The 44065-nt window shown below is 42.2% G+C and carries 44 protein-coding genes; 38 read left to right on the forward strand and 6 right to left on the reverse strand.

All coding sequences use genetic code 11. The annotated features are described in order from the left end of the window. The first annotated feature begins 174 nt into the window (after nt 1-174). From VSQ61_RS19220 to VSQ61_RS19315, 20 genes are all read left to right on the forward strand, one after another. The gene (locus VSQ61_RS19220) at nt 175-555 is read left to right on the forward strand and encodes a DUF8180 domain-containing protein (RefSeq protein WP_334346008.1); all 381 of its coding nucleotides are present in this window, start codon (nt 175-177) and stop codon (nt 553-555) included. Between the two features lie 458 nt (nt 556-1013). Then, nucleotides 1014-1205 (forward strand): CooT family nickel-binding protein, encoded by a 192-nt coding sequence (locus tag VSQ61_RS19225; protein WP_334346009.1) that lies wholly within the window; start codon nt 1014-1016, stop codon nt 1203-1205. A 244-nt stretch (nt 1206-1449) separates the two neighbouring features. Further along, nucleotides 1450-2223 carry an ATP-binding protein gene (locus VSQ61_RS19230; protein WP_334346010.1) on the forward strand — a complete coding sequence of 258 codons (774 nt, stop codon included), beginning with the start codon at nt 1450-1452 and terminating at the stop codon, nt 2221-2223. A gap of 156 nt (nt 2224-2379) precedes the next feature. Further along, a complete protein-coding gene (gene cooS / locus VSQ61_RS19235) occupies nt 2380-4272 on the forward strand; it encodes an anaerobic carbon-monoxide dehydrogenase catalytic subunit (RefSeq protein WP_334346011.1) in 1893 nt (630 codons plus the stop codon). A gap of 154 nt (nt 4273-4426) precedes the next feature. Next, on the forward strand, nt 4427-5188 hold the full coding sequence (locus VSQ61_RS19240) for an ATP-binding protein (protein ID WP_334346012.1): 762 nt from the start codon (nt 4427-4429) through the stop codon (nt 5186-5188). A 125-nt stretch (nt 5189-5313) separates the two neighbouring features. Continuing rightward, on the forward strand, nt 5314-7452 hold the full coding sequence (acsB, locus tag VSQ61_RS19245; protein WP_334346013.1) for an acetyl-CoA decarbonylase/synthase complex subunit alpha/beta: 2139 nt from the start codon (nt 5314-5316) through the stop codon (nt 7450-7452). Between the two features lie 90 nt (nt 7453-7542). Then, a complete protein-coding gene (gene acsD / locus VSQ61_RS19250; protein ID WP_334346014.1) occupies nt 7543-8484 on the forward strand; it encodes an acetyl-CoA decarbonylase/synthase complex subunit delta in 942 nt (313 codons plus the stop codon). A 24-nt stretch (nt 8485-8508) separates the two neighbouring features. Continuing rightward, entirely contained in the window at nt 8509-9861 is a 1353-nt protein-coding gene (gene acsC, locus VSQ61_RS19255; protein ID WP_334346015.1) for an acetyl-CoA decarbonylase/synthase complex subunit gamma, read from the forward strand. Between the two features lie 200 nt (nt 9862-10061). After that, a complete protein-coding gene (acsE, locus tag VSQ61_RS19260) occupies nt 10062-10850 on the forward strand; it encodes a carbon monoxide dehydrogenase/acetyl-CoA synthase methytransferase subunit (protein ID WP_334346016.1) in 789 nt (262 codons plus the stop codon). Between the two features lie 670 nt (nt 10851-11520). Further along, entirely contained in the window at nt 11521-13293 is a 1773-nt protein-coding gene (locus VSQ61_RS19265; protein ID WP_334346017.1) for a type I restriction-modification system subunit M, read from the forward strand. Beyond that, on the forward strand, nt 13290-14600 hold the full coding sequence (locus VSQ61_RS19270) for a restriction endonuclease subunit S (protein WP_334346018.1): 1311 nt from the start codon (nt 13290-13292) through the stop codon (nt 14598-14600). Before VSQ61_RS19265 ends, VSQ61_RS19270 begins: the two co-directional genes overlap by 4 nt. Before the next feature lie 58 nt (nt 14601-14658). Next, nucleotides 14659-15042, forward strand: coding sequence for a DUF262 domain-containing protein (locus VSQ61_RS19275; protein WP_334346019.1), 384 nt, complete (start codon nt 14659-14661; stop codon nt 15040-15042). After that, nucleotides 14972-16357: an HNH endonuclease family protein gene (locus VSQ61_RS19280; RefSeq protein WP_334346020.1), complete on the forward strand. Its 1386-nt coding sequence runs from the start codon at nt 14972-14974 to the stop codon at nt 16355-16357. The genes VSQ61_RS19275 and VSQ61_RS19280 overlap by 71 nt, the downstream gene beginning before the upstream one ends. Nucleotides 16358-16467: 110 nt before the next feature. Beyond that, a complete protein-coding gene (locus tag VSQ61_RS19285; RefSeq protein ID WP_334346021.1) occupies nt 16468-16731 on the forward strand; it encodes a type II toxin-antitoxin system RelB/DinJ family antitoxin in 264 nt (87 codons plus the stop codon). Between the two features lie 3 nt (nt 16732-16734). Next, nucleotides 16735-17013 (forward strand): type II toxin-antitoxin system YafQ family toxin, encoded by a 279-nt coding sequence (locus VSQ61_RS19290; protein ID WP_334346022.1) that lies wholly within the window; start codon nt 16735-16737, stop codon nt 17011-17013. A gap of 139 nt (nt 17014-17152) precedes the next feature. Next, nucleotides 17153-20188 (forward strand): type I restriction endonuclease subunit R, encoded by a 3036-nt coding sequence (locus VSQ61_RS19295; protein WP_334346023.1) that lies wholly within the window; start codon nt 17153-17155, stop codon nt 20186-20188. A gap of 81 nt (nt 20189-20269) precedes the next feature. After that, a complete protein-coding gene (locus VSQ61_RS19300) occupies nt 20270-20818 on the forward strand; it encodes a hypothetical protein (RefSeq protein WP_334346051.1) in 549 nt (182 codons plus the stop codon). A gap of 141 nt (nt 20819-20959) precedes the next feature. Next, complete coding sequence (locus VSQ61_RS19305) at nt 20960-21160, forward strand: hypothetical protein (protein WP_334346024.1); 201 nt, start codon at nt 20960-20962, stop codon at nt 21158-21160. Between the two features lie 63 nt (nt 21161-21223). Further along, on the forward strand, nt 21224-21640 hold the full coding sequence (locus VSQ61_RS19310) for a hypothetical protein (protein ID WP_334346025.1): 417 nt from the start codon (nt 21224-21226) through the stop codon (nt 21638-21640). A gap of 223 nt (nt 21641-21863) precedes the next feature. Then, nucleotides 21864-22556 carry a flavodoxin family protein gene (locus tag VSQ61_RS19315; protein ID WP_334346026.1) on the forward strand — a complete coding sequence of 231 codons (693 nt, stop codon included), beginning with the start codon at nt 21864-21866 and terminating at the stop codon, nt 22554-22556. Between the two features lie 192 nt (nt 22557-22748). Here VSQ61_RS19315 and VSQ61_RS19320 read toward each other — a convergent pair whose 3' ends face one another. After that, complete coding sequence (locus VSQ61_RS19320) at nt 22749-23585, reverse strand: hypothetical protein (RefSeq protein ID WP_334346027.1); 837 nt, start codon at nt 23583-23585, stop codon at nt 22749-22751. 424 nt (nt 23586-24009) lie between these two features. Then, nucleotides 24010-24795, reverse strand: a complete 786-nt coding sequence (locus VSQ61_RS19325) for a class I SAM-dependent methyltransferase (RefSeq protein ID WP_334346028.1) — start codon at nt 24793-24795, stop codon at nt 24010-24012. A 189-nt stretch (nt 24796-24984) separates the two neighbouring features. On the opposite strand from VSQ61_RS19325, the gene VSQ61_RS19330 reads away from it, so the two are divergent. Further along, on the forward strand, nt 24985-25197 hold the full coding sequence (locus VSQ61_RS19330; RefSeq protein WP_334346029.1) for a hypothetical protein: 213 nt from the start codon (nt 24985-24987) through the stop codon (nt 25195-25197). A 233-nt stretch (nt 25198-25430) separates the two neighbouring features. Here VSQ61_RS19330 and VSQ61_RS19335 read toward each other — a convergent pair whose 3' ends face one another. Then, the gene (locus tag VSQ61_RS19335; RefSeq protein WP_334346030.1) at nt 25431-25949 is read right to left on the reverse strand and encodes a nitroreductase family protein; all 519 of its coding nucleotides are present in this window, start codon (nt 25947-25949) and stop codon (nt 25431-25433) included. Nucleotides 25950-26132: 183 nt separating this feature from the next. Here VSQ61_RS19335 and VSQ61_RS19340 point away from each other — a divergent pair, with 183 nt between their 5' ends. Beyond that, nucleotides 26133-26492 carry a winged helix-turn-helix transcriptional regulator gene (locus VSQ61_RS19340; protein WP_334346031.1) on the forward strand — a complete coding sequence of 120 codons (360 nt, stop codon included), beginning with the start codon at nt 26133-26135 and terminating at the stop codon, nt 26490-26492. Here the strand turns inward: VSQ61_RS19340 and prfH are convergent. Together prfH and VSQ61_RS19350 are read right to left on the reverse strand one after the other, a co-directional pair. Beyond that, the gene (gene prfH / locus VSQ61_RS19345; RefSeq protein WP_334346032.1) at nt 26451-27077 is read right to left on the reverse strand and encodes a peptide chain release factor H; all 627 of its coding nucleotides are present in this window, start codon (nt 27075-27077) and stop codon (nt 26451-26453) included. The genes VSQ61_RS19340 and prfH overlap by 42 nt on opposite strands. Before the next feature lie 117 nt (nt 27078-27194). After that, entirely contained in the window at nt 27195-28304 is a 1110-nt protein-coding gene (locus VSQ61_RS19350) for an RtcB family protein (RefSeq protein WP_334346033.1), read from the reverse strand. A 437-nt stretch (nt 28305-28741) separates the two neighbouring features. Here VSQ61_RS19350 and VSQ61_RS19355 point away from each other — a divergent pair, with 437 nt between their 5' ends. Together VSQ61_RS19355 and VSQ61_RS19360 are read left to right on the forward strand one after the other, a co-directional pair. Next, on the forward strand, nt 28742-29197 hold the full coding sequence (locus tag VSQ61_RS19355) for an RNA polymerase sigma factor (RefSeq protein ID WP_334346034.1): 456 nt from the start codon (nt 28742-28744) through the stop codon (nt 29195-29197). 95 nt (nt 29198-29292) lie between these two features. Beyond that, entirely contained in the window at nt 29293-31419 is a 2127-nt protein-coding gene (locus VSQ61_RS19360; RefSeq protein WP_334346035.1) for a beta-propeller domain-containing protein, read from the forward strand. Nucleotides 31420-31477: 58 nt separating this feature from the next. On the opposite strand, the gene sigG is transcribed toward VSQ61_RS19360, so the two are convergent. Further along, complete coding sequence (sigG, locus tag VSQ61_RS19365; protein ID WP_334346036.1) at nt 31478-32260, reverse strand: RNA polymerase sporulation sigma factor SigG; 783 nt, start codon at nt 32258-32260, stop codon at nt 31478-31480. Nucleotides 32261-32842: 582 nt separating this feature from the next. Here sigG and VSQ61_RS19370 point away from each other — a divergent pair. The 14 genes from VSQ61_RS19370 (at nt 32843) to VSQ61_RS19435 (ending at nt 43719) form a co-directional block, all read left to right on the forward strand. Next, nucleotides 32843-34027 carry a DUF6688 domain-containing protein gene (locus tag VSQ61_RS19370; RefSeq protein ID WP_334346037.1) on the forward strand — a complete coding sequence of 395 codons (1185 nt, stop codon included), beginning with the start codon at nt 32843-32845 and terminating at the stop codon, nt 34025-34027. Nucleotides 34028-34128: 101 nt separating this feature from the next. Further along, nucleotides 34129-34635: a hypothetical protein gene (locus tag VSQ61_RS19375; protein ID WP_334346038.1), complete on the forward strand. Its 507-nt coding sequence runs from the start codon at nt 34129-34131 to the stop codon at nt 34633-34635. A gap of 406 nt (nt 34636-35041) precedes the next feature. Then, nucleotides 35042-36040: an Hsp70 family protein gene (locus VSQ61_RS19380; protein WP_334346039.1), complete on the forward strand. Its 999-nt coding sequence runs from the start codon at nt 35042-35044 to the stop codon at nt 36038-36040. Between the two features lie 12 nt (nt 36041-36052). Beyond that, complete coding sequence (locus VSQ61_RS19385; protein ID WP_334346040.1) at nt 36053-36403, forward strand: AAA family ATPase; 351 nt, start codon at nt 36053-36055, stop codon at nt 36401-36403. Continuing rightward, nucleotides 36393-36560, forward strand: a complete 168-nt coding sequence (locus VSQ61_RS19390) for a PD-(D/E)XK nuclease domain-containing protein (RefSeq protein ID WP_334346041.1) — start codon at nt 36393-36395, stop codon at nt 36558-36560. The genes VSQ61_RS19385 and VSQ61_RS19390 overlap by 11 nt, the downstream gene beginning before the upstream one ends. 411 nt (nt 36561-36971) lie before the next feature. Continuing rightward, complete coding sequence (locus VSQ61_RS19395) at nt 36972-37547, forward strand: hypothetical protein (RefSeq protein WP_334346042.1); 576 nt, start codon at nt 36972-36974, stop codon at nt 37545-37547. Nucleotides 37548-37629: 82 nt separating this feature from the next. Next, on the forward strand, nt 37630-37875 hold the full coding sequence (locus VSQ61_RS19400; RefSeq protein WP_334346043.1) for a hypothetical protein: 246 nt from the start codon (nt 37630-37632) through the stop codon (nt 37873-37875). 708 nt (nt 37876-38583) lie between these two features. After that, complete coding sequence (locus VSQ61_RS19405) at nt 38584-39510, forward strand: ParM/StbA family protein (protein WP_334346044.1); 927 nt, start codon at nt 38584-38586, stop codon at nt 39508-39510. 1 nt (nt 39511) lies between these two features. Next, nucleotides 39512-39910 (forward strand): hypothetical protein, encoded by a 399-nt coding sequence (locus VSQ61_RS19410; RefSeq protein ID WP_334346045.1) that lies wholly within the window; start codon nt 39512-39514, stop codon nt 39908-39910. A gap of 282 nt (nt 39911-40192) precedes the next feature. Further along, nucleotides 40193-40846, forward strand: coding sequence for a hypothetical protein (locus VSQ61_RS19415; RefSeq protein WP_334346046.1), 654 nt, complete (start codon nt 40193-40195; stop codon nt 40844-40846). Nucleotides 40847-41378: 532 nt separating this feature from the next. Further along, nucleotides 41379-41888 (forward strand): hypothetical protein, encoded by a 510-nt coding sequence (locus VSQ61_RS19420; RefSeq protein WP_334346047.1) that lies wholly within the window; start codon nt 41379-41381, stop codon nt 41886-41888. A 295-nt stretch (nt 41889-42183) separates the two neighbouring features. After that, nucleotides 42184-42423, forward strand: coding sequence for a hypothetical protein (locus VSQ61_RS19425; protein WP_334346048.1), 240 nt, complete (start codon nt 42184-42186; stop codon nt 42421-42423). After that, a complete protein-coding gene (locus tag VSQ61_RS19430) occupies nt 42416-42643 on the forward strand; it encodes a hypothetical protein (RefSeq protein WP_334346049.1) in 228 nt (75 codons plus the stop codon). Before VSQ61_RS19425 ends, VSQ61_RS19430 begins: the two co-directional genes overlap by 8 nt. Nucleotides 42644-42663: 20 nt before the next feature. Beyond that, on the forward strand, nt 42664-43719 hold the full coding sequence (locus VSQ61_RS19435; protein ID WP_334346050.1) for a nuclear transport factor 2 family protein: 1056 nt from the start codon (nt 42664-42666) through the stop codon (nt 43717-43719). The last annotated feature ends 346 nt before the right edge of the window (nt 43720-44065 follow it).

Raw genomic sequence — 44065 nt, forward strand, 5'->3', positions numbered from 1 at the left:
ACCCTAAGTTTGTGATGAATTTAACACAATATAGTGAATATTACGGAACTTGAAACAGTAACATTCAGTTTATGCACAAATCGATTTACAGACGCATGCACTTGCGGATGGAAATTGATTTAGATAAGGGTGCATGAACTGAATATTACGGAACTTTAAATAGGAGGAGCAATAATGCATATCGTAGACGGCGATCATGGACATACGCATGGTCATACACATGAACATACCCATAAGGACGGCTGCACCCATACCCATGCACACGAGCATGCCCACGGTCATGAGGAGGAGCATGATCACACTCATAGCCATGAAAACTGTGAGGGTTGCGGAGGATGCGGCGGGGAGCGTCCGGCCAATGAGCAGGAAGCAATTTTAGCATATATGTTGGATCACAACAAGCATCATGCGGCAGAACTGGCAGAGATTGCGAAGCAGTTCCGCAAGGACGGAAAGGAAGAGGCGGCGTCACAGATTGAAAAGGCAGTTGAGAATTTTGAGAAAGGCAATCTGTATCTGAGCGTGGCTCTTTCCAGTGTGAAAGCTCCGCAATAGAACATTTTATTTCTCTGCAGCATTGCAGAGCTGTTGGATTCCGTTTACGGGGATGTGGCGTAAAGGGTGAATAAGTCAAGTACTTTTTATACGCAGCCTGTAAATTGGGATTTGGAAAGGAAATCAATCTGTGTTGAGGTACAATTTAAGTGTAAAGATAGTACGCATTTTTTCGGCTGTGTTGATGTTGTTTGCTTTCATGTTTGGATTTACATGGAGTAAGCAAGGTTTCTGCTTTGGAGATAATATCCTGACAGGTTTGGGATTATCTCCATGGTCAAATGGAACACACGGAACCCATTACACAGCAATTTTTGCACTGGTTTTGTTCCTGATTGCATTTTTCTTGTTTATCAGTTCAACAAGTAAAAGTGGATCACAGCCAAGCTGAAAATTGACTTACGGTTTGTAAAACTGTTAAGCAGATAAAGCTGCAAAACCGGAAAGGAGGTGTACTTATGTGTCTGGCAACGGTTTATAAAACCACCAAGGATACGGAAGAAGTTGTATTAAAGAATGTGAGTAAGATTTATGTAGAGGGAAGCCAGGTTCGCCTGGTGGATATCATGGGAGCCGAGACGATAGTAGAGGGAAGCATTTCTTTTGTGGATCTGACCGGTTCCGTAGTAAAGCTGAACTGTCCGGCCTAAGACCGGTCATATAAATCGGCAATGTCCCGTTCGGTACCCGGATGGATTTACGGACACATATTTTTGCGGCCGGAAATTCATCTCCGATACCTGCGTACTGGATGGGATATTGCGGAACTGGAAAACAGTAATATTCCATACAATGCATAAATCAATTTACAGGCACATGCATCTGTGACTGGAAATTGATTTTATACCCGTGTACTGGATGGAATATTACGGGACTTAAAATAGGAGAAAAAACATGGCACACACAATAGCGGTAGCCGGTAAGGGCGGCGTAGGTAAGACAACCCTGACAGGTCTTTTAATCGAGTACCTGTGCCAGAAAAAGCAGGGCCCCGTACTGGCGGTAGATGCGGATGCAAATTCCAACTTAAATGAAGTGCTTGGCGTAGAGGTGGATGCCACCTTGGGCGAGATTCGTGAGGAAATAGCCCAGGCGGAGATCTCCAGTACCAATCCCATTCCTCTGGGGATGTCCAAGCAGGATTATGCGGAAATGAAGTTCAGTTCCGCACTGGTAGAGGAGGACGACTACGATCTTCTGGTCATGGGCCATACCCAGGGCAAAGGCTGTTACTGCTTTGTAAACGGACTTTTAACTGCCCAGATTTCCAAGTACGCCCAGAATTACAAATACGTAGTCGTGGACAATGAAGCCGGAATGGAGCATATCAGCCGGGGGATTCTTCCTAAGGTTGACACCATCATTCTGGTCAGCGACTGCTCCAGAAGAGGCGTCCAGGCGGTAGGCCGTATCGCCAAGCTGATACCCGAGTGCGGATTAAAGCCGAACACGGTGGGCCTTATCGTAAACCGTGCTCCGGGCGGTGTTCTGAACGACGGAACGAAGGAAGAAATTGAAAAGCAGGGCTTAACACTTCTGGGTGTCGTTCCCCAGGATGAGCAGGTCTTTGAATTTGACTGCGACGGAGTGCCTACCGTCAAGCTGCCGGAGGATTCCCCGGTGCGTAAGGCACTGTATGACATCATCGGCAAATTAGATTTGTCATAGAAGAAATCTAATTCCGGTTTATCGGAACAGAGGAATATCTCCGGAAAAATGAGCAGATATTCCTGCAAATGCGGAACATGATAAGAGCAGGCCCGTTGCCTGACGGCAGAATAAGAGCTTGCAGATTTTTATCATAAATTTTTTAGGAGGTTTATAATGGGAGACTTTAAATTGACAACGGTGGAAGAATTTGAAGCCGCAACAGCCAGACTGTTGGAAACAGGGGCGAAGGTTGGTGCCGATTCCTGGCAGCTTCGTGTGAAGAACCAGACCCCCCACTGTAAGTTCGGTGAGCAGGGTGTCTGCTGCCGAATCTGTTCTATGGGACCCTGCCGTATCACACCCAAGGCACCGAGAGGTATCTGCGGATGCGACGTACACGGCATCGTAGGACGTAACTATCTGAAGTTCACAGCCGGCGGAGCTGCAACCCACTCTGACCACGGCCGTGAGATCTGCCACACCCTGCACTGTACTGCACCGGACGGAAACTACAAGGTAAAAGATCCGGAGAAGCTGATCCGCATTGCCAAGGAGTGGGGCATTGAGACAGAGGGCAAGGATATCTATGATCTGGCTCATGAGGTAGCCGTAGAGGGCCTTATGGAGTATGGAAAGCCCTTTGGACATCAGCGTTTCTTGAAGAGAGCACCTCAGCACACCCAGGAGCTGTGGGAGAGAGAAGAGATTGCTCCTCGTGCCATTGACCGTGAGGTTGCAAGCTCCTTACATATGACCCATATGGGATGTTCCTCCAAGCCGGAAGCATTGATTCGTCAGTCCTTACGTACCGGTCTTTGCGACGGATGGGGCGGCTCCATGATGGGTACGGAGTTCTCAGACGTACTGTTCGGAACACCGAAGCCCATTGACACCGAGGCAAACCTGGGCGTTATGGTGGCAGAGAATGTAAATATCGTGGTTCACGGACATGACCCGTCACTTTCTGAGATGATCTGTGAGTATGCAGATGATCCTGAGATGATCGCATATGCCAAGAGCGTAGGTGCAAAGGGCATCACCATTTCCGGTGTATGCTGTACCTCCAACGAGGTTGCCATGCGTCGGGGAATCCCCATGGCCGGTAACTTCTTGCAGCAGGAAAATGTCGTACTGACAGGTGCCTGCGAGGCCATTGTCGTAGACGTACAGTGTATTTTCCCGGCATTGGGACCCTTAAGCAAGTGCTTCCATACAAAATTCGTAACTACTTCTAAGATTGCACAGATGCCCGATTCCGAGTTTATGCATTTCACAGCGGAGACAGCAGGCGAGAACGCCAAGGCAATCGTAAAGATGGCCATTGACAACTTCAAGAACCGGAAACCCGAATTGGTTTATATTCCGGATATGAAGCAGAAAGCAACGGTTGGCTATTCCGTAGAGGCTATCAAGAAAACTCTGGATACGGTTACCAACTCCTATGTGGATGAGACAGGAACCACCAAGCCCCTCGTAGAGTGCGTGAAGTCCGGTGTTCTCAGAGGTGCCGTTGCTATGGTAGGCTGCAACAACCCGAAGATTCGTCCGGACGTTGCTCATATCGAGCTGATGAAGAAGCTGATTGCAAATGATATTATTATCATTGCTTCCGGATGCTCTGCACAGGCAGCCGCAAAGGCAGGTCTGATGAATAAGGATGCAAAGGATCTCTGCGGTGCAGGCTTAAAGAGAGTTTGCGAGCTGGCAAACATTCCTCCCGTACTGCATATGGGCTCCTGCGTGGATATCAGCCGTATGATGATTCTGGCAGCCGACATTGCCAAGGATTCCGGTTGGAACATTTCCCAGGTTCCCGTTGTGGGTTGTGCTCCCGAGTGGATGTCCGAGAAAGCCGTTTCCATCGGTAACTACGTTGTTGCTACCGGTATTGACACGTTCCTGGGCGTAGATCCCTATGTATGCGGTTCTACGGAGGTAGATAATCTTCTGAAACACGGCATTAAGGATTGGGTAGAGGCTTCCTACACCGTGGAGAAAGATATCGACAAACTGGTTGACGCAATGATTGACCGGATTGAAGAGAAGAGGACGGCTCTTGGAATCTAATGTGAAGAAAAATGCTTGCTTGCAAGGGCATTTTTCGAGCATTAACGACAGATTACGAAACGTAATCTGGAGTGAGTGGAAAACAGTTCAGCTGAACGTTTGAGTTAGTTGAATCTTTAAAACATGGATAAGCAGCAGTTAGGAGTGTAGACGTATGAAGATTGCAATAACCGGTAAGGGCGGCGTGGGAAAGACCACATTTGCGGCAACCCTTGCAAGGCTCTGTGCGGCAGAGGGCAGGACCGTACTGGCGGCGGATGTGGATCCGGATGCAAATCTGGGCCTGGCACTGGGATTTCCGGAGGAGATTCTGGATTCCATTATCCCCATTTCCCGGATGCGGAAGCTCATCGAGGAGCGTACCGGAGCAGGGGCCGACAATACCTTTTACACCTTAAATCCCAAGGTGGATGACATACCGGATACCTACAGCAAAACCTACAATGGTGTCAAACTTCTGACCCTGGGAACCGTGGAAACCGGCGGGGGAGGTTGTGTCTGTCCCGAGCATGTGATGCTGAAACGGATTCTCAATTACTTAAGCCTGCGGAGCAAGGACGTGGTCATCATGGACATGGAGGCCGGCCTGGAACACCTGGGGCGGGGCACCTGCGAGGGTGTGGATCAGTTTGTGGTAGTCATTGAGCCGGGAGCGAGAAGCGTACAGACCTATAAGAACGTGAAGCGTCTGGCGATGGATCTGGGCGTGAAGAGGGTTCGTGTGGTTGCCAACAAGGTCCGGGGACCCGAGGACGAGGATTTTGTCCGTTCCAAGATACCGGCGGAGGATTTACTGGGCTTTATCCATTACAATACGGATGTCATCGACGCAGACCGGCAGGGGAAATCCCCCTACGACATCAGCCGGGAGGCGACGGAGGAGATTCGGAAAATAAAGGAATTATTAGAAAAGTAAAAGACAGCGAAGCCCGGACAGTGCACAGAACAATTTATGGACGGAGGCTATTTCGGTCGGAAATTGTTCTAAATAAGAGTGTACAGGCAGGGCAGAAGCGGAACTTATCATAGGAGGTTAAAACCGTGACATTATTTGACAGAGTATTCAGCGGTTCAGGCGAGATGTATGCCTGGGCCGAGAAATCGGTTGCAGAAGCATTGGAAAAGTATGGTGCCGATGCGGCAGTATCCCTGCCAAGCACCGCATACAGCCTTCCCTGCTACTATGCGGTAACAGGAGAGAAGCTGACCACCTTAGGAGAGGTGAAAGCTGCTCTTGAGGGAAGAATCAAGGAAATGATGACAAGAAAAGAACGTTTACATAATGTGTTCCAGTCCGGTATCGCAACAGCTCTGGCTGCAGAGATCATCGAGACCATGAAATACATGGACGGTGCACAGCCCTACGAAGAGCCATACGTAGGACATTTCACAGACGCCATGATCCGTGAGCTGGGCGTTCCCCTGGTAACAGGTGACATCCCCGGCGTACCGGTTATCATCAATGCAGCTCCCTCCGTAGAGGAAGCCGTAGCACTGGTAAAGAGCTACCAGGCACAGGGTAACTTCGTTACCTGTGTAGGCGGCATCTGCGATCAGCTGATTGAAGCCGGCTACAACACGGGCTTTAATGTACGTGTAACCCTGATGGGCAATGATATCACAACAGCGGCTCATGTAGTTTCTATCGCACTTCGTGCGGCTCTGATCTTCGGCAATATTACACCGGGCGATCTGCCGAATTTGATGAAATATACCTTTGAGCGTGTATTTGCATTTGTCAATGCATTTGCTCCCGTTGACGATCTGACCGTAGGCTGCGGTGCCGGAGCAATCGCATTCGGTTTCCCGGTTATCTCCAATGATATGGAGAGCCTGAAAGGCATGAACGTACCTAAGAGCCTGATTCTTCAGCCAGACACTGAGAAATTCAATCCCACCTCTATTGAGGCAAGAGATGTGAAGATTAAGGTTACGGATATTGATATTCCCGTTGCATTTGCTTCTGCATTCGAGGGCGAGATTATCCGCCGGGGAGATATGCAGGTTGAGTTTGACGGTTCCCGTGTGGACTGCTTCGAACTGGTACAGACCAAGGAGGCTTCCGAGGTTGAGGATCACAAGATCGAGATTATCGGGCCGGATCTGGATGAGTTTGAGGTGGGCAGCAAGCACAGCATCGGTTACATCGTAGAGGTTGCCGGACGGAACATGCAGTCCGACTTTGAGCCGGTATTTGAGCGTAAGTTCCATAGCTACTTAAACTGTATCGAGGGTGTAATGCATACCGGACAGCGTGATATGATCCGTGTGCGTGTAGGCAAGGCCGCATTTGAGGCGGGCTTCCGTGCAAAACACATCGGAGAAGTGCTCTACGCTAAGATTAAGAATGAGTTTGACGCAGTTGTTGACAAATGTCAGGTAAAAGTGATCACGGATCCGGAGAAGTGTACGGAGCTTCGCCACAATCTGGCGATTCCCTCCTTTGACAAGCGTGATGACAGACTTCGCACCCTGACAGACGAGTCCGTAGAGGTATACTACAGCTGTATTCTCTGCCAGGCATTCTCCCCATCCCACGTATGCGTGGTAACTCCGGAGCGTCTGGGCCTGTGCGGTGCTGTTTCATGGCTTGACGCAAAGGCAACCAACGAGCTGGATCCCCAGGGACCCTGCCAGGTTATCACCAAGGAGCGTGTCATCGACGAGCGTACCGGCGAGTACGAGGATGTCAATGAAGCTGTGAAGATGTACTCCCAGGGAGCACTGGAGAACGTATCTCTGTACTCCATTATGGAGAATCCCATGACTTCCTGCGGATGCTTCGAGTGTATCTGCGGTATCGAGCCATTCTCCAACGGCGTTATCATTGCTAACCGTGAGTATGCAGGAATGACTCCTCTTGGAATGACATTCCCGGAACTGGCTTCCATGACGGGCGGCGGAGTGCAGACCCCGGGTTTTATGGGACACGGAAAGCACTTCATCGCTTCTAAGAAGTTTATGAAAGCCGAGGGCGGCATCGAGCGTATCGTATGGATGCCCAAGGAGCTGAAGGATACGGTTGCGGAGCGTCTCAACGAGTCCGCCAAGGAGCTTTACGGCATCGAGAACTTCACCGATATGATCGGTGACGAGACCATCGCGGAAGATCCGGAAACTTTACTGGAGTTCTTAACAGAAAAAGGACATCCGGCACTTGGCATGGACCCGATGATGTAGTATAATATGTGTTAGCATTTAGGTTTTAAGCATAGGGAGGTAAGTCCCTATGCTTAAAGCCGTGTAAAAGATAAAGGAGGTAACTAAGAAATGCCGTTTAATGGAAAATCAGGAAAGTTCAACGCTGCTATCCGTACCGTAGAGCTCGGTATCGGAGATAAGGCAGTAAAGCTTGGCGGAGAGAATGTATTACCTTTCTATACATTTGATGCGCCAATCGAGAATGCACCCAAGATTGGAGTCATGATTACAGATATGGGTCTGGAAAATGAAGTGGCAGGGATCAAGGACTACTACAACGGATGCACAAGCTTTGCAGAGATCGCAAAGAAAGCGGAAGAGATGCCAGGGGCAGATTTTGTTGTACTTCGTTTTGAGGGAGCAGATCCCAACGGCGAGAACAAGTCCGTGGAGGACTGTGTTGCCATTGCAAAGGAAGTAGGAGACGCAATCTCAGTACCCCTTGTTATCGAGGGATGCAAGAACGTGGAGAAAGATGCGGATCTGTTTGCAAAGGTTGCAGAGGCTCTTCAGGGAAAGAACGTACTTATTATGTCTGCAAGGGAAGAGAACTACAAGGGTGTAGCCGCCGCTGCAGGGCTGGCTTACAACCAGAAGGTAGGTGCGGAGTCTGCCGTAGACATCAACCTTGCAAAGCAGCTTAATGTACTTATCGGACAGCTTGGCGTGGACCAGGGCAATGTTGTAATGAACGTAGGTTCCGCAGCAGCAGGCTACGGCTTTGAGTATGTGGTATCCACAATGGATCGTATCAAGGCGGCGGCCCTGTCCCAGAATGACGCACAGCTTCAGATGCCTATCATCACTCCTGTTGCTGAGGAAGCATGGAGCGTGAAGGAGGCAATGGCTTCCGAGGCTGACATGCCGGAGTGGGGGTCCCAGGAAGAGCGTGGCATTGATATGGAAGTAGAAACGGCTGCAGCAGTATTGGCGTCTGGCTCCAATGCGGTAATTTTGAAACATCCCACATCGGTTGCAACGATTTCGAAATTAATCAAAGAACTGGTTTAATCGAGGGAAGGAGGAGAAATTACCATGGCATTAAAAGGCTTAGATATTTTTAAATTAACACCGAAGACGAACTGTAAGGAGTGTGGAAGCCCGACCTGTATGGCATTTGCTATGAAGGTGGCTCAGGGTGCGGTAGACATTACCAAGTGTCCCCACATGTCCGATGACGCATTGGCAACTCTTTCAGAGGCTACGGCACCGCCTATGAAGACCATCAAGGTTGGAACAGGTGAGGCAGAGTATACACTGGGCGGCGAGACCGTACTTTTCCGTCATGAGAAGACCTATGTAAGCAAATCCCGCTATGCGGTTTCCATTTCCTGCTGTGAGGAAAATATGGATGCCAAGCTTGAGGCTGCAAAGGTTGTTGATTATGACCGTATCGGCGAGCGTATGCATGTTGAGATGCTGTATCTGGATTATTGCGGAGACTGCACACCGGATGGCTATGCGGAGTTTGTTAAGAAAGCGGCAGAAAGCGGAAAAACTCTGGTACTTAATTGTACCAATGTTGATGTTGCGAAAGCAGCTCTGGATGTATGTAAGGATGCAAAGCCCATTCTGGATGGCGCTGACGCTTCCAACTATGAGGCTATGAGCAAGCTGGCTGCGGAGGCCGGTGTTGTTCTGGGCGTTCATGGAGCAGATCTCAATGAGCTCTATGATACCGTTGCAGCGATTGAGAAGCTGGGCAACAAGAACCTGGTTCTGAATGTGGGAACGGCTTCTGTTAAGGATGCATTTGCAAATGCAGTTCAGATTCGCCGTGCGGCACTGAAGAATACGGATCGTACCTTTGGTTATCCGTCTATCGTGAATGTAGGCGCATTGGCTCCTGGAGATGCTACTATGCAGGCAGCGCTTGCTTCTTTGTTTACCGTTAAGTATGGTTCCATCATCGTTATGGAGAGCATGAACTATGCACAGGCACTTCCTCTTTACGGTCTGCGTCAGAACGTATTTACTGACCCACAGAAGCCCATGAAGGTTGAGCCGGGCATCTATGCTCTGAATGGCGGAGATGAGAATTCCGTATGTCTGACCACCGTTGACTTTGCTCTGACCTACTTTGTAGTATCCGGCGAGCTGGAGCGTTCCGGTGTTCCCTGTAACCTGATTATCAGTGATGCAGGCGGACTTTCCGTACTGACCGCTTGGGCGGCCGGTAAGCTTTCTTCTACCTCCGTATCCAAGTTCATTATTGAGAACGTGGAGCCCAAGGTGAAGTCCAGAAAGCTGATTATTCCTGGTAAGGTAGCTGTTCTGAAGGGTGACATTGAGGCGAAGCTTCCGGGTTGGGAAGTAATCGTTGCTCCCAACGAGGCAGTTCAGCTTGTGAAGTTCTTAAAGGACATGCAGGCAAACGGCGAGATTTAAGATCATTGTTTAGGACATCGTGGGTGAGGTTTTACATGCGGTGTGGCTGAACGTATATTGAAAGTAACTGTTATAGCCAGGTTTGGAAGGAAGCTTCCGGACTTTAGGGTTATCATCTGAATTTAATGAAAATATAATGGGATTGCGGCTGTTCCGATTTGTCCTGGGATAGCCGGCAATCCGAAAAAAGGAGAAGAACTATGGCAAAATTTATTACCATTGGTGAGAGACTTTCCACCACAGCGCCGGCTGTAAACAAGGCTTTTACAGAGAGAGATCCGGAGCCTATCTTAAAGCGTGCAAAGCAGCAGTTAGATGCAGGCGCTACTTATCTGGATGTGAATATCGGACCGGCTGAGAATGACGGACCGGAGCTGATGAAGTGGGCGGTTGAGCTTCTGCAGAGCAACTTTGACAATGTTCCGCTGGCACTGGATACCTCCAATGTGGCAGCTATCGAGGCTGGTATTTCCGTATACAAGCGTGACAAGGGCAAGCCCATCGTAAACTCTGCGGATGCAGCCGGAAGAATTGAGTACATTGATCTGGCAGCGGCCAATGATGCAATTGTTATTGCTCTTTGCAATGGCGAGGGTATCGCTAAGGATAATGACGAGCGTATGATGTACATGCAGACCATGATGGAGCGTGGTATGGAGCACGGCATGGCTGTAGAAGAGGATATGTGGTTTGACCCGTTATTCCTGGTTATCAAGGGAATGCAGGATAAGCAGATGCAGGTTCTGGAGTTCATTAAGATGATCTCCGACATGGGCATGCAGAGCACCGGCGGTCTGTCCAACAATTCCAATGGTATGCCTAAGCACATCCGTCCGATTATGGATTCTGCTATGGTTGCTATGGCTATGATGAATGGTTTGACATCTGCGATTGTTAACCCCAATGACCTGCGGTTGATGGAGACCATTAAGTCTTGTGATATTATTAAGAATAATAATCTTTATGCGGATTCTTATTTGGAGATCTAATCTGCTACTTGGAATTTGCGGCAGGATTTGAACAAAGCGAAAGAGAGATGCCCCGGAGGATGGGGTGTCTTTCTTTTTATGGATTTTTATGAGACATGAAAATATGAAGCATATTTGTATTAATTTTGTGAATGATAAAACGCAAAATTATTGATAACAAAAAGTTTTGCGTTTATCATAAAACAGAGGTGACAAAATATGCTGATTCGAAGAGAGCAATATTTTAAAAAGTTAATTAGATACAGGGATAAAGATATAGTAAAAGTTATTACAGGAATTAGAAGATGCGGAAAGTCCGTGTTATTAAAGGAAATTTATTATGGGTATCTGCTGGAACAGGGGGGTTCTAAGAAACACATTTCCTTTAACATTTGAGGAGTTTTACAATTATAGAAAGTTGGATAAAAGTGACGTTTTTCGTGAGTATTTGATGTTTGGAGGGCTTCCTTTTATTTGATTTTTAGCTGGATGAAGATAGTTTAAACCGGGCTTAAAAGAGGAACTGACTTTACAAGAGTTATTATATGCGATAACATATATGGGAGAAAGGAAAATGAATGTTTATATGAGTTGAGGGTGAAGTTTTTAAGTGATATAGAATACCGACTTTTTCATGGGAATTTAAGTATTATGGAATTGTGAAAAAAGAAACATTAAGGAGAAAAGGACTATGAATACACTACAGAAGCAGACAACGACAAATATTCAGGAGAAGTCAAATCTTATCTGGTCTATTGCTGATTTGATAAGAGAATATTATAAGCCTCATGAGTATGGAAAAGTGATTCTTCCTATGTGTGTCATTAAAAGGTTTAATGATGTGCTTGCTCCTACAAGGCAGGAGGTTTGGGATACTTATGAAAAGGTAAAGCATCTGGAAGTGATAGAGGGCTTTTTGGAAACGGCATCCGGATATAAATTCTATAATATCAGCCCATTTGATTTTCAAAATCTTTGTGATGACGCAACACATATTGAAAAGAATTTCAGGGAGTATATGAATGGATTTTCCGATAATGTGCAGGATATTATTGAAAATTTTGAATTTGACAGAGAGGTTACCAAGCTTGCTAATAATGGGATGCTGTTTCTGATTATTGAAGCATTCAATAAGCCGGCGGCATATATGGGAGCAGATAAGATTACATCGGTTGATATGGGGTATATTTTTGAAGATTTGGTTCGGAGATTTTCAGAGTCTTATGATGAGCAGGCAGGGGCACATTTTACATCAAGAGATATTATTTATCTTATGACAGATCTGCTTATTTCGGAAGATAAGGATACCATGATTCAGGAGGGCGTTGCAAAAACTGTCTATGATATGACCATGGGTACAAGCCAGATGCTGACTTGTATGACGGAAAGGCTTCTGGAGCTGGATGCGGAGGCAGATGTAAGGGTATTTGGTCAGGAATTAAATCCGGAAACCTTTGCCATTGCCAAGGCGGATATGCTTATTCGTGGCGGAAACAGCGATAATATGAGACAGGGAAATACCTTATCGGATGATAAGTTTAAGGACTATAAATTTGATTACATTATCAGCAATCCGCCCTTTGGCATTGAGTGGAAAGTGGAGAGGATTGCCGTGGAAGCAGAGGCGAAGCTGGGTGATCAAGGGAGATTTTCTGCAGGGCTTCCCAAAATCAGTGATGGGCAGATGCTATTTGATCTGAATGGCATTGCAAAGCTGAAAGATGATGGCAGAATGGCGATTATACATAATGGTTCTTCCCTGTTCACCGGGGCGGCAGGTTCGGGAGAATCGGAAATCAGAAGATATATCATTGAAAATGACTGGCTGGATGCGATTGTCCAGTTGTCTACGGATGTATTTTACAATACGGGTATCACGACCTATATCTGGATCATTTCGAAAGAAAAATCAAGGGAGAGACAGGGAAAGGTGCAGCTTATTGATGCATCTAAGATGGTTGAGTCAAGAAGAAAGAATATTGGAAGCAAAAGGAATGATATTACGGATGCATGCAGGGAAATCATTGTAACTGCTTACGGGGAGTTTAGAAACAAATCTTATGAATTAGATGGTAAATTTTGTGAGAGTAAGATTTTCAATAATGAGGATTTTGGTTTTAACAGGATTCAGATTGACAGTCCATCCTATGATGAGGATGGAAAGCGGATAACGAAGGGGAAAAGGAATCAGCCTGTTGCTGATACTGCAAAAAGGGATTTTGAGAATGTTCCCTTGACGGAAGATATTGATAGTTATTTTGACAGGGAAGTAAAGCCGTATAATCCGGAAGCATGGATTGAAAGATCCAAAACAAAGGTTGGCTATGAGATTCCTTTTACAAGATATTTTTATAAATATGAGGCACCAGAACCAGCAGAAGTGATTGCGGAGAGAATTGAAAGCCATGAAAAGGAGATTATAGCCTCCTTGGAGAAGTTGTTTGGTAAAGGGGGCAGGGAATGATGGCGAGACAGATGAAAGATTCTGGGGTGGAATGGATTGGGGAGATTCCTGATGGCTGGGACATATGTCGGATCAAAGATTATTTCTTAGTGAAAAATGGCTCAACACCTAATAGTAGTAAAAGTAATTACTGGAATGGAGATATACCTTGGATTACGCCATCTGATTATAAAACAAATGATGTTTATATTAATGTTTCTGCAAGAACTATCACAAAAGAGGGATATGATTCTTGTGGAACTAATATGGTTCCAGCAAACTCTATAATTGTTTCAAATAGGGCACCGATTGGAAGTGTAGGAATTGCAAAAATCCCATTGTGTACAAGCCAAGGATGCAAATCTCTTGTAAAAAAAAGTGACATAGAGAGTAAATTTGTGTATTATTTTTTGGCTATTTCTGATTCAGAATTGAATATTTTGGGAAGAGGAACAACATTTTTAGAATTGTCATCATATGATTTAGGATTATTTGCTATTTCAATACCTCCTATAAATGAGCAAAAAAAGATTGTTGATTTTCTTGATGAAAAAGTAGAAGAAATTGAATCTGTTATTGAAAAGACGAAAGAAACGATTGATGATTATAAAAAGTATAAACAGGCAATTATTTCTGATGCGGTGACAAAGGGATTGAATCCTAATGTGAGAGTAAAAAAGAGTAAAAATGAGTATCTTGGAATGATTCCTATACATTGGAATGAAAAGAGAATAAGATTTTTGGGTACATGTCAAAATGGAATAAGCAAATCATCCGAATATTTTGGAGAGGGCTATCCTTTTATAAGTTATGGCGATGTTTATAAGAACTATGCTTTACTAAATAAAGGAAATGGACTGGTGAAATCTAGCAAGAGTGATAGAGAGATTTATTCAGTCCAATATGGAGATGTGTTTTTTACTAGAACATCAGAAACGATTGAGGAAGTAGGATTTGCATCAACATGTTTAAAAACGATTGAAGATGCTGTTTTTGCAGGATTTGTTATAAGATTTAGGCCAAATAGTCAACAAGAGTTGCTTCCTGAATTTTCAAAATATTATTTTAGAAGCGATATACATAGAAGATTTTTTGTAAAAGAAATGAATCTTGTGACAAGGGCTTCATTAAGTCAAGAACTGTTAAAAAAATTGCCCGTTTTGCTTCCACTACTGGAGGAGCAGAAAGAAATTGCAGAATATCTTGATAAAAAATGTTCTGAAATTGATAATCTGATTATGAAAAAAGAGGAGTTGCTTGTAGATTTAGAAAGCTATAAAAAATCATTGATTTATGAGTATGTGACAGGAAAAAAAGAAATTAGATAAAAAATTTGTATAGATATACTTAATGAAAAGAATAATTTGCTATACAGGAGGAAGAAAAATGAGTTTTGATGCACATGAGGAAAAAATAAGAAAAATATTTTCAGGAGATGCTCAATTTATAATACCAAGAAATCAAAGAAAATATGTTTGGGAGGAAAAACAGTGGAAAGAGCTATTAGGGGATATTGAATACATTATGAATCGAAAAAGGGATTCTAATAAAGATATTTCACATTTTTTAGGTAGCTTTGTATTACAAGAAAAGGAGACATCTTATGAAATAATAGATGGTCAACAAAGAATAACAACATTATTTATAATATTATCAGCGATTTGCATTCGGCTTAATGAGCTTGGAAATCAGGAGGAACATGGAAAAACGAGGGCAGTATTTAAGTGGAAATATTGGTTTGCAATCGCAGTTTATGAGGTTGAGAAATAAGAGCATTGTTAATATCTCATTTATTATGTCACAAGCATGTGAGTATAGAGAAAATCTTAGTAAAAATAATCTACTGGATAAGAGTTTGATTAATAAAGAAAGTGATGGAAATAAGCTTGTAGTACAATGTTTATACTTTTATTATAGTTATTTTTCAGAGAATTGCCGAATGCTAGAGGAAATAGTTGCAATTAGAGAAGTTATTTTGGATATGAAAGTTATACATATAGCATCTGAGGATGAGTTGGATTGCTATGATATTTTTGAAATATTAAATGCAAGGGGAGTAGATCTTGAAGATAGCGAACTATTAAAAAATTTTATTTTTAAATATGCACAACCACAATATTCGATTGACCGGGCAAAAGAAATATGGACAAAAATTGAAAAAAATATGGGTCAATGTAATGGAAACATGGAACAATTCCTATCTCACTTTGTTACTTATAGATATTATAAGCCTACAAAAGATGAAGGAGTTTTTCGTATTATTAAGGCAAATACTAGTAAGAATGAAGTAAATATCTTGTTAGATGAATTGTTGAAAGCAAGTAAGCGTTATATTATATTTTATCATCCAGAGAGGTCAGATAATGCAGTTATAGAGAAATGCTTAAAATTTTTTGCTTTAGTAAACCATCGGCAGTTTCGTCCATTATTTATGTCACTTATGGATGTATATGAAAGGGGATATTTTACAGAAAGGCAATTGAATAATATTTGTATTTATTTAAAGAATTTTTCCTTTGCATACACACTTGTTATGAAAAATTCTTCTAATAATATAGATACAAAAATTCATGAACTTTCTCGAGAAATATATTTAGAACATTCAGATCGAATTCTTAATAAAATAAAATTAGAATTGAATAAATTTTATCCAGAGTATGCAGAGTTCGAGGCAGCTTTTTTTAATATTGGTTTTTCAAATAAAAATAAAAAATATTCAAATTCAAATAATAGAAAAAGAATGAGATATATTCATGGTGAAATTGAGGAATATGAGCAAGCTACAAATGAGTTGACTTGCAACTTTAAAGAGTGCAACTTGGAACATATAATGAATGATTCAGATAATAATGCATTTACCAGTAGAGTTGGGAATATCCTTCTTTTGTCAGAACATATCAATAATAACATGGGCAATGCCTCTTTTAATGAGAAGAAGATAAGATTAAAAAGATCTAATTTACTTACAGTAAAAAAGTTTCTTGAGCATTATGGTAATTTAGATGAATGGAATGAAGAAAAAATAGATAAGAGAACAAAAGCAATAGCTAAATTAGCTTATAACTCAGTTTGGAAGATAGATTAGATAAATGTAAATGGCATATATGATAAGAAAGGAAGACAGTGATTGAATTATCATTGCTCTTACATTGCTTATGTGATACAATAACAATATAAAATCATTGGAGGTGCAATATGGCTACATTACAAATTCGTGTTGATGACATACTTAAAAAGCAGGCGGATGCCCTGTTTTCGAGTTTAGGGTTAGATACGTCAACAGCAATACGCATTTTTTTAAATGCGGCTATTGAAAATTGCGGGATACCTTTTTCTGTTCAGCATAATGCAGTTCCTTATTCTCTTCAGGAGGCTGTTTATGACAGTAGACTTCAGCGGAATCTTGCCGGGCCTTTTGAAAATGCGGAGGATGCAGTGGCGTCTATGCTGGAGGACTAACCAATGTATAAAATTGTTTACACAAACCGTATGAAGAAAGACGCAAAACTTATGAAGAAAAGAGGCAAGGATATGAATAAGCTTGTCAATATACTTTCCTTGCTTGCCAGTGGCAACCCTTTGCCTGCTCAATACAAAGATCATTCTCTGACTGGCAATTTGCAAGATTTTAGAGAATGTCATATAGAGCCAGATTGGCTGCTTATGTATCAAATTTATAAAGACACCTTGATTCTCTCGGCTACTGCAACGGGAAGTCATGCTGATTTGTTTGGGAAATAAGGCTTTCTGGCATCTTGTGTAAACTTAAAAATTTATATTACCGCCACATATGTATAATAATAAATTTTTATACTATGATTTGGCGGTATTATCGTTTATTATATATCTGCGAATGAGGTTATAGAGAGAGGTAAAGCAAATGGACACAAAAGAAAAAAGATTTGAATCTGACATAGAAAACAGCATGCTCACCCAAGGCGGCTTTACAAAGGGCGATTTAAAAACCTATGACAGAGAAAAGGCCATTGATTTACCAAAACTGATCGCATTTGTGGAGAAGACGCAGCCAAAACAATGGGAACGGTACAAAAGAAACTATGGTACAGATGCAGAAAAGAAATTTTACAAAAGATTTCAGGAGAGTATTGATACCTTTGGACTTTTGTATGTTTTAAGACATGGCTTTGAGGACAGGGGAGCAAAGATTGAGATTGTTGCTTTTAAGGAGAATAATAATCGGAGCCAGAAAGTGATTGACGATTACAATAGCAATATCGTAACCTGTACCAGACAGTTTAAATATTCGGCTCAAAATGAAAACAGCATAGATATGGTGCTTTCTGTGAATGGCATTCCTTTGGTGGCATTGGAACTGAAAAACCAGTTGACAGGCCAGTCTATTGCCAATGCAAAGAAACAGTTTATGTATGACAGGAATCCAAGAGAATTATGTTTCCAATTTGACAAGAGATTTCTGGTCTATTTTGCAGTAGATTTGAATGAAATTGCAATGACCACGAGGCTGGCAGGAAAGGATACATTTTTTCTTCCCTTTAATCAGGGAACCAATGGAGCAGGAGAGGTAGGAGGGGCAGGAAATCCCGAGAATCCTAACGGTTATACCACATCTTATTTGTGGGAAAAGGTATTGACCAGAGATAATCTCCTTGAGCTTATACATAAATTTATCCAGAGGGTAGAAGAAGAAAAGATCTTATATAAAAATGGGACAGAAACCAAAAAGAAGAGCGTTAAGCTGATTTTTCCCAGATATCATCAGTTGGATGTTGTCAACAAGCTGGTTGCGGATGTAAAAGCCAATGGTTCCGGAAAAAATTATTTGATTCAGCATAGTGCAGGATCGGGCAAGAGCAATTCCATTGCTTGGCTGGCCTATGAGTTATCAGAGCTGCATGATCAGAATGATAAGCCTGTTTTTACATCTATTATTGTTATAAATGACAGAACTGTTTTGGACAGGCAGATACAGAACACAATCTTTAGCTTTGATCATATTAAGGGAATGGTAGAGAAAATAGATGATGAGAAACATTCTTCGGATCTGAAAGACGCAATTAATGATGGAAAGAAGATTATTATTACCACATTGCAGAAGTTTCCATATATTTATGATGAAATCAATGACACAACAGATAAGAGATTTGCAGTCATAGTAGATGAAGCACATAGCTCCCAATCAGGAAAAACAGCAGGAAAGCTGAAAGCAGCCCTTGCAGATACGGAAGAAGCATTAAGGGAATTTGCGGAAATTGAGGGCAGAGAGGAACAGGAAATCAAAGATGAAGAAGACAAATTAGTGGAGCAGATGCTAACGCATGGCAAGCATAAGAATTTGTCATTCTTTGCTTTTACAGCAACTCCCAAAGAAGCAACTTTGGAGGTATTTGGAGTTAAGCTTCCAAATGGAAAGTTTCGGGCATTTCATATCTATAGTATGCGGCAGGCAATAGAAGAGGGCTTTATTCTTGACGTACTGAAGAATTATATGACTTATAAAAATTGCTATCGGATTGCGAAAAATACTCCAGGCAATCCAGAACTTCCTGCTTCACAGGCATTAAAGGCGATTCAGAGGTATGAATCACTTCATCCCCACAATTTACAGCAGAAAACGGCGATTATTGTTGAGACTTTTCGAAGCGTTACAAAGAATAAAATCAACGGAAATGCAAAGGCAATGGTAGTAACTGCCTCCAGGCTGCATGCTATCCGATACTATCATGAATTTAAAAGATATCTGGAACGAAAAGGATACCATGATCTTGAGATTCTGGTTGCATTTTCCGGCATTGTGAAAGATGGAGAGAAAGAATATACGGAGGAGGGAATCAATAAAAGAAAAGACGGCACCAGAGTGAAAGAAAGCCAACTGCCTGCGGAGTTTCATAAGGATGAGTATGCCATGCTGATTGTTGCGGAAAAATATCAGACAGGCTTTGACGAACCTCTCCTGCATACGATGTTTGTGGATAAGAAGCTGAAAGGTGTGAAAGCAGTACAGACATTATCAAGGCTTAACAGAACCTGTTCGGGTAAAACGGACACCTTTGTTCTGGATTTTGTAAATACGGCTGAGGAAATCAAAGAAGCATTTGAACCATATTTTGAGTGTACGGAATTGGATCAGGAGATTAATGTTAATCTGATCTATGATACCAGGACAATGCTTAGAAGCTATGGATTGTATAATGAAGAGGATATAGAGAAGCTGTTGAAAATTTTTTATAAGAAATCGCCGCAAAATGATACGGATTTGGGAAAAATGGCAGGTGTGCTTACTCCGGTTATAAACAGATACAAGGCATTGCCGGAAGATAAGAGATTTGATTATAAGAAGCTCATTCATAATTTTAATAAATGGTATTCCTATATTATTCAGATTTCCAGAATGTTTGATATGTCCTTACAGAAAGAGTTTCATTTTACACAGTATCTGGAAAAGATGCTGCCGCCGGCCACAGATGAGAAGCCTGTAGATTTGGAAGATAAACTGAGGCTGGAATTTTATAAATTGGAGCAGACCTTTAAAGGAGATATTTCTTTGAATCCAACAGTGGAAGCTTCCACGTTGGTGAATCCCAAGACTTTGAAAACTTCCGGAAAAGGTATGGATAAAGATGAGCTTTTGGATGTTATTATAGACAAGATCAATGAAAAATATCTGGGATTTTTCTTGGAGAGCGATAGAGTTGTTGTGGAACAGCTCTATAATAGATGCGTAAAGTACAATGATAAAATCAAGATGCAGGCCAGGAAAAATGATGAGGAGGTATTTAACCGTTCTATCTTTCCGGAGATTTTTAAGAAAGTAGCTCAGGAATGCTATATGGAGCAGATGAAAGCATTTTCAAAATTATTTGAGGATAAGATTTTTTATAATTCTGTTATGGAATCTATGGCAGCAGAGGCGTATAAAGATTTGCGGAACAGATGATGGAGAATATTTAACATCAGAGCCATCGCAGGCGAGTTAGGGTATGGGGCTATAAAAAAGTTGCAGGAAAGGGTGAAAAACATGCAGTTATATCAGTTTGAAAGAATCTATATAAACATGGAAAAAGAATTCGGAAAGCTTAGGAAGGGAGAAGAAGAGGTTTATTCCATGCTTCTGTTACCATTAGAAGGAAATGCATTAAAAATACACCGGGAATTCCCGGCATCAAACAGCCGACGATTAAGGGAAGCTATTGCTCTGGTACTGTTTGATATAAAGGAGAAGTGTACTGGAGAAGCGGCAGATACTGAGAGATTTAGGAATGAAGATAATGAGAAACTGGAAAAAGCACTTCTAATGGCATTTGATCCATATACAAATAAAGAGATAATGGAACTGTTTAAGCGGCAGAACAAGAAAGATGAATTCACACAGGATATGCTTAAAAACTATTATAAGCTTCCGGTTATGTGCCTGTTAAGGATCAAAGATTCCATAGATACATGGGAAAAACAATCCGGAGCAAATGGATATTTTGACTTTATAGAAAGCTATATGGGGAGCGAGATTAAAGGAACAGAAATGAACTTTAGTATCATGAGTTTTGGAATGGGAAAGGGTAAGATATAATCATTTTTAGGAAAAGCATTAATGGAAATAGATTATAATTAAACAGACTTATCAGAAGACATATAAACAGTGTTCTAATTAGCAAGAAAAGAATACTTAAAGAAACGGAATCAAAATTTTACATAGTCTTGGAGGAAAAAGATGGAACAAGGCTCAAACCAAAGACTTAAGTTACTATATTTAATGAAAATTCTATTAGAAAAGACAGACGAAACGCACAGTATCACTATGCAAGAAATTCTTACTTCTTTAAAAGCATATGGCATAAATGCCGAGCAAAAGAGTATCTATACGGATATGGGCTTATTAAGACAATATGGAATGGATATTATAGGTATATAAGAAAACCGTACCTATCATTATCATATTGAAAACCGCCAGTTTGAACTGGCAGAACGAAAGCTTTTGGTTGATTCTATTCAAGCGGCAAAATTTCTTACCACAAAGAAATCCAATGAACTAATCAAAAAGATTGAAGGATTAGCCAGTCAATACGAGGCATCTCAACTTCACAGACAGGGATGGGAAGAGCCCGAGATAGAAGAAAGACTGGAGTGTGTTGAAAGGACAATTGTGACGCTTTCCTTTAGGCAAAGAGTGCCGAAAAAAAGTGCCGAAAAAAAAGTGCCGGAAAAAACACGGGTACAGTATGAAATGATATTGTCAGCCATGGAATCAGGAAGGTGGTATCAGGCCAAAGACTTTTTGGAGGTTGTAGGTGTTAAGGAGAGAAGAATGAGAATACTCCTTGGGGAACTGACAGCGGCTCACTTGCTGGAAGATAATGGTTCGACAAAAGGGAAAAAGTATAGAAAGCTGTGACAGATGGCAGGAGTGAAATTTTAACTAGGCTCTGGCTATTAGTGAACATTTGCAATAGAATATAGTAAAATATATATCATCATATAAGTATTTATAAGGTTAAAGAAATTCAGTAAGAGATAATTGGAAGAATATATAAGCATGAAAATAGGATTTTTATGCTTGAGTATGCTTCTTGAATAAACGAGCAGACACATTTGTTCGAGACATTAGGAGGACAAAAATGCAAATTACGATTATACACGGCCAAAGCCACAAGGGTTCCACCTATCACATCGCAAGAATGCTTGCGGAAAAGCTTGGGGGCAATATTACGGAATTTTTCCTGCCAAGGGATTTTGGCTCCTTTTGCGTTGGGTGTACCAATTGCTTTGAAAAGGCAGAAAATATGTGTCCTCATTATGAGACGCTAGGGCCGATTACAGAAGCCCTGGACAGGGCGGATGTGATTATTCTGGCAAGTCCGGTGTATGTATATCATGTGACAGGAGCTATGAAGAATTTTCTGGATCATTACGGGTATCGCTGGATGGTGCACCGTCCGGAGGAACGGATGTTTCGAAAGCAGGCAGTCTGTATTTCTACTGCCGCAGGAGGCGGGATGAAGAGTGCGAATAAGGATATGGCGGACAGCACCTTTTTCTGGGGGATTGCAAAGACCTACCGCTATGGCGTAGGCGTGGCGGCAGTATCCTGGGCGAAAGTAAGACCGGGGCTGAAAAGGCGTATTGATGCAAGAACTACCGCATTGGCACAGGAAATCAGGAGAAATCACGGAAAAATAAAGCCATCCATAAAGACAAGATGCTTTTTCCATGTGATGAGGCTGGCCCAGAAAAGCGGCTGGAATCCGGTGGATGCGAATTATTGGAGGGCGAAAGGGTGGCTGGGGAGAAAGCGGCCTTGGAGAGCTTGAATGATATCAGGTGCCCAGATAAGAGCAAAAAAGAAAGGGCTGGTAGAGAACAGCCCTTAATTGCTAGAAATGAAGCAGAATGGCTTCTATATTGATGCTGCATTTGGAGCAGGCAGGAGAAAAATAACACAGCAAAACTTTCCGGATAGCTTCCTGAAAGCTGCAGGGTTTATTTCATTTTGCCTGTTTTTCCTAAACATTACCTCCAATCAGGAACAATGCTCCGTTCATTTCTTTGAATGTAGTGATATTTCCCTCTGTAAATGCGATTGTGTCTCCGTCCTTATATAATTCTTTTTCTGTGATTTGGAAAATGGACATTAGATACAGTTTTTCATGTATCTCAGCCCAATGGGATTTGGGATCTAAAAACCACAGCTCCGGAAAGCCAAATTGCCGAAGTCCCCATGTCCCCATGAGAAGCATGTCTCCTTTCTGACCCTGCCGGATGGCGATCCATAAGGGAGCCGGAAAATAATTGGGATCTTCTGCATTTTTCTTTAAAATATCTGCATTTTGTAAGTATACTCGGCGGCTGATGAGCAGCTCGGCGGCATTTACATAGACACCAAGAGAACCCTCCGCTTCCAGCAAGGCTCCAACCAGACTTGTGAGCAAGCGGCATACCTGGCGTTTGCCTGCCAGAGATTGACCGCCTCCTTTTTGCACGATGAGCCAGAATGATTTACTGTTGCAGATGGCCTGATATTCTTCTGGGTTGAACATGCTGTATTGGGGCGTATTAGGAAGGTTCATTTCCTCAGGCGGTACGGGGAAAGGCATGTAAGAGCACCAGAACTCCGTTTCCTCCAATTTTACGATTATATGGGTTAGTGGAGAGTGGCTTTGGTCTATTTCTCCCACAGCATCGGAACCAAAAACCTGTTTCACGATAGTTGCTGCTTGTGAGGCGTCTTCCATCACCCGGTCCATAATCAGAATGCAAGCCGTATCTGATTCCGCCTGCTGAGAGAATGCCTTGTCTGATATGGATGGTGTTTTCTTTTTGGAACGGTTAAATAATCCCATATTTCTTCCTCCTCATTACAGTTCCGTAATATCCTGCCAGTACACCTTTATCTAAATCCATTTCCAGCCGCAGATACATGCGTCTGTAAATCGATTTGTGTACCAGCAGGATATTACTGTTTTAAGTTGTTGCATAACGGTACTAAAAATTTATCATTAACACTTGACATTTCTTAGCTGAACTTTAAGCTGCGAAATGGTATGAAAAGGCTGTGTATTTATTTAATAAACCCGCCCATCCTCCAATTCATCGTATCTGGCATCTTCAAAAAATCCTTGCCCTGTCTCAAGATTTTGCAGTCCCCAGCATCCGAGAATGTCATCGGCACTGTGAAACTGCCTATATGGGTGCATCCAGGTTATCATGCGTATGATGTATTTCTATAATTTTACAATCTCATCATTCATGGATTTCCCCTGAAACTTAACGCTTCCTTAGTTCAGAAATAGCCCCATAATGCAATACATCAAATTCATCAGGAGCAATTTCCTCAAGAAGCTTTTTATGTTCCTGCTCCCACATGGAAGCCTCTTTTTCAGCAAGGGAAGCTCCAATCCCACGGCAGGCTTTCATTCTACCATTCCAGCTATCACGGGTAAATGGCACTTTTAGCATAAATTCTTCATGGTATGCAAGCTCAAAGCTTTCGCTATAGCAGTCGGGTATGTCTATGGGATGTATGGTTTCGCCGGCACCACTCCAATTTGGATTATATTTTAACACAAGATTTTCACTGGCTCCCGCAATCTTATCTTCAAATGGCAGCCATGCCATATATAAAACAAGAATACAGCCCTTTTTCTTAAGCATTCCATAGAGCTTAGGCATCACAACTTTATGATTGAAATACCAAAAACATTGGCAAGCTGTAATTACATCAAAAGTATTATCGCCAAAATTGATATCCTCTGTTGATACAATATGGTAATCTATATCCATACCCTTTGAGAGAATTCTGGCTTGCTTAATTTGGTTTTCCGATATATCCGTTGCCGTCCACTTTGCACCATATGGATACATGTTTCTTGGAAGAACGCCTGTCCCTGTTCCGATATCAAGAATGGATTGCCCCTCTAAACATAATTTGCGGTCAAGAATTTTTTGATAAAACTCTTTGGGATAAATGTCACGGAACTTTGCATAATCGAGAGAGGCTTTCCCCCAATCAAAAGGGATTCCGTTATCTATATTTTCGTTGATTATTTCCATACCATATCTCCATTTATTGCGATCTGCTGATAACAGAATTGTACCATAGAAATGGTTTGTAATTCTACCAATTTATGAAGAATAAGCCGGCAAATCAATATTAAACATTTGCTATACCTAAAACTACAGGCTATAATAAGGCTAAAGTGATAGAAACAGCAGGAAATGATGTAATAAGAGGAAATGGACATGAAAGGGATCGCATGGCTTAAGGGGGGACTGCTGGGGTTGGTCTTCATGCTGGCAGGATGTGGGCAAAGTACGGAGATTATGGATGGGACACTTGGGGATGGGATGAGAGTACCGGGGACGATGGAAGTGTTGGAGCAATTTAAGATTGACAATCGGGGAAGAAGAGTTTTGATTTTCAAATTCAGGACGGAATTTATGATTATGAGATAGCGGTCTATCTTATAAAGGAAAGCGAGTATGAGCAAGTGTACCGAATTCTGGGAAAGGCTCGGCTCCGGGCAGAGGTTTCATGGTAAGAGAACTATATCGTCGATTCCGGATTGATTACAACAGAGACTTAACGGTCATGCTTTAATGGTAAATTAACCGTATACCAGGATGGACCTGGTATACGGTCTTTCATAAGAACAGGTTTTTTCTTCTGGGCTATATCAGGTATTTCACTACAGCTTTTCATAAGAAACCAACTGCTCAACAGGAATACGCTGGGCAGCAAAACGGTTGGTATCCCCCAAACCCTCGGCGGAATAGCCTACCGCCAGAATGTTCACCGGCTCTAGGTTGGCAGGAAGTTTAAATTCTTCACGAAGCACATCCGGCTTAAAGTAGCAGATCCACACAGAGCCCAGCCCAAGCTCCGCAGCCTGAAGCATCATGTGATCCGTCAGAATGGAGGCATCAATATCGCCGGACTGCTTTTTGTCATAGGGGCGCACCCATGCCTTGTCGTGGTCGGCGCAGACAATAATTGCCAGGGGCGCACCATAAATATTGGCGGACTTTCCTATTTTGGAAAGTCCCTCTTCACTTTGAACCACAATCAGGTGAACCGGCTGACGGTTAGCGGCGGTGGGAGCTACATGGGCGGCTTCCAGAATCTTTTCCAGCTTTTCAGTCTCTACGGACTGTCCGGTATAGCTGCGTACGGAGCAGCGTTTCTTTGCAATACTTAAAAAATCCATGGCAATCAATCCTTTCTTTGCAATCAGGCCCAATGGCCGTAAATGGTATCCTTTCGGATGACTTTGTGTTATATTGAATACGTATCAATCAACAATTCTATTGTAACATGTTAGGCAAAACCTGCAAGAGGGCACTTTTCAGGTAGATACTTCCCAAAAGGATAGCAGCAAGGAGACACGAATATGAAAAATAAAAATCACCAATTTAACTGTCCGGTAGAAGCCACCCTGTCTTTGATTGGAGGAAAATACAAACCGCTTGTGTTGTGGCATTTGAGGATGCGGCCGCTTCACTATATGGAATTGCAGCGCCTTATTCCCAGGGCGACCCCTAAAATGCTTTCCCAGCAGCTACATGATTTGGAAGACTGTGGTTTGATTCACCGGGACGTGATACCGGAAAAGCCCCCCAAAACAATCTATTCCCTCACCGTTTTCGGACACAGCATTATTCCCGTTATCAGTGCCATGTGCGACTGGGGGACAGCTTATCTGGAGAAATTAGAGGTGCAGCCGCCGTGCGGTACCTCCGGCCGAATCTGATTTCAGCAAAAACCGTTCCCCCTCATAAATGCGTACCGGATTTCCACGGACAATTTGGTTATGCTCCTGCCATGCCGCATGAATCTGCTTTTTTTCCTGCTCCTGTGTTAAGTGTTTCAGCCTTTCCTGAAGCTTTTCCATAGCCCGCTGCTTATTTTGGAACTGGCTGCGTTCCTCCGTGGATTCTGCGGCAAGTCCCGTGGGCAGATGGATGATGCGCACGCCTGTCTCAACCTTATTGACATTTTGACCGCCTTTTCCGCCGCAGTGGAATTTCTCTATGCGGTATTCCTCATTTGTATCAATTTTATCCTGCTCGGGAATGATGCTCACATCCACATACCAGTTCTTTCTTCTGTGATTCTTCCGAAAAGGACTTTTGCAGATCCACATCACCGTGCCCTCCAGAGGGCTTAAATCCCGTTCCGTGCGGAAACGAATGGAATCAAAGCAGCCCTTTTCAATGCCCTTGGTGCTTGACAATAGTTCAATATCTCCATATTCATTTTTTAATGCTTCAAACAGCTTTCCAACGGCCAGCTGGCATTCAGATGGCCCCTGGCCGGCACTTAGTTGTATTATCATATTTTTTTGTCTCTTTCTAATGTAGATTCAATTTTTTTGGATATTTGTTATGCTATTTTGGCAGACTTGGATGTTCGGTAATTATTCAGTATAGGTCGAAGCACTTGCCTTTACTTTTCATTCCTTGCTTCCTGCCTTAAAATTATAGACAGGCTTCAAGATCTCCGTTACCTCTGCCGTCTCTGTTATCTGTTTCAAAATTTCCGCCATAGCCCGGTAAGCAAAAGGCGCTTCATCCAATGTGCTGCTTCCCACGCAGGTACTATAGATACCTTTCATTTCTTTCTTGAATTCAGATACCGTATGACGGCTTTTCACCTCCGTGCGCTTCATCCTGCGGCCGGAGCCATGAGGTGCGGAAGCATTCCAGGCAGGATTTCCTTTTCCAAATCCAAGAATGACGCCCTCTTTCATATTTACAGGGATAATTACCCGCTCCCCCTCCTTTGCGGAGATGGCCCCTTTTCGAAGCACGCCGGAAGTATCCAGATAATTGTGCGTTGCGGAAAATTGCTCCGCAGCTTTCCATTTCATTCCCTTTAAAATCTCTTTTACAATAATCTGCCTGTTCAACTCAGCATAGTCCTGAATGAGCTGTACATCTTCCATATAGGCAGACTTATCGTCACCCTCCAGATAGCTCATAAAATAAGAAATCTTTTTCCCCTCTTTCTTCAGCCGCTTCCGGGAAAGCTTTGTGTAATACTCCGCAACCTCCTGTCCCAAGTGCCTGCTGCCTGTATGAACCGTAAGATATAGGGAACCGTCATTTCCCCTGTCAAGCTCAATAAAATGATTGCCGCCTCCTAAAGTGCCAAGGCTTCGCAGGGCTTTGTCCTCGTGAATGTGCTTGAAGCAGTTCAGGGCTTCATAAGGAAACTCAATTGCCATGGGGTGGGCTTCCTTGCGGATGGCAAAGCCGGAGGGAATCTGTTTTTGGATTACGGCATCCAGCTTTTGAAATTCCCCGTGCTGTTTGTTTAGCTTTACACAGGTTATGCCGCAGCCAATGTCCACGCCTAAAAGCTGTGGGATAATTTTATCCGTTACAGTCATAGAAAGCCCGATAGGGCCCGCCTTTCCCGGATGAATGTCCGGCATCAGGCAGATGCGGCTTCCCTTGGAGGCTTCCTGATCACAGATCAGCTTTACCTGTGCCTCTGCGTAGTCCTCTACATCATCCGTAAAGATGACTGCTTCGGTATAGATACCTTTTACTATTTTCATATAAGATGATTCTCCTTTTAAATAAAAATGGGCACAAAAAAAGCACCTCAAAGGTGCAGCTTACAAATTGCCTGTGATTATCTGCAAATGGTGAGGGCTGTTGTACCTTTGATTATTCGTTTCCATATTTGATTAAAGAACGTGTTAATTTCCTGCATGGTAAGCCCTCCTTTTTCTAAATATATTTTGCGCTTTAAATGAATATCTAAATCTTACAACGTGTTGATCATAGCATAGGTTTGTGAAATTTGCAAGTATCTGATAATTAAAAGCTATAAGATTTCCATAAAGGTCAAGGTTGAATAAGAACCTAATCTATGCTAACTTCATATAAGAAATTTTATGATATGTGTATAAATTTCTTTTTTTCTGCAACATTTCCGCAAGAAAAAGACTCTATATAAGTAGAAATGCATTTCAAGAGCGAGGTGGGAGGAATGGAAGGCTTTATGGAGCTGTACCAGACGGTCTATAAGGACATGTACCGTCTGGCATATTATTACATGGGGAGCGCCGAGGACGCTGAGGATGCGGTGCAGGAAGCGGCTATGGCTGCCTACGAGCATTTTTGCAGATTGAAGGACAAGGACGCCTTTCGCCCCTGGATATTCAAGATCCTGGTGAACCGCTGTAAAAAAAGCCTGAAGAAAAGAAGCCGCAGAGAGCTGGTAAAAGAGACTGTGGAACGCTCCTATGAGCCAAGCCTTTCCTCTCAGGCAGAGGTGCTGGAGCTTCTTGGAAAACTGGATGACGAGGAACGGCTGATTGTAACCCTTACCGTGTACGGCGGCTACAAGGGAGAGGAAATCGCCCGGATACTGAACAAAAATCACAGCACCGTCCGTTCCAAATACCGTCGGGCCTTAAAAAAACTGGAATCAGAGCTTACATAAGAAAATAGTTCCGTATTTCAAGAAGCAAGGCATGGAAAGAGCAGACATCTTGACAGAAGCAGTGAAAAACTTCTAAAAAAGAAGGAGATGCAGGGATGAAAGGAAAAGAAGAAATTTTAGATATGCTTCATAAAAAAGGAAAGGAACTGGAGATTCCGGCAGGCTTAGATCCGGAATGGATGCAGGAGACCTTAAAAGAGCACGAGCGGAAACAGTATTTCCGCAAGGGGCGTCTCTATCCGGCCCTTGCGGCGGCAGCCAGCTTCTGCCTGATAGCGGGACTTTTGCTGCATATTCATTCTTTGGGATTATTATCCCCGGAGGAACTGCCCGCACAGACAGAAACAGAAGACCTGCTGCCGGAGGAAACCATCACACCCGTAAACCCCTCGGAAGAACAGGAAGAACTGGACCTGCCGGAAATGACCTACGAGGAAATCTACGCCCGTTTGTCAGAAACTTCACAGTTCCAATATGAAATTACAAAGGGCGCAGAAAAAGATGGAGCGCTTTATTATGAAGCTGCCGATTTGGCAATGGCGGATTCGGCGGCATTCCGGAAGATGGAACGTACGGAGGAAGCCGGGACAGAAGCGGCCTATGGCAAGACAAACACCCAGGTAGATGAGGTGGACGAGGCCGACCGTATCAAAAACGACGGCAGATACCTGTATCAGATAGCAAAAAAACAGACAACAGAAGAAGACGGCACGGTACTGGAAAAGCAGGGAATTCAGATCCTGGATACAAAGGACGGCCTAAAAGAGACCGCTTTCCTGGACGGCTTCGAGAATCCGGAGGAATTCTACCTCTGGCAGGATCTGCTCATTACCATAGAAAATAAATACTACGACACGCTCCTGCCCGTAGAGGCAGCCAAAAAAGGAAGCTTCGCAGAAGACCTGGCAATCTGCGGAGACGGCAGGGAGAAAGTTTACCATGAAATCAGTATCTATGACATTACAGACAAAAGCAGTCCCAAGAAGCAGAAGACCTTTACACTCCAGGGGGCTTACGAAAGCTCTCGAATATCTGAAGGATATTTTTACGGAATCAGCCGTTTCACCGCAGAGCCGGGAGAGGGAGAGAAAGACTACGATGCCTATATCCCAACCATAGACGGAAACAGGATCCAGGCGGAGAAGATCTACTGCCCCAGTTATGTGGACGGCCCCGGCTATCTGGTTCTGGTATCCATCGATCTGTCCAATCCGACCGTATTTGTGGACAGCCGGGCTGTTCTGGCCGGTTCCGGAACCTACTATGTGAGCCAGAATAACATCTACATGTCCCATTACCAGTCCGTCTATGAAATAGAGCCGGAAAGCGAGGGAACCGTCTATGACAGCACCAAGCTTCTGCGTTTCTCCTATTTAAAAGGACATTTTTACGCTCAGGCAGAGGGAGAGATCCCCGGACGGGTAGAAAGCAGTTTTTCCATGGATGAATATCAGGGAAAGCTTCGAATTGCCGCAACCGTGCAGGAATACCAATGCCGGAAAGTAACCGATGACCGCACCGGAGAGGATATCGGCTATGATTATGGAGAAAGTAAGGAAACCAATGCCTTATACATCCTGAACCGTTCCCTGGACACAGTGGGAAAAGTAGAGGGACTGGCAGAAAACGAACAGATAAGATCCGCCCGTTTCCTGGGAGATATGGGTTACATCGTCACTTTCCGCCAGACCGATCCGCTGTTTGCCATAGACCTGTCCGATCCTCAGAATCCCAAAGTCCTTGGCCAGCTGAAAATCAGCGGATTTTCTGAATACCTGCATTTCTATGGGGAGAATCAGCTTTTGGGCATCGGAATGGAAGCAGACGAAGAAACAGGACAGGAAGAGGGTATGAAATTATCCATGTTTGATATCAGCAACCCGGCAGAACCAAAAGAACAATCCAAGCTAAACCTGAAAGACTACAATTACAGTGAAGCTCTCTGGGATCACCATGCCGTACTCATAGACACTACGGAGAACCTGATAGGCTTCGAAGCCGAAGGCAGCAACGGGGGCGCCTACTGGAAAGATTACCTGGTATACGCTTACGAAGACGGAGCATTTACACAAAAACTAAAAATTCAAACCAAAACCGATGACAGAACATGGTACCGAACCAGGGGAACCTTCATAGGAGAAACCTTCTACCTTCTCTTTGAAAACGGCACTGCCAAAGCCTATAACCGAACTACCGGAGCATTAGTGGAAGAGCTTAAATAATGGCCGCAAAAAGCTCCCGCGGAGAATTAATCGCATTTTAGTCTCTGCGGGAGTTTTTTTACGAAATTTTAAGATAATTCCGCATATTTTTCAGCGCATTCTTTTCCAACCGGCTCACCTGCGCCTGGGAGATTCCAATCTCATCCGCCACCTCCATCTGGGTTTTCCCCTGAAAAAACCGCAGATTAATAATATAATTTTCCCGTTCCGGCAGCTTCTTCATGGCCTCTGAGAGAGAAAGCTCTTCCACCCAAAGCTCCTCTTTATTTTTCTTATCACTAATCTGATCCATCACATACAGCGTATCCCCGCCCTCCGTATAGACAGGCTCATAGAGGCTCACCGGGCTTTGAATCGCATCCAGCGCAAAAATAATATCCTCATCCGGAATCCCGATTTCCGCCGCAATTTCACTGATCGTAGGCTCCTTGGAATTCTTCCGCATCAGCTCTTCCTTGGCATAGATAGCCTTATAAGCCGTATCCCTGAGAGAACGGCTCACACGAATGGAGTTATTATCCCTCAGATACCGCCGGATTTCACCCACGATCATAGGTACGGCATAGGTAGAGAATTTTACGCCTAACTGATCATCAAAATTGTCAATGGCTTTCATAAGCCCGATACAGCCAATCTGAAACAAATCATCCACATTCTCATTGCTGGTAGAAAAACGCTTAATCACACTCAGAACCAGCCGCAGATTCCCCTTAATGTACAGTTCCCTAGCCTCTTTATCTCCCTGTGAAATCCGTTCCCACAACGCATCTTTTTCCTCCTGCTTAAGCAGAGGAAGCTTCGCCGTATTTACTCCGCATATTTCAACCTTATTTAAAGCCATTCTGCGAAAATCCTCCTTGCTGTCCTTAAGAATTGCAGCAAAGCAATCTATGTATGTAACCACTCAGACTGCCTTGCGTGATTTCTTGCTATTAACAAGATTTCCAGCAGTTTTTTTTCTATACGCATGTGGGGGAAAATAAAAAAAATAATAGTCCTTGACAAAAGAATAGGAGCATATCTTTCTTCATTATTGTTTGTATATTATTTTGCTTTTGACTTACAAAAACGGATTTTGGAACTATGATAAAAGCTGTGTTCTTGTTCCATGGGAATTTTTTATTTTATTCTAGTAGTCCGTATCGGAAATCCTTGTGCATATTTCTGAGGATACTTTTCCGAGAGTGCAGGTCAAAAAACGCAGACGTAGTGGTGCTACGGCGAGGCTTTTTGACCTGTGCTATCGGAGAAATAGACCGGAAATATGCACAAGGATTTCCGGTACGGACTACTAGTGCCATATGCTTACTTGAATAAATGAAAAAGAATAAAATTTTATTGAAAAACAATAAATATTTATTGACAAATGAATTTCGCAGAGATATGATAGAAAATAGAAAGAAAAGGAAGAGGTGCAAAAGATATGATTTTTATAATTCTGGGACTGCTTCTGATTCCGGGCCCATTGTTTACCATTTTGAATATTGGGAATCTGCTTCTTAACAGAGAACATACGGGAAAATTCGAAGCAATGGCGTTTTCAGTGGGAATTTTGTACAGCCTAATGCTCTATGGTATCTGGAATCCAAGAAGCTGGGAAGAAAGTGTTATACTGTCGGACGATATGGCTTCTCTTCATGAGCCATTTGCCAGAGCATATTTGCCTGCCATACTATTCCTTATGGCGGTGGGATTGCTTTCTTATGCATATCTAAAAACAAAAAAGGACAAGGGGGCACCCCTGGCGGTTGTACTTTCCATGTCCGGTGTTTATATTGGAATTCTGGTGAATCTGGCGGCAATGATACAGCTCTTTGGAAGTGTCAATGCAGACATGCCCTTTGGAAACTGTATGCCGGGAGATGTGCTATTGATGCTGTTGCTGCCATTTAATTATCTGCTGTTGGCGGTGAATCTCTTGATACAGGTAGTAAAGGGGCAGAGCAGGAGGATCAAAGAGCGAAAAGAACTTCTTGGCTATGATGGGGAAGTCCTGGGAGCAAGCCGGGGATTGAATCAAACAGAGGAACCGGAATCGGATTTAGAGCCATATAAGAGCCGCTTCTTAAATGACTGCAACCGCATTCTGGCTGACAGTGAGAATTGGGCCTTATTTGCCCTGCTTTTGACCCTGCCTTTGCTGTGTGTTATTATGATCGTACTTCTTCTGTTCGGACAGAGGCCCGACAGCGTTATCCGGGCATTTACAGAGACAAGTGACTGGACCTTATCCACAAAGGTTTCGCCCCCGCCGGTAGTTTATGACAGTCATTATCTGTGTACGGTAGCCATGCAGGGCCATAAGGAGCTGGTAAGGCCCCAGCGTATGGGGATTAGGAGAGGAAATAAGATCATGGTGAACCGTCAGCTCTGTGTGGCAAATGCCTTTGAGCAGCTTTTGGAGGAACACACGCCAAGATTCCACCGGGCACTCAGGAATTTTTATGATACCTATGGCTATCCCGTTTCCAGACATATCAGGACACCCCTTAGCGCAGATATCATTTATTTGATTATGAAGCCTTTGGAGTGGCTGTTTGTCATAGTGCTGTACCTGTTTGACGAGAAGCCGGAGGATAGGATAGCAAGGCAGTACCTGCCAATATAAAATAGAAACTACCTCTTCCGATATTTGCAGGGAGGAATTGATACTGCGGGAAATCAATGCAACAGATATTCCGAAAGAGCTTACTTCAGAATATGAATGGAATGAATAGTATTTGGAACGGTGGTTCCAATAAGAACGGTAAAAGCTGTGGTTCTCAGATTTTTATTTTAATATGTACGGCCTTTCCCTTTTGGCTTCCCCTGATGCTTTTTTGCGGATATCAATTGGCAGGGTGGACAAATGGAACTGATTTTGCGCCACTGTACGAAAGAAGCTGGGGAATAGAGCTTTCTTCGGAATGGGAAGAGTCCTGCCGCAAAAAGAGTGATACCGGCTTTCAGGGAGACGGCGTCTGGTACAGCGTTTATGAAAATGTCAGCGAAAGCAGTATTGCCGGTATGCACATTCCCTTTATAAAAGGGAAAAATGAAAGCGTTATAGAAGAGTTTCAGTTTGTGGCAGAGTCTGCCGGAATAGGAGATGAGGACCAGCCGGATTTTACAAAGGAATTTATTTGGGCAAAGCTGTCGGAGGAATATGGGGATTATTTGATTTTCCTGTTCTTTCCGGAGGAAGAGAGGCTGTTTTTGGCACAGGCATTTTTTTGAAACATGTATTCAAAAAATGACTGTGCTCTATTCTGCGGGATAGGAAGATATATGTAATGATTTACATAGATGCCTGGATAAATGTTAAATTGCTTCATGGCTTTTCTGTACAGTTGCCAGCACATCATCACAATTCAAACATAGGACAGCGTCTAGAGTTCGGAGGGGTTTTGGAGCAGCTAAAAGAGTTTCAGACATAAGAAATAAAGAGAAGCATATATTTTCTTTTGAAATAAGCAGAGAGTGCCCAGAAAGCATGCACCCTCTGCTTATTTTTATACCCTTCTGTCCATCCTCCGTAATTGACACGCCTTTCAGCCATGCAGTATAATAAAAAAATATGACAGCATGCAGGTTTGCTGTGAAAGAAGCACACACCCGCATGATATACAGGAGGCGATATCACATGGTTTTAGGCATTGATTTAGGGACTACCTATTCCGTAGGAGCATATGTAAGAGAGGACGGAGAGGTAGAAATCATAGACAATTCGGAGGGAAAAAATCAAACCCCTTCCGTAGTAATGTTTGATGCGGAGGACGGCATTATTGTAGGAGAGGTAGCCAAAGAGCATGCGGTTATGTGTCCCGATGATGTGGTTGCCGTGATCAAGAACAATATGGGCAACAAAGCTTATCGCAAGAATTTCAACGGCGTGGACTACACGCCGGAAATGATCGCCAGCTTCATTATCCGCAAGGTAGCTCAGGATGCTGCCGCTTCAACGGGAGAGCAGGTGGAGGGCGTAGTAGTCACCGTTCCTGCATACTTTACCGATGCCAAGCGTAAGGCCACGGAGGACGCAACTTCTATAGCGGGCCTGCCGCTTATCGGCATGATCAATGAGCCCACAGCGGCAGCGCTGAGCTATGCAAAAAAGCAGAAATTAGACAGCGGAAAGATTCTCGTCTACGACTTAGGGGGAGGAACCTTTGATGCCACTGTCTTACATATGGAGGGTTCAGACAAAATCGAAGTGCTGGCCACGGGCGGTCTGTCAAACGCCGGCGGACGCTTCTTTGATCAGAGCATTGTGGACTATGTCTGCGCCTATATGGAAGAACATTATGACATCGATCTGGAGGAGGAAGAATATAAGGACGAGCTTCAGGAGCTTTATTTAAAGGCGGAAAATGCCAAGATTCAGCTTAGTAAAAAGAGCAGAGCCATCATAGCTATGAAAATCGGCACAGTTAAGCAGAATATTGCCGTCACCCGGGAGCAGTTTGAGTCCATGATTCACAAAATGTATGTGCGCACAGAGAGCAAGGTAAAGGAGGTTTTGGAGGAAGCAGGCGTTGCCGTTGAGGAACTTGACAAGGTACTGATGGTAGGTGGTTCCAGCAGAATCCCTTATATTGCCGAACATATCAGCCAGCTGACAGCCTTTCTTTTGCGAATGTAAAGGAAAATGGCTATGAAAAGGTTCGCTATAGAGTTTGCAATGTCAGATAGAAAGCAGGAGGTAAAGAGATGGTATGATGGTTTTACCTTTGGAAACCGGACAGACATTTATAATCCCTGGCCTATTCTGAATTATCTGGACTCACGAAAGTTGGGAGTATATTGGGCAAATTCCAGTTCCAACAGCCTGGTAGGAAAATTAATTCGGGAAGGAAACAAAGAGATAAAGCAGAAGCTGGAAGCTTTAATGCAGGGAGAGTCCCTGCAGGTAGAGATTGATGAGCAGATTGTATATGGGGAGCTAAATACAAAGAAAAATTCTATCTGGAGTCTTTTAATTCAAGGTGCAGGATATGGAGGATGAGAAAGAACTGACCGATACGGTGAAAGCGGCGCTGCAGCAGATAGAAGAGCGGGAATATGAGACTATGCTTATATCAAAGGGAGTACCGAAAGAGAAGATAAGAAAATATGGTTTCGCTTTTTGCGGGAAAAAGGTGTTGGTTGGGAAAGCTGTGTGAGTCAGGGAATACAGATAGAGAGCAATACAGGAAGCGGTATCTGATGAGATTCTGGTTGGGGAGGAAATGAAGCCTTGAGATAAGGAAAAAGTAGTTATTGTTCACTCATAGACCGTGCACTGCGCGGCACGGTCACAGACCAGTACAGTACCGGGGGCGGAATCTGGCCTCTTGCCGTAAGGCAACTTTAAATAGGCCGGATTCGTTACTGTGAACAAAAAGTAATAAAAAAGGAGGGTGTCAAGAAAAAACACTTGACATTTTTGAGGTAAGAATGTTGATTTTATAGGCATCCGTGAGATTATGGATGCCTTTTTGTGACAAATTTGTGACAAAATCAGAATGGAGGCAGTGGTTGTAAAAGAGAGAAAATATTGTTATAATTAAAATAGAAAAAGAAAGGAAGGCTTAATGAGCGAGATAAAAATACAATGGCATCCAGGCTTTGTGGCGGCAATAAATTTAGAGCTTGAAGAAAACAGAGATGATCTTATTTATGAAAAAGAATATAATTTGAATACGAAGCCTTTGGAGATTGATCTTTTGGTTATAAAAAAGGATTCCAACGTTCAGATAGTAAATGAGATAGGAAAGCTGTTTCGTGGACATAATATTGTAGAATACAAGTCACCAGATGATCATCTGGATATTGATAGCTTTTATAAGGCAGGAGCATATGGATGCCTGTATAAAGCTTCTGGTGAATCGGTGGATGAGAGGCCGGCAGATGAGAGGCCGGCAGATGATATCACCATATCGATTGTTCGTGATTCAAAACCAGAAGGATTGTTCCGATATTTTGAGGAGCATCATATTAAAGTATCAAATCCCTATGTAGGTATCTATTATATTTTAGACGCAGTTTTGTTCCCAACACAGATTATTGTAGGGAGAGAGCTGAACCAGAAAAATCATACATGGATCAAGGCTTTATCAAATAAGGTACAGAAGCAAGAAATGAGAGAGCTACTGGAAAGTAGTATATAGCCTTACAGAAAAATTTGACAAGGAGCTTGCGGATTCTGTATTGGAGGTAAGTATCAGAGCGAATAAACAGATTGTGGGAGAATTGAGAGGAGATGATAGCATGTGTCAGGCGTTGTTGGAAATTATGGAACCGGAGATAAATGAGATAGTTGAAGCGAAGATAAATGAAATTAGGAAGCTTGAAGTACAGAAAGGACAAATTTTGGGCACTCTTTCCGTATATCGGGATTTAAAACTGTCGGATGATGAAATTTTGAAGAAGTTACAGGAAAAATATCATTTATCAGAGAAAGAAGCGCAAACATTTCTTCAAGCAGATTTGTTTTAGGATGATTGGCTTTCATATATTGATGAGTGTGGCAAAATATTCATAAAGCAATAGAAGTGTATAAACGAAAAGAGATGTAACTTTGTCATAGGACATGGTTCATCTCTTTTTTGTATAGAGTTCTAATAGCTTTTAAAATTTAGTATTATTTATGGGATGGCTTTTAGAATCCACAAATTCCACATTTTCCACAGAATGAAAAAGGGCTATATGTTAGTAATGTATGGTGTTTTACAATTGTGGAATTTATGGAAAGTGTGGACAGGCTTATAAGAATACAGATAAGAAACTAAAGAAGAATAAAAATTAGGAATTTGACGGTTTACTTCTATTTCACTAAAAGCAAACTGTTTTTTTGTAACTTTAAATTTCATTTATGGAAGTTATTTCATAGGAGAAAAAGGGAGGGAATGTAATGTCAACGACAAAACTTATGATCATTTTACTTACGCTGATTATTTATTGTCTGTGTTTAAGAGCTTGTATACGGATGTTTTAATATGGATTAGAACTGTTTATAAGCAGGTAACCCTGAATCTGGTTTTGGAGGTGGCCGAAATATACAATAATTTTTTTAGATGAGAGGGAAGAGTTCTAATGGAAGAAAAGACAGTGCAACGAATAAGAAAGCTACAAGTGCTGACGGAGTACGGTGGATGGGACAAATAAGAAGTAAGGATTGAAAAAAAGGGCAAGGAGGTTGAGGATGTGATAGCATTAAGCAACGGGCAGTATATTATAGGCTTTGATAACGGCTACCAGTTTGGAAAAACGGCACAGACCTTATTTGATAATGGTGTATATGCCATGGGTAAGGTGGAGCCATCTGTAAAAGAGCACTCGTTAAAATATGAGAGGAAATTTTATAAGGTAGGAGAGGGACGGGCCGTTATTACGGAGGATAAGGTTTCTGACGAAAACGGAAGGCTTTTGACCATGACAGCTATTGCAAAGGAGCTTTCCCTTAAGGGAATCACAAAAGCGGATATTATTTTAGCGGTGGGCCTGCCCTTCTCCGATTATGGCAGGGAAAAGAAGCGAGTGCTTACATATTATGAGCAGAAGCTTGTATTAAAGTTTGAATTTGAGGGAATCCGGTATGATGTAAATATCAGCCGGATTTTTGTATTTCCCCAGTGCTATTCCGCAGTAGCGCCCCGCCTGGGTAACATGAAAGGAGATTACCTGATTGTGGATATTGGGAGCAAGACAACGGATGTTGTCTATCTGGAGAATGGGATTCCGATGGAGCGTAAATCCGTGACCATAGAGAAAGCAATGGTGAAGTGGTTAAGGCAGATTCAGGGAAGCTTGCAGGTGCAGTATGGGAAAAATATTCCGGAGAGTGAAATCTTGAAGGTTCTTTTGAAACAGGAGCATTTTCTCCCAAGAAGCTATGCCAATCTGATACGGGAGAATATTCGGGAACAGATACGGACCCTGGAGCTGGAATTGAAGGAAAGGGAATATGCCTTGGACTACATGAATGTCATTTACGTAGGAGGAGGCGCAGCAGCGGTAAAGAATTTTTCCGAGCATAGGCCCAATGTGCTTTATGACTGTGATATCCATGCAAATGCAAAGGGGTATGAGTACCTTGCATATCAGATAATGAAAAAGCAGGGAGTGGTGTGAGATGGCGGATGAGAGGGTGCTTACCCTCCGATTTAAGGAAGAAAATTTCCTAGACATGGAGTTGTATCAAAGCTTGGAGAAAGAAAAGAAGGAGCTAGGATTGTCTATGCCTGCTTATGTGAAGGAAATTCTCCGTCAGCATTTTGAGAATATCCAAAGGGAAAGAATAAATGGAGAGCTCAATAGATACATGGAGCGAATACAGAATATGGTACATGAAGAGATCGCTTCTTTGAATGATATGATAACAGGAATGATTGCCAGAATACCGGAGACTTCTTCTAACAACATCAGGAGAGCGGTTTGCGAAGGGATATGTATGGAAAAAGAAGAGGTACTGCCGGAATACAGCGAAGAACTGCCAGAGGGCATGGAAAGTATCTTGGAACAATTTATGTGAGGGGTAATAGGGTGTACCGGCGTATGGTATGCCCTTATTCCTTTTATCAAATGATGCAAAAATGTAGCAAACGGAAGAGTCTGGTGCAAATTTGTAGCAGATGGAAGAAGGAATTGGTGCGTATTTGTAGTAAAATGTGATGCAGTGATGGATGCCCAAAGGCATTGTTAGAAGAAAAAACATTACGAGAAAAATTATAGAAATAAGATATGAAGATTTTTCGTTACCTGGACATAGCTGTGTCCAGGCCGTTTAGTATAATGAGAACGGAAAGGGGAGCTTATGAAGATAAAAATAGATAAGTATGTGGTATTTGGGAAAAAGAAGGAATATGAAATACTGGTGTTTCCGGATTGCGAGTATATGTATGTTTATGACGCACGCCCAAGAGAGGACTGCTATGAAGTGCAAGGTAATAAAGATGCTATTAGAAATGTTATGATAGCAACAGCTATTCTGGCAGAAGATCCGTCTAAGATAATCTATTTCCCATGTAAGAAAAAGGATACCTATGGCAAGCTTAATTTTGAGTTTCATCTGGTTATGCTAAGACTGGAGCTGCAGTTTCGCAGGTCGGAGTGGTACAAGTTAAAGTCAAGGCTCGATAAAAAGCATTGGACGGGAAAATATGTGTTGAACTATAACCAGCAAAAGCTGATAGATCAGGATGGAAAAATTAAAAATAGTTGGCTGTATCCGAAGTGGGAGAAAAGAGGCTGGAAAACTTATGTACAGGAGGAACTAGGAGATACCGTATTCTGGGTATGTACAAGAGAGATATACTATGATCTTCATAGCAACTTAGTAGAAGATATGAAAGCATTTGAGGATGATAATTTTGAGATTGGCTGGAATTATATCGGAAGTTCTATAGGAGAAAAGTATCTTCCAGAGTATTTGGAAAGAAGAAAGATAGATCAACAAAGATTTGAGTAGGATCTTATATGAAATCCACAAATTCCACACTTTCCACAAGATTTCGGAGGCTATATATTAACAGATATGATATTTGACAGGCGTGGAATGTGTGGAAAATGTGGCATGGATGTATTTGGAGCTTGCTTTTGGAGATAGAAGCAGGCTGTTTTTATGGTCTAAAATAGTTGGAAGCCATTTTTAATTGCATAGAAAGAGGAATTGAACCATGGAGAGAAAATATTATACGATTGATGAAAAAGTAGCCAGACAGGCCAAGAGCATGTGGAGTTGCACTGATTACGTGGCTGGATTTAAAACAATTTTATTATAGATTAGATATCTCGTTCGTTATATTGTGAAATTTGTAGAAAGATTTTTCTGGCTAGACAATATGTGTCTAAGGTATTTTGTAAAATGAGCAAGAAAGATGAAGAGTGAAAAAAGAGGATTAAAAAATAATGATTGGAGGAAGTTTTGACAGATTACAAATAGTCGCAAGATTTGTAACGGATTTTATATGATGCTCAAAGCTTAAGGAGGATAACGCAGTATGAGAGAGGTGTTATATAAGGTTTTTGTTCAGGAACAGTATTTTTCAGCAAAGAAAGAAGATGAAATGTCATTGCAAAAGCAAAAGCTGACAAAAGAAAGGGCTCTATGTTTATTTTATGATTGCATAAACAATCATGGAACCTGTTATCTGATGGCTGACTTTGGAGCCTATTTTACAAGCACAGGAAATCTCAATTCGCTTAGTGGAGTTATTATTTTAGCGAAAGTTATAAATGGCGTTTTGCAGGAGATGCCAAAGTATAACTTAATATCAGCTATGAGTGCTGATGAGCTTGAAGAGAAATCAGGGAGTAAGGAGAATTATAAGATGCATCTTACACCAGAAGAGTTGGTAGAGGAAATCCGGAAATCATTTAATAAATTCTTCTGTTTCTATCCGGACGATATAAGGTTTGCTTCAAAATATCCAAGCCAAACGATAGATGCTGATTCGTTAGATCCAGAATATAAGGTTAAAGATTTTTATGAAGTGGTTGAAAGGTCATAAAGTAGGATTGGCCGAGATGATCATTTTATTTCAAATATCTTTTATATTCTTAGGAAGATCTTTCCAGATAAGGATAGAAGAAAAGGTATTTTTGAATTTTTTGATATGTATAGAAAGCAGATAAATTTTTGAAGATTGGTTAAAAAATAAAAGCATATCTATAAGGTGGAAAATTCCTTATTTGGTATGCTTTTATCTGTGGTGAAAATCATTTTAATAGTTTCTAAAACCAGTTTTATCATAGATAAGTATGAACAAAAAGGAACTATATGAGAATTTTGGAGGTTGGGAAGAATTGAAAAGCGGAATTTTTAACCAGGTGCATTTAAAATGCAATGGCCCTGTATTTCCGAGGCTAAAGATTAAGAAGAGGTGTTCAGGGAAGGTTATTAAGAGAGTCGGTAGAAAGATCCATGAAGCCGGAGGATGTGACGCAGAGGATGATTACAGCAGGGGATATGATGACGCTATTACGCTTGCGTTAAGCATCCTTTTGGAGGAAACAGGATATGACATAGAGGATATTATTGACTAAGAGTAAGAAAAAGAATGTTTTCATGTCAAACTTTTTGCAGCTTGGACAGATAATGTCCAGGTTATTTTATATAATGTGGGAAAAGGAGGCAGAGTTTATTGGTGTTCCAGGCTGTTTAGGTATGCCGGATTATACATTGCTGCCAGCAAGAAAGGAGGAAGGGATAAGGAATATTTTTTTAAATAGCTATACTATTCTAACGGTTTTTATAAGAAAATGAGTAAAGAAAGGACAAACAGAATGAAGAAAAAAGTAAATGGATTTTTAATTGCAATTCTATTGATGTTTGCGTTATCTGCGTGCGGAACATCCAAACCCAGTAATGTAGTTGAAGACGCAATGAAACACATGCAAAATAACGAAATTTCTGAAGCAGGGCAATATTTTTACACGGATTCAGAAAAAGGAACAGAAAACGAAAATCAGGATGAATCAGAATCCTATTCAAATGTTGTTTTACAGGCAATGACTGCGTGTGCAGAAGAAAATGCTGGATATATCAAGTATGAGATAGCTGACAGTACCATAGATGGTGAAGAAGCCACGGTGACAGTAGATATTACGTACAAAAATGCAGGGCCGATACTTAAATTAGCAATAAATGATTTGACAAATCAATCCATCTCAAATGCCTTTTCAAGCGCTTTTCTTGGCGGGGGAGAACTGAATGATGATGATATGAGTGCAATTTTTTTGGCATCTTTTGAAAAAGCAAAAGAAAACGCGGCTATTATTGATAAGACGGACACACTGGAAATTCATTGTAAAAAAGTAAATAAAGAATGGAAGATTACGAATTACGAAGAGCTTCTAAATGTATATTACTGCAATATGTATGATTCTTTAGATAGTATATCTTCATCATCAGACGAGGATGTTTCAATAGAAGAAAATACAGATCCACCTTTGAAAACGGAACCCGATTCTTCGGACATTACGTATTTTAAAGACAATGGAATGAAAGAGACGACAATGTCGTTTGCTGATTGGGACGAATTTAACGAAATGACGTTAGATTTAAAATATATTGGGGAAGACAACAATGGGCAGTATGTGGGGGAAGCCGAAATGCGTATTTCTACATATGATGAAGAGACCGGAGAAACAGAAACGATAACGGGTTCAGGTACTTTTACAGAGGACGCAGAAGGAAATGGCAGGATTGTTTTGGATAATGGAAATTCCGGTGATTATTATCTATATTGGGAAGAAGATCATTACGTTCTGTCAATTGATATTGGCAGAGACGCAATGACTCTGCTTGAAGCTGAGTGGGCATATAACAACGTTGGATAATTCTTGAGTTTCCACAGTTTTATCTACAAGGCCCTGATTTTAGGAGTATCATAGTCGACAGCTTTCAAAAAATCCTCAAAATTAATAATCTGTATGATCTCGTTGAAAACTTAAACATTGCTTTGGAATTGATTGGTGAAAATGAGGAAGAGATAAAAGATTTACGTTATGATATGTGGGCCATATTAAAAAGTATTAATGCACTTCCTATGGATTATAAAGAAGAACTCGTATTTACAGAAGATGCAATTAGAAGAGTGAAAGCGAGATACAGGACGAATTTCTTTGAGTAGGAATATAGGGAAGCAGTGTTGCTGGATATGAACTACCTTGTTATTTACAAGAT

It is taken from the genome of Candidatus Merdisoma sp. JLR.KK006 (assembly GCF_036941035.1).
GTDB lineage: Bacteria > Bacillota > Clostridia > Lachnospirales > Lachnospiraceae > Laedolimicola.

Excerpts from the sequence above, each read along its gene's own strand:
- VSQ61_RS19270 (WP_334346018.1), top strand. The coding sequence starts at position 13,290 with ATGATGGCGAGACAGATGAAAGATTCTGGGGTGGAATGGATTGGGGAG.
- acsC (WP_334346015.1), top strand. The coding sequence starts at position 8,509 with ATGGCATTAAAAGGCTTAGATATTTTTAAATTAACACCGAAGACGAAC.
- VSQ61_RS19305 (WP_334346024.1), top strand. The coding sequence starts at position 20,960 with ATGGAACAAGGCTCAAACCAAAGACTTAAGTTACTATATTTAATGAAA.
- VSQ61_RS19325 (WP_334346028.1), bottom strand. The coding sequence starts at position 24,795 with ATGGAAATAATCAACGAAAATATAGATAACGGAATCCCTTTTGATTGG.
- VSQ61_RS19375 (WP_334346038.1), top strand. The coding sequence starts at position 34,129 with ATGAATAGTATTTGGAACGGTGGTTCCAATAAGAACGGTAAAAGCTGT.
- VSQ61_RS19285 (WP_334346021.1), top strand. The coding sequence starts at position 16,468 with ATGGCTACATTACAAATTCGTGTTGATGACATACTTAAAAAGCAGGCG.
- VSQ61_RS19360 (WP_334346035.1), top strand. The coding sequence starts at position 29,293 with ATGAAAGGAAAAGAAGAAATTTTAGATATGCTTCATAAAAAAGGAAAG.
- VSQ61_RS19220 (WP_334346008.1), top strand. The coding sequence starts at position 175 with ATGCATATCGTAGACGGCGATCATGGACATACGCATGGTCATACACAT.
- VSQ61_RS19275 (WP_334346019.1), top strand. The coding sequence starts at position 14,659 with ATGAGTTTTGATGCACATGAGGAAAAAATAAGAAAAATATTTTCAGGA.
- VSQ61_RS19350 (WP_334346033.1), bottom strand. The coding sequence starts at position 28,304 with ATGAAAATAGTAAAAGGTATCTATACCGAAGCAGTCATCTTTACGGAT.
- VSQ61_RS19390 (WP_334346041.1), top strand. The coding sequence starts at position 36,393 with ATGGAGGATGAGAAAGAACTGACCGATACGGTGAAAGCGGCGCTGCAG.
- prfH (WP_334346032.1), bottom strand. The coding sequence starts at position 27,077 with ATGATAATACAACTAAGTGCCGGCCAGGGGCCATCTGAATGCCAGCTG.
- VSQ61_RS19280 (WP_334346020.1), top strand. The coding sequence starts at position 14,972 with ATGGAAAAACGAGGGCAGTATTTAAGTGGAAATATTGGTTTGCAATCG.
- VSQ61_RS19295 (WP_334346023.1), top strand. The coding sequence starts at position 17,153 with ATGGACACAAAAGAAAAAAGATTTGAATCTGACATAGAAAACAGCATG.
- VSQ61_RS19225 (WP_334346009.1), top strand. The coding sequence starts at position 1,014 with ATGTGTCTGGCAACGGTTTATAAAACCACCAAGGATACGGAAGAAGTT.
- VSQ61_RS19380 (WP_334346039.1), top strand. The coding sequence starts at position 35,042 with ATGGTTTTAGGCATTGATTTAGGGACTACCTATTCCGTAGGAGCATAT.
- VSQ61_RS19435 (WP_334346050.1), top strand. The coding sequence starts at position 42,664 with ATGAAGAAAAAAGTAAATGGATTTTTAATTGCAATTCTATTGATGTTT.
- VSQ61_RS19240 (WP_334346012.1), top strand. The coding sequence starts at position 4,427 with ATGAAGATTGCAATAACCGGTAAGGGCGGCGTGGGAAAGACCACATTT.
- VSQ61_RS19335 (WP_334346030.1), bottom strand. The coding sequence starts at position 25,949 with ATGGATTTTTTAAGTATTGCAAAGAAACGCTGCTCCGTACGCAGCTAT.
- cooS (WP_334346011.1), top strand. The coding sequence starts at position 2,380 with ATGGGAGACTTTAAATTGACAACGGTGGAAGAATTTGAAGCCGCAACA.
- VSQ61_RS19290 (WP_334346022.1), top strand. The coding sequence starts at position 16,735 with ATGTATAAAATTGTTTACACAAACCGTATGAAGAAAGACGCAAAACTT.
- VSQ61_RS19385 (WP_334346040.1), top strand. The coding sequence starts at position 36,053 with ATGAAAAGGTTCGCTATAGAGTTTGCAATGTCAGATAGAAAGCAGGAG.
- VSQ61_RS19265 (WP_334346017.1), top strand. The coding sequence starts at position 11,521 with ATGAATACACTACAGAAGCAGACAACGACAAATATTCAGGAGAAGTCA.
- VSQ61_RS19420 (WP_334346047.1), top strand. The coding sequence starts at position 41,379 with ATGAGAGAGGTGTTATATAAGGTTTTTGTTCAGGAACAGTATTTTTCA.
- VSQ61_RS19230 (WP_334346010.1), top strand. The coding sequence starts at position 1,450 with ATGGCACACACAATAGCGGTAGCCGGTAAGGGCGGCGTAGGTAAGACA.
- VSQ61_RS19395 (WP_334346042.1), top strand. The coding sequence starts at position 36,972 with ATGAGCGAGATAAAAATACAATGGCATCCAGGCTTTGTGGCGGCAATA.
- VSQ61_RS19355 (WP_334346034.1), top strand. The coding sequence starts at position 28,742 with ATGGAAGGCTTTATGGAGCTGTACCAGACGGTCTATAAGGACATGTAC.
- VSQ61_RS19330 (WP_334346029.1), top strand. The coding sequence starts at position 24,985 with ATGAAAGGGATCGCATGGCTTAAGGGGGGACTGCTGGGGTTGGTCTTC.
- VSQ61_RS19415 (WP_334346046.1), top strand. The coding sequence starts at position 40,193 with ATGAAGATAAAAATAGATAAGTATGTGGTATTTGGGAAAAAGAAGGAA.
- VSQ61_RS19300 (WP_334346051.1), top strand. The coding sequence starts at position 20,270 with ATGCAGTTATATCAGTTTGAAAGAATCTATATAAACATGGAAAAAGAA.
- VSQ61_RS19315 (WP_334346026.1), top strand. The coding sequence starts at position 21,864 with ATGCAAATTACGATTATACACGGCCAAAGCCACAAGGGTTCCACCTAT.
- VSQ61_RS19320 (WP_334346027.1), bottom strand. The coding sequence starts at position 23,585 with ATGGGATTATTTAACCGTTCCAAAAAGAAAACACCATCCATATCAGAC.
- sigG (WP_334346036.1), bottom strand. The coding sequence starts at position 32,260 with ATGGCTTTAAATAAGGTTGAAATATGCGGAGTAAATACGGCGAAGCTT.
- VSQ61_RS19410 (WP_334346045.1), top strand. The coding sequence starts at position 39,512 with ATGGCGGATGAGAGGGTGCTTACCCTCCGATTTAAGGAAGAAAATTTC.
- VSQ61_RS19340 (WP_334346031.1), top strand. The coding sequence starts at position 26,133 with ATGAAAAATAAAAATCACCAATTTAACTGTCCGGTAGAAGCCACCCTG.
- acsE (WP_334346016.1), top strand. The coding sequence starts at position 10,062 with ATGGCAAAATTTATTACCATTGGTGAGAGACTTTCCACCACAGCGCCG.
- acsD (WP_334346014.1), top strand. The coding sequence starts at position 7,543 with ATGCCGTTTAATGGAAAATCAGGAAAGTTCAACGCTGCTATCCGTACC.
- VSQ61_RS19370 (WP_334346037.1), top strand. The coding sequence starts at position 32,843 with ATGATTTTTATAATTCTGGGACTGCTTCTGATTCCGGGCCCATTGTTT.